The organism is Sphingomonas sp. CD22 (assembly GCF_034556155.1).
Lineage (GTDB): Bacteria > Pseudomonadota > Alphaproteobacteria > Sphingomonadales > Sphingomonadaceae > Sphingomonas.
The window spans coordinates 1-55,337 of the sequence record NZ_JAYDYX010000004.1; the positions used below are offsets into that span (position 1 = coordinate 1).

Consider the following 55,337-nt stretch of genomic DNA (forward strand, 5'->3'; position numbering starts at 1 on the left):
TATGGACACGCCGCCGCCAGCGACGGCACGCACCATCCACCGCCCCCACAATGGGTCCCGGCCTTTGCCGGGATGACGAAGGAGGGGGGATGACGAAGAGGGGGGTGGACGAAGAAGGGGGGACCGCGACGGCAAGGGGCCACGAACGACGGTTCCCACCACGACCAAGGACTAGCGCCCCCGGCCGCGCATCCCTATTCCCTTTGGCATGGCGCTGACCGCTCTCGACATCATCGTTCTCGTCGCCGTGCTGGGTGCGGCGTTGCTCGGGCTGAAGCGCGGCTTCGTCACCGAAGTGCTGTCGCTGTTCGCCTGGGTGGCGATCGTCGCGATGCTCAAGCTGTTCCACGTCGCGCTCGCCGCCAAGCTCGCGGGCACGATCGGCACCGCGTCGGGCGCGGCGGTGGCGGCGTTCGTGGTGATCGCCGGCGGCACCTATGTCGGCGGCAAGCTCGTCGCCAATGCGATCGGCAAACGCACGCGCCAGTCGATCCTCGGGCCGGTCGATCGCGCGCTCGGCTTCGGTTTCGGCGCGCTCAAGGGGCTGATCATCGCCAGCCTCGGCTTTCTCGTCGCGGCGCTGCTGGTCGATACCGCGCGCGGTGGCCCGGCGCAGCGGCCCGACTGGATGACGCAATCGCGCTGCTACAATCTGCTCAACGCGACCAGCGCGGGGATCGCCGATTTCGTCGACCGGCGGCGGCGCGGCCTGCCGGTGTTCGGCGCGCGACAGAGCCTTCGATCCGACGATGCCTCCGACAATGCGAGCAGCCTGAAATGACCACGCCTCTCTACAATGCCGAGATCCTGCGGCTGGCGGCGTCGATCCCGCATCATGCGCGGCTCGACCATGCGCAGGCGAGTGCGGAGAAACGCTCGCCGATCTGTGGCAGCCGGGTGACGGTGGACGTCGGCGTCGGCGACGACGGCCGGGTCAGCGAGGTCGGGCTGCTGGTGCGCGCCTGTGCGCTGGGGCAGGCGTCGGCGTCGCTGCTCGCGCGCGAAATCCTCGGCAAGACGCCCGAGGAACTGGCGGCGGCGCGCGATGCGCTCACCGGGTGGCTGGCGCGCGAGGGCGATCTGCCGGACTGGCCGGGGCTCGACGTGTTCGCGCCGGCGCTCGATTATACCGCGCGGCATCCCTCGATCCGGCTGGCGTTCGAGGCGGCGGCCGAGGCGGCGTTGGCGGCGCGCGAGGCGCATGCGCATGCATGAGGCGGCGGGCGGCGCGTCGATGCTGCGCGACGGGGTGATCCTGCTGGGGTTCGGGCTGGGCTTCGTGTTGCTGTTCCGGCGGCTCGGGCTGGGTGCGACCTTGGGTTTCCTCGTCGCCGGTGCCGTCGTCGGGCCGCATCTGCTCGGCCTCGTCGGCGATGCCGAAGCGAAGATCGGGGTCGCCGAGCTCGGCATCACCTTGCTGCTGTTCATCGTCGGGCTGGAGCTCAACCCGACCCGGCTGTGGCGGATGAAGCAGGAGATTTTCGGGCTCGGGCTGATCCAGGTGGTGGTGTGCGGGCTGGCGATCACCGCGGTCGTCTGGGGCGCCGCGCATTTCTCGCCGACCGCGGCGCTCGCGCTCGGGCTGCCGCTGGCGCTGTCGTCGACCGCGCAGGTGCTGCCGCTGCTGCAATCGTCGGGGCGGCTGCGCACGCCGTTCGGCGAGCGGGCGTTCTCCATCCTGCTGTTCCAGGATCTGTCGATCGTGCCGCTGATCACGATCGTCGCGGCGATGAGCCGCAACCCCGCCGATGCCGGCGGGCCGCCCGGCTGGCTGCTGGCGCTCTACACCGTCGCGGCGGTGGGCGGGCTGATCCTCGCCGGGCGGTTCGTGCTGCGGCCGCTGTTCCGGCTGATCGGCAATCTCGGCGAGCGCGAGATGTTCGTGTTTGCCGCGCTGTTCACCGTCATCGCCAGCGCGGCGGTGATGGAGGCGCTGGGGCTGTCGACCGCATTGGGCGCGTTCATCGCCGGCGTGATGCTGGCGGACAGCCCGTACCGGCACGAGCTGGAGGCGGATGTCGAGCCGTTCCGCTCGATCCTGCTCGGCCTGTTCTTCCTCGCGGTCGGCATGATGCTCGACCTGCACGCGATTGCCGAGCGGCCGCTGTTCGTGGCGAGCATGGCGCTGGCGCTGATCGCGACCAAGACCGCTGTTATCATGGGGATCGGCCTCGCGTTCAGGATGACGTGGCGCAGCGCGCTGGCGCTCGGCGTGCTGCTCAGCCAGGGCGGCGAGTTCGGCTTCGTGTTGTTCGCGCAGGCGCAGCAGGGCCTGCTCGTCGCGCCCGAGGCGGCGAGCCTGTTCGGTGCGATCATCACCGTGTCGATGGCGACGACGCCGTTCCTGATGGGCGCCACCCGCCGCTTCCGCGAGGAGCCCGTCGCCAAGGACCAGGCGCGCGACGGACCCAAGGCCGACGGCGCCAATGCGATCATCGTCGGCTACGGGCGGTTCGGCCAGACGGTGGGGCAGATGCTGCTCGCGCAGAAGATCCCGGTGACGCTGATCGACCGCGATATCGAGATGATCGACATCGCCGGCGAGTTCGGCGCCAAGGTCTATTACGGCGATGGCACGCGCCTCGACCTGCTGCGGCAGGCGGGCGCGGCCGAGGCGGAGCTGATCCTGTTCTGCATCGACGGCGACCAGATCGAGCCCGATACGCTGGAGGGGGTGCACGAGGCGTTCCCCGATGCCGCCATCTATGTGCGTGCGTTCGACCGGCGCGCACTGGTCAAGCTCAAGAAGTCATCGGGCGTGTTCGTCGTGCGCGAGGTGCTCGAATCGGCGGTGAAGATGGCGCGCGTCGCGATGCGCGACCTCGGCATCGCCGGCGCCGAGATCGATCGCGCTGAGGAAGCCTATCGCGCGCGCGACAAGGAGCGATTGCGCATCCAGATCGAGGCGGGCGATATCCGCGCGGCGCGGTCGATGGTCGCCGAGCAACAGCCATGGGGGAATGATCCGCGATGATCGTGGCGATACTGGCAGCGCTGTCGGGCGCGATCGCGGTGGCGGCGGGCGCGTTCGGTGCGCATGGCGCGAGCGGGCCGGCGGTCGAATGGCTCAAGACCGGCGGCCAATACCAGTTGATCCATGCGGTGGCCGCGATCGTCGCGCTGCGCTGCGAGGCGCGCGGACCGGCATGGCTGTTCGTCGTCGGCGGTGCGGTGTTCGCGGGGACGCTGTACCTGATGGCGCTGGGGGCGCCGCGCTGGTTCGGCGCGATCACGCCGATCGGTGGCGCGCTGCTGATCGGCGGCTGGCTGTGGCTGGCGTGGTCACTGCGCGGCGCCTGAGCCGTCATACCAGCGGGCGGCCGCGCGTCGGGTCGTAGCGGACGATCTCGCGCAGGCTGACCAGCGTCTCGAACAGGCGGACGTCGTCGTCGGCGGCGAGCACCGCGTCGGAGAAATGCTGATAGGCCTCGATCGTCGGCACCGCGACGATGAGCAGGAAGTCGGTCCGGCCGGTGACGTTCCAGGCGCCGATCACCTCGGGCCGCTGCTGCATCTTGCGGGCGAAGGCCTGTTCGGCGCGCAGATTGCTCTGATGCAGCTCGACGAGGACGTGGATGGTGATCGACGGTTGCAGCCGGCCGGGATCGACGATCGCGACGTCGGCGACGATCACGCCGGTGCTGCGCAGCCGCCGCAACCGGCGCAGCACGGCACTTTCGGAAAGGCCGATCCGCTCGGCCATCACGCGTGCGGGCATGAGAGTATCACGCCGCACGAGGTCGAGAAGCCGGTGGTCGAAGGGATCGAGCGTAACGGATTCGGTCATCTTCCGCCAAATAACGCCGCGATCCGTCACGCGACACCGGAATCGAGCGACCGCCGTCGCGCGGCCGCCGCTAGAAGACGGGTATGACGACCCGCTTTCAACCCGGCGCGACCCACCGCCTGCTGCCCTATGCCGCGCTCGCCGCATCGATCACGACCTTTTGCGTCGGCACGTCCTTCGCCAAGCGCCTGTTTCCGCTGGTCGGCGCGGAGGGGACGAGCGCCTATCGCGTCGGCTTTTCGGCGATCGTCCTGCTCGCTTTGGTGCGGCCATGGCGGTTCGGGCTCGCGCGCGGGGATGCGGCGCGGATCGTGCGCTATGGCGTGGCGCTGGGATCGATGAACCTGTGCTTCTACATGGCGCTGCGGACGTTGCCGCTCGGCCCGACGATCGCGATCGAGTTCCTCGGGCCGCTGTCGGTATCGCTGTTCCACGCGCGTCGGCCGGTGCATGTCGCGATGGCGGCGCTGGCGGTAGCGGGGCTGGCGCTGCTGCTGCCGTTGCGCGTCGGCGCGCAGGCGCTCGATCCGGTCGGCATCCTGTTCGCGCTCGGTGCCGCGACCGGCTGGGCCTGCTATATCGTTTTCGGCAAGCGGACCGCGCATCTGCCGGCGGGGCAGGCGGTGGCGTTCGGCATGACGAGCGCGGCGCTGTTCGTCGTGCCGATCGGCGTCTATCACGCGGGGGCGCTGCTGCTGACCCCGGCGTGGATCGGGCTGGGGCTGATCGCCGCGCTGCTGTCGAGCGCGATCCCTTATTCGCTGGAGATGGTCGCCCTCAAACATATTCCGGCGCACAGCCTCGGCGTGCTGCTCAGCCTTGAGCCCGCGGTGGGGGCGGTGGCGGGCGCGGCGTTGCTCGGCGAGACGCTGACGCCGGCGCAATGGGGCGCGATCGCGATGGTGATGACCGCATCGATCGGCATGATCGCCGCGAGCGAGCGATAGGCGGCTTTGGGATCAATCGGGGGTGGAGCGATGGACATGACGATGCAATCCGGGGACCCGCGTTTCGCGGCCTTGTTGGCGGCGGAGGATCGGGCGCTGGCGCTGCTCGAGGTGATCGAGGCGCGCGGGCTGATCCGGCCGGGGCGCAGCGAGCGCGAGATCGAACAGGACATCCGCGGCATCGCGCGCGAGGCGTTCGGCGTCGCGCGCGACTGGCACAAACGGATCGTCCGCGCCGGCCCGAATACGCTGGCGATCGCCGCCGACAATCCGCCGATCGCGACGGTGCAGCCGGACGATATCGTCTTTCTCGACCTCGGCCCGGTGTTCGGCACCTGGGAGGCCGATGTCGGGCGGAGCTATGCGGTCGGCGACGATCCCGCCAAACACGCGCTCGTCGCCGAACTGCCGCGCTAGTTCGCCCTGATCGAGCAACGGCTCGCGGCGGAGCCCGACATCACCGGCGCGGCGCTGTACGATCATGCCTGCGCATGTGCGGCGGCGGCGGGCTATCGCTTCGGCGGGCGGATAGCCGGGCATATCGTCGCCGAATTCCCGCACGCGCGCCTGCCCGGCGAGCGGCAGGCGCATCACATCAGCCCGGCCAACCCGCTGCCGCTGAGCGATCCCGACGCGTTCGGGCAGCGGCGCTACTGGATATTGGAGGTGCATCTGGTCACCATCGACGGTGCGTTCGGCGGCTTCTACGAGCGGCTGGCGCGGGGGTCGGCGCCGGTGCGCGGCGGGGGGCGTTGAGATGCGGACACGGGTGAAGATCTGCTGCATCGCCTCGCCCGACGAGGCGCGGATCGCGGTGGCGGCGGGCGCCGACGCGCTCGGGCTGGTCGCCCGCATGCCGTCCGGGCCGGGGCCGATCGGCGACGATGCGATCGCCGCGATCGCGGCCGAGGTGGCGCCGCCGGTGGCGACCTTCCTGCTGACCGCCGAGACCAGCGCCGCCGCGATCGCTGCGCACATCCGCGCCACGCGGCCATCGGTCGTGCAGATCGTGTCGCACATCGATCCGGCCGAAGCCGCGGAATTGGCGATGCTGGCGCCGGAGGTGCGGCGGGTACAGGTCATCCATGTCGAGGGGCCGGAGGCGCTGGCGATGATCCCGCTCTACGCGCCGTATGTGCATGCCTTCCTGCTCGATTCGGGGCGGCCCAATGCAGCGGTGGCCGAGCTCGGCGGAACAGGGCGCGCGCACGACTGGTCGATCAGCGCCGCCTTCGTGCGCGCCAGCGAGCGGCCGGTGTACCTCGCCGGCGGGCTGACCGCGGAGAATGTCGGCGAGGCGATCAGGCGCGTGCGGCCGTTCGAGCTCGATCTGTGCTCGGGCGTGCGGCGGGACGGGCGACTGGATGCGGCGAAGGTGGCGGCGTTCATGGCTGCGGTGCGGCGCGCAGATGCGGCGCGGGGCGGGGGCTCGGCGGGATAGCGGCGGGGGGCGTCGCGGGATTCGGCTTCCGCGTTCGGTCGGGCCGTCTCAAGCCTCGCCGGAGCGATGTCGGTCGTTCGAAGAAGAAGGAATGTTCGCGCGGAGGCGCGGAGGACGCGGAGGAGTAGTGTTTGACGCAATCTGATCTGCGATCTCGACGGCTCGTGGGGCGCATCGTCGCAACGACGGACGCGACACCTCCGCGTCCTCTGCGCCTCTGCGTGAAACCGGATCACGGCGTCGCAGCGTTGGTGGGAAACAGCCTTCGCCAATTGGAGAGATCGTCATCCCGGCGAACGCCGAGACCCATGGACACGCAGCGTCGGCGATAGCGCGTTTCGGTCACCTCGGCTGTCGCGATACCCCTGCGAAGGTCGGCACGTGCCGTATCGAGGCCGGGGTGCATGAGGGTTCCGCGTTGGCGGAGAGGACGAACGGCGCGAGACATCGCATCCCCCGCCCGAGCCTCACCCACCGCAAAGTTTTTCTTCGCCCTAAGTCATGGGCTTGATCGGCTATGCTGCACCGCACGCGCAACAGCGCAGCGAATACGGACCAGGTATAGGGGGTCATCGTGACGATCATCAGCGAACTTCTGCTCGCGGCGAGTTCCGCCGCGCTTGCGGCGCAAGCCGCACCCGCGCCCGCCCAGCAGGACGAGCCCCCCGCGGTCGCCGAACCCGCACAGGCCGCGCCCGTCGCCGACGCCGCGGCGCAGCCCAACGAGGGCGACGACATCATCGTCACCGGCACCCGCACCGCCGGGCGCAGCCGCCTCGACAGCGTCGCGCCGGTCGACGTGCTGAGCGGCGCCAGCCTGCAGCGGCAGGGGACGACCGAATTGGCGAGCGCACTCGCCGCGATCGCGCCGTCGATCGACTTCCCGCGTCCGTCGGCGACCGACGGCACCGACGCGATCCGCCCGGCGACGCTGCGCGGCCTGTCGCCCGACCAGACGTTGGTGCTGATCAACGGCATCCGCGCGCACGCCTCGTCGCTGGTCAACACCAACGGCAGCGTCGGCCGCGGCTCGGCGGCGGTCGACCTCAACACCGTGCCGACCGTCGCGCTCGACCGGATCGAGGTGCTGCGCGACGGCGCCTCGGCGCAATATGGCTCGGATGCGATTGCCGGCGTCATCAACCTGCGCCTGCGCGAGGCGCGCAGCGGCGGCGGCGGCTCGGTCACCTACGGCTTCTACGACTCGCAGGTCGACACCGCCAACAACCGCCGCGACGTGAAGGGCGAACATGCCGTCACCGCCACCGCCTGGCAGGGCATCGGCTTCGGCGACGACGGCTTCATCACCGTCTCGGGCGAATATACCAAGCGTCAGCCGACCAACCGCGCCGACCTCGACACCCGCGTGTCGCCGCGCCGCGTCACCGGCCGCTACGGCGATCCCGAGGTGGAGCAATATACCGGCTTCGTCAACGCAGGCACCTCGCTGACCGACAATCTCAAGCTCTACGCCTTCGGCGGTTATCAGGACCGCGACAGCCGCAGCGCGGCCTTCCCGCGCGTGGTGTCGGTCACCCCCGCCGCGTCGGCCGCCGCGCTCGCGCTGCTCACCCGTGCGGGCTATCCCGATGGCTTCCTGCCGATCATCAACACGAAGTCGAAGGACATCAATTCGGCAGCCGGCATCCGCGGCGACGTCGGCGGCTTCAATATCGATCTCTCGCTCAGCTACGGCCGCAACCGGATCGACTATCGTACGCTGAACTCGGCGAATTATGCCTATGGTACTGCGACGCCGCGCAACTTCTACGACGGCGCGACGATCTACGACCAATATGTCGCCGGCCTCGACGTCACCCGTCAGTTCGACGTCTTCCAGTCGCTCAATGTCGCCTTCGGCGTCGAGGGACGCCGCGAGGGCTACAAGATCCTCGCCGGTGAGCGCGCATCCTATGATTATCCGACGGCCGGTACGGTCACCGGCATCCCTACCACCACGACCAATGCAACGCCGGGCGCGCAGGGCTTCGGCGGCTTCTCGCCCCTTAACGAGACCAAGCGCAGCCGTCGCAACGGCAGCGCCTATCTCGATCTGGAGGCGCAAGTGACCGACCAGTTCCTCGTCGGTCTTGCCGGCCGGTTCGAGGATTATTCGGACTTCGGCTCGACCGCGACGGGCAAGGCTTCGGCACGCTACGACATCACGCCGTGGTTCGCGCTGCGCGGCACCGCCTCGACCGGCTTCCGCGCGCCGTCGCTCCAGCAGCAATATTTCACCCAGATCGCCTCGGTCGTCACCAACGGTGTGCCGGTGCTGACCGGCACCTATCCGTCGACCAGCCCCGTAGGCACCGCGCTCGGCGGTCTGCCGCTCGAACCCGAGAAGTCGACCAATTTCTCGGCCGGCACCGTGATCCGCGCCGGCGGCTTTGACCTGACGATCGACGCCTATCGCATCCATATCCGCAACCAGATCGGTCTGTCGGAAAACATCACGACCTCCGCCGCTCAATCGGTCGCGGTCAACACCGCGATCGCCAGCTTGCTCGCGTCGACCAACACCGGTGCCGCGGCGGCGCGTTTCTTCATCAACGGCCTCGCCTCGACCACCAAGGGAATCGACGCGGTCGCGCATTACCGGCTGGCGACCGACACCGTCGGTGCGTTCGACCTGACGCTGGCGGGCAACGTCAACAAGGTCGACGTGACCCGCGTGCCGACTTCGACCGCGACGCTCGACCCGGCGCCGACGCTGTTCGCGCGCAGCCGCATCCTGACGCTGGAACAGGGCACGCCGGGCGAGAAGGTGACGGGGCAGATCGACTGGTCGCTCGACCGGATCGGCGCGCTCGCCCGCGTGACCTATTACGGCGACGTCAACCAGCCGGGAACGGTAGCCAGCGGCGACGTCCATACCGGGAAGCATGCGATCACCGATCTCGAATTGCGCTACGCCACCCCCAAGGGCGCGCAGATCGGGCTCGGCGTCAGCAACCTGTTCGACGTCTATCCCGACCGGACGATCGCGGCGAACAATTCGACCGGCGTGCTGGGCTTCCCGTCCTATTCGCCGTTCGGCTTCAACGGCCGCTATCTCTACGCCCGCGCCGGCCTCAACTGGTAAAGGGCAGGGGGCGGGGGCTACAGGCCCTCGCCACCCACCCATTGCGCATTGGCCAGCCGCCGCGCGAGCGTCCAGTTCTGCTGGCGGATATCAGGCACCGCGACCACTTCCCACAGCCCGCCGCGGGTCATCGGGCCAATGCAGAACAATTGCGGGTCGGCGATCCCGTTGCGGCCGATCACCTGCGATTGCGCATCGACGTCGAGGCCGATCCGCAACGGGTCCGGCCGGATCAGCCCCTGGCCGAGCAGGTCGCGCAGCAGCGGCTCGTCGGAGCGAATCAGATCGCCCTGCGGCCCGGTGCAATTGACGATCCGCGCCACCCGCGTCTCGACCCCGTCGTCGGACCCGCGCGGCCGCCAGCGCACGCGTGCGCCGCTGCCGTCCGCGCTCGCCCCCGCCAGCTTGCCCGCCGCGAAGCGGAGCCGCCCGGCGGCGCACAAAGCGTCGACCCGCGCCGCCACCGCCGGCGCGAGCCGGTGGCGATGCACGTCCCAATAGGGCCGCAGGTGGCGCAGGAACCGCGCCCGCGTCGCCGCGTCCGCCGCCCCCCACATCATCTGGGTGATCGGCCGCAGCTCGTCCACCCCGGCGCGCCAGCCGACGATCGCGGCGCGGCTGCGGACGTGGCACACCAGATGCGACAGCGTCCCCGCCGGCCGCTCGCGCAGCCCGGGCTGCGGCGGCGTATCGGCATGCGGCCGCGGCACCAGCCCGCGCCGCGAGACCGCAACGATCCGACCGCCGAACCCCGCCGCCTCCAGCAGCAGCGCCGCGTCGATCGCGGTCAGCCCGGTGCCGATCAGCAGCACATCATCGTCCGGCCCCAGGCCCGCCGTGATGTCGCCCGCCCAGGGGTCGGCGCGATAGCAGCCGTCGGGCAGCTTTGCCGGGTCGAGGCCGGGCGGGGTGTGCGGCGGCAGATTGCCGATCGCCAGCACCGCGACGTCCGCGGCGATCGCAGCGCCCGCGTCGAGCGTCAGCGTCACGCCCCCCGCGTCACGCGCCAGCGCCACCACCGCGCCCTCGACCAGGGTCAGCCGCCCGGGATGCGCCGCCACCGCCGCGTCGAGCATCTCGCGCAGATATGCGCCATAGATCCGCCGCGACACGAAGGTCTTGGCGTCGCCCAGCGCCTTTGCCTCCAGCCAGCGGACGAAATGGCCGGGATCGTCGGGCAGCGCGCTCATGTTGCCGGCGCGGACGTTGAGCAGATGCTCCTCGTGCGCCGCGCTATAGGCGACGCCGCGCGCCATCTGCGTCGGACGGCGCTCGATCAGCGTCGCGCGTGGCCCGTCGTGGCGCATCAGGTTGATCGCGAGCAGCGTCCCCGAAAAGCCGCCGCCGATGATCGCGACGTGATCGCCGGCGTGGGTCGGGTCGGTCGTCGCTGTCACTGGCCTGTCTCCTGCAAGCCCGCCCCCTAATCGCTGTGTGCCATTGCGGCAACGGGCGGGCGGTGGACATCGCCGGGGACGGTGGCCATGGTGGCGACGGTTGGGACGACGGAAACGGAGCAGGACTCGGGCGGATGACGGTGACGACGGATGACGGGGTGCGGGCGAGCGCGGGCGGCGCCGCGCAGCGTCGCGCCGGCCGGCCGAGCCGCAAGGAGGCGCAGGCGATCGAGGCGCTGATCCTCGACGGTACGATCGCGGCGATGCGCGACGCGCGCTACGCGACGCTGTCGATCGATGCGCTGGCGCAGGACATCGGCGTCACCAAACAGACGATCTACCGCCGCTTTCCCAGCAAGGACGCGCTGATCGACGCCGCGATCCGCCACAAGATGGACCAGATCCACGCCTTCGCGCGCGACACCGCCGACAGCGTCGCCGAACCGATCGCCAGCCTGCGCACCTTCGCGCGCCATATGTTCGACATGATGCTCAAGCCCGAGAACGTCGGGCTGGCGATCTTCATCGACCACGCCTCGCTCACCGACGCCGCCTTCGCGCGGCGCCGCCAGCAATGGCACGTCATGCTGATGGCGCCGATGAAGAGCGCGATCGTCACCGCGCAGGCGCAGGGCCGGCTCGACGCGGGCGATGTCGAGGGGATGGTCAACATGCTGTTCGACCTGCTCGCCGGCCCGGTCAACCGCATGCGCTACAGCGTCGCGCCCGACGTCGCGCTGGAGGGATTGTGCGAGGATCAGGCGTTCGCGGCGCGCTTCGACGTCTTCCTGCGGCTTTACGCGCCGGTGTTGCCGGGATGCTGCACCGCAAAATAAAAAGGAACCGGTCAGTATTGTAATCGTTCGATACCTGCCTCTATGGGCTCGCGACGCCCGCGCCGACACCGTTCGTCCCCGCGCCCGTCCAGTCTGTCTCGTGTCGAGTGATGAACCGCATGACCACCGCCGCTTTGCCGCCCGACGTGCTCACCGAACGCGGCTTCGTCGCCGCGATCGACGCGGTGCTGCCGTCGCTTCGCCGTTATGCCCGCCACCTCAGCCGCGACCAGGGCGACGGCGACGACCTCGTCCAGGAGACGATGGCGCGCGCCTGGGCGGCCCGCACCCGCTTCCAGCCGGGCACCAATTTCCGTGCCTGGCTGTTCCGCATCCTGCGCAACCTGTTCCTCAGTGACCGCCGCCGCGGCGGCCGCAGCGTGTCGTGGAACCCCGATATCGACGACGACCGGCTGGTGACCCCCGCCGATCAGGAATCGGGCGTCATGCTCGCCGACCTCGACGCCGCGCTCGACAGCATCACCCCCGGCCAGGCCGAGGCGTTGGTCCTCGTCGCGCAGGAGGGCCTGTCCTACGAGGAGGCCGCGGTCCGCCTTGGCGTGCCGATGGGGACGGTACGCAGCCGCGTCTTCCGCGCCCGCGCCGCGGTGATCGACCGCCTCGCCGGCACCGCGCCGACCCCGGCGACGCTCCCCCCGCCGGCCGCGCTGGGCGAGGGCTATCGCCGCTGGAAGCACGCCGGCACCGGGATGATCGGTTAGGGGTAAATCGACACTAGTGAAATTCCTCCCCCGCCAGGGGGAGGTGGCGCGGCGAAGCCGTGACGGAGGGGGAGGACGCGGAACAGGCGTGTCGCTTACCTCCCCCTCCGTCATGCCTTCGGCATGCCACCTCCCCCTGGCGGGGGAGGAATTATCTGATAGACCCCCGAATGTCGGGTGCCACTACGAGGGGCTGTGGAAGGACCAATGGGCCTCGCGTCCCAGGCCGTGCTTACCCCGCCCCCGCATCCCCGAGCTGCGGCGGCACCGCCACCCATTCCACCCGCTGCGGCACCGTCCCCAATTCGATCCCCTCGTCGCGCATCCGCCGCAGCAGCGTCAGCAGCACGTTGCTGCGTGCCTCGCCGGTGCTGCGCGGGCTGGCGACATGCGCGAGGCAGTTGAACAGGATGCGGCCGTCGCCGATGCCGTCGATCAGCACCGCCGGCGCCGGTGCGTCGAGCACCATCGGCTCGGCGACGAACGTCTCCAGCACGATCGCGCGCACCCGGTCTGCATCGCTGGCGATCGGCACCGAGAAATGGATCTGGATCCGCCCCATCGGTCCGGCGAGCGTCTTGTTGAGCACCGACTTGGTGATCAGCTCCGAATTGGGGACGATCAGCGTCGAATGGTCCGCCAGCTCGATCTCGGTCGAGCGCACGCTGATCCGCTTGACGTCGCCCTCGTCGGTGCCGACGCGGATCAGGTCCCCGATCTTGATCGGCCGCTCGGCGAGCAGGATCAGCCCGGAGACGAAGTTGGAGGTGATCGCCTGCAGGCCGAAGCCGATGCCGACCGACAAAGCGGACAGCAGCAGCGCGATCCGCTCCATGCCGATGCCGAGCGAGGCGAGCGCCCACACCACCGCCAGCGCGATCGCCATATAGCGCGCCACCAGCCGGATCGAATTGCGCACGCTGCTGTCGAGGTCGGTGCTCGGCAGATAGCGATGGTCGAGCCAGCCGGTGAACTGCCGCACCAGGAACAGCCCCAATGCGAGCACCGCGACGAAGCGGATGATCGTCCCCGGCGAGATCGCGATGCCGCCAACCTCGACGCCGCGCGCCAGCCCGCCGACCCGGTCGAGGAACGAACCAAAGCCCGCGCCGAACGGATAGAGCAGCAGTCCCAGCGCGACGACGATCACCGCCAGCCGCAGCACCGCCGACAGCAGCACGCCGAACTGGTCGACCGCGCTGCCGCTGATTCCCATGCCGTGGCGCAGCGTCAGCCCGACGCGGCCGTCGCGCTGGAACAGGCTGGTCGCGACATCGTCGATGACCACCATCAATAGATAAGTGCTCACCCCCAGCAACGTCGCCCAGATCACCGCCTGGGTGATCGTGATCGCCAGCCCGACATAGCCGATCAGCAGCGCCAGTCCCGCGCCGGCGACGACCAGCCACACCGCCAGCGTGATCGCCCCGACGCCGGCGCTCGCCGCCGCCTCCGCTTCGCTCTCGCCGTCCGCCGCCTCCGCCGCGCGCAGCCGGCCGATGATGACCAGCGTGCCCGCGATCAGGATCAGGTGGACGATCACCTCGACCACCTGCGTCCCGAGCAATGCGGTCGGGCTGACCCCGGCGGTGACGTTGAACCGGTTGACGAGGATGACGACGAAGGTCAGCGTCGCGAACGCCCAGGCCACCGGGCGCAGCGCGGTCGCGGTGGCATCGGTCAGCGTCGTCACCCGCCACGACGGCTGCCGCGCCATCAGGAAGGCGGCGCCGACCGCCGCGGTCAATCCGCTGAACGCCGCGGCGAGCACCAGCGCATCGGCCAGCGCGTTCCACGCCGGCGCGAGCAGCGCCGACCAGCGCAGCCCCTGCACGAAGAGGAATGCGGCGGCCATCGGCATCGCCGTGCCGATCAGCACCCGCCACAAGGCGTTGGCCGAGCGCCGCACGCGATGCCCCGGCGCATCGGCGATCAGATAGCGCTGGCCGATCCGACGCAGGAACTGCCGCACCGGGATCAGCATCACCAGCGCCAGCAGCGTACCGAGCAGCGCGCCGATCGGAAAGCCGCTGCGTAGCCCGATGTCGATCTGCGTCCATTCGCGGCCGAGGAAGGTCGACACGCGCCGGCTGTCGCGCGGCAATGCGGCGAACATGTCGCTCCAGAAATGCGGCGACAGCGGGGAGGGGGTGCGTACCGCGATCCGCTGGTTGATCTCCTCGGCCTGCGTCTCGTCGATCTCGGTGACGAGCTGCCCCGCCTCGACCGCGACGAGCTGCCCGCGCTTCGCTTTGGAGTCGAGCGCGCTGCGTGCCTGTGCCAGCGCGCGGCGCTCGGCGCGGATGTCCGGCGCCTCGACCACGCCGGCGACCGGTGGCCCGAGCCCGGCGATGCGCGCATCGACCAGCGCGAGCTGGCTGCGCAATTGTTCGGCCGCCTCGCGCGCGTCGCTCTGCGCGCCCAGCGCCTGATCGCGCAACGTGCCGCGCGTCTCACGATCGACCTTGCCGTCGAGCGCCTTGTCGACGGTATCGAGCGCCACCTCGGCCCCGGCGAGCTGCCGGCTCGCGGTCTCGACCGGCGTGGTCTGCGCGGCGGCTGGTAAGACAAACGCCAGCGCAACCAGCGCCAGCATTGCCACCCACCACCTCCACACCAATGCCGTCATCACGCCCTCCGTCGAATCACGCCGGTCTACGGGCAGACACGTAACAAAGCGAGCGGATCGCGATAACGCAACAACCCCGTCGGTACGCCGCTGAAGCACCCGATCTGCTTCTCTCGCCGGCAAATGCGAGCGTCAGGCGCTGCGGCTCTGCATCGACGTTTCCGGGCCTCTACTTTTCACGACGCAGAGCTATGTCGTGATAGCCTTGTGGATGGAAAGCAAACCAGGCGATGGCGAAATCATCCGCGTGATTGATCAGAAATTCACATACTGCCTGCATGACGCCATAAGGAATAATCTCAAGTGGCGACCATGAGGTAAAATCATTGAATATCAGATAGCCGCCCGGCCTCACTTTGTCCCAAGCCGCAGCGATATCTCTTGTTACGCTATCATAATCATGGCCGGCATCGATATATATCCAGTCGAAACTGCTGCGGTCGAAATCTTCGAGAACAAGCCACGATATGCCTTCGTGGAGGATAACCTGAGACGATGAAACGTAAGGTTCAAACCAGAGTTTGTCGAAGAGGGTGTAATTCGAGTCGATGAGATGGAGCTGTGCTGGCTCTGCGACCTGAAGCATATGCTTTGCGAAGGCGCCTCGTTGTGTGCCGACTTCCACGCCACGTCCGCCCTTCGGCAATCTCGCGATGAGGGTTTCCCGATTTGGCAGAAGGGTCGCTTTCTCCATAACGGCTTCCGGCAGCGTCGGAGGCGAATTGCCGGCGAAGCTCAGGATCGGAAGTTGTTGCGTGCCGGCGTGATAGGCCAATATGGCAGCTTGAGAGGAGATAATGGAGGCGTGAACCGCTTCGCCCAGTCGTCTTTCCAATTGTGCAACGAAATTGGCCAATTCAACTTGATTGATTTCATTGGGCATGAGGTTGCACCATCCTTTACGCAGCTCGACAAGCAAAAGTTGCGGTTACATGCCGGCGGCAGCCGAAAGGTCGGCGTGTAGCAAGCGGGTGACCGCATTATGCTGCATTATAGAGCGGTTCGGATCGGCATTACGTCGGTCGCTGGATTTAACGATCGGCGGCCACAGCTAGCAGTAAGCGAGGGCTGATTTGTGCGAAAATTCACCGTAAGCGATGCTACAGGTAAACTGACAGGCGGCTCGTCCTCTGTCCTGAAGCCTTTGGAATCAAACGCCGGGATCGTCTGGACGCCGCGGCGGGGCGGGGCGGTGCTCGACCACCGCCCGGCACCCCGTCACCGCCAGCCGGCGTCCATCCAGTAATTGTGCGCCGTGCACATCCGCGCATCCTCGGACGCGAGGAACAGCACCAGCGCGGCGATGTCCTCGGGCTCGATCCGCCCGTCGAGGCATTGCGCCGCGACGATCTCCGCCTCGCCCTCGGGCGTGTACCATTTCTCCTGGCGGGGCGTCTTGACGTTGCCCGGCACCACCGTGTTGACCCGGATGTTGTCGCGGCCGAGGTCGCGGGCGAGGCTGCGCGTCAGTCCCTCGATCGCCGCCTTGGCGGTCTGGTAGAGGACGAGGTCCTCCAGCCCGAGGTGCCAGCTGATCGACCCGAAATTGATGATCGATCCGCCGCCCGCCGCCTTCATCGCCGGGATCACCGCCTGCGCCGCGAAGAACTGGTGGCGCAGATTGACGTTCATCCGTTGGTCCCAATAGGCCGGCGTCACCTCGGCAACCGTGTGTCGATCGTCGTTCGCGGCATTGTTGACCAGCACGTCGACGCCGCCCAGCTCCGCCTGCAAGGCGGCGAACACCGACGCCAGCGCGTCGACATCGGTGAGGTCGAGCCGGCGGAACACCGGCACGTGCGCGACATCGCCCATCCGCTCGACCAGCGCGTGGCTGTCCGCCTCGGCGACGTCGACGAAGGCGACCTTGGCGCCCTGTCGCGCGAACGCCTCGACCAGCCCCGCGCCGATGCCCGAACCGCCGCCGCTGATGATCACCCGCTTGCCGCGCAGCGAGGGATAAAGCGCGCGCCGGTCGTTGCTGTCCACTGTCGTCTCCGTCGTGAGGGTCATGCGAGCAACCCGCGGCCGGCGAGATTGCGGATAAGCGAGGTCAGGCCGAACCGCCACGGCGGCGCGGCCTTCGAGGTGCTGACCGTGTTGACCAGCCGGCCGAGCCGCGGCGTCTCGATCGCCACCATGTCGCCGATCTTGTGGGTGAAGCCCTGGCCGGGCACGTCGCGGTCTTGCGTCGGCGCGAACAGCGTGCCGAGGAACAGCACGAGGCCGTCGGGATACTGATGCTCGCTCAACGCCTGGCGCAGCAGCTCCTCGGGATCGCGGCTGATCTGGTTCATCGAGCTGGCGCCGTCCAGCGTATAGCCGTCGGTGCCCTCGATGCGCAGCGTGATCTCCGCCCGGCGCACGTCGTCCATCGTGAAGTCGGCGTCGAACAGCCGCACGAACGCGCCCAGCGAGCAGGAGGCGTTATTGTCCTTCGCCTTGCCGAGCAGCAGCGCCGACCGCCCCTCGAAATCGCGCAGGTTGACGTCGTTGCCCAGCGTCGCGCCGACCGCGCGGCCATCGGGGCCGGCGAGCAGCACCACCTCGGGCTCGGGGTTGTTCCACGTCGAGTCCGAGCGGATGCCGACGTCCGCGCCCCAGCCGACCGTCGCCAGCACCGGCGCCTTGGTGAAAATCTCGGCATCGGGGCCGATCGCGACCTCGAGATATTGCGACCACAGACCCTCATCGATCAGCGCCTGCTTGAGCGCCGCCGCCTCGGGCGAGCCGGGCACCACCGCGCGCATGCTGCCGCCGATCCGCCCTTCCAGCCGGCTGCGCACCTCGGCCGCCGCGCCGGCATCGCCGCGCGCGCGCTCCTCGATGACGCGCTCCATCGCCGACACCGCGAAGGTGACGCCCGCCGCCTTGACGCATTGCAGGTCGATCGGGCTGAGCAGCCGCGGCAGTCCGTCGACCGACAGGCCGATCGCATCGAGCGCGCCGATCTCCTCGCCCTGCGCGTGATCGAAGGTGCCGCCGGCGACCAGCTCGGCGACGGTGGGGGCGACGCGCGCCATGTCATAGGCGATGCCGTCGACGACCAGCACCGGGCTCGGACCCGCGCCCAGATCGATGCGGCCGAGCCAGCGCGCGCTGCGCCAGTCGCTGCCGAGCGCGTCGGCGGGGTCGAAGGATATCGGCATTGGGCTCTTCTCCGGATCGGACGCGCCGGCCGATCGGACGTCGGTCGGCGGGCGCGGCGGTGACGCTGGCCCTGACGGCACGGCGACCGGCCCGGCGGGCGGGACATCGCCGATGCCCTCGCCCTTGCCGCGGCGTTCGCCGTCTTCCATCTCTCCCAGCTCGTTATCGCTACCATTAGCTTGCACAATCCGCGCCGCAAGCCGAAAGACACCGGGCCGACTAACCCCGCGCGTGCGCGCGGCGGGCCGATCATCCCCGCGCGTGCCGCGCGGCGGGCAGGCGCGGGCGCGCGGGTTGCGCATCGCGCCGCGCGCTGCTACGGGCACCGCTCGCACGGCGCGGACCTTCGTCTGCAGCCGCCATAGCTATTGACCGGAGTGTTTCAGTTCCATGCAGATCGTCGTCCGCGACAACAATGTCGACCAGGCCCTTCGCGTGCTTAAGAAGAAGCTGCAGCGCGAGGGCGTGTACCGGGAGATGAAGCTGCGTCGTCACTTCGAAAAGCCGTCGGAGCGCCGCGCGCGCGAACGCGCCGCCGCCGTCCGCCGCTCACGCAAGCTCGATCGCAAGCGCGCCGAGCGCGACGGTGCGCGCTAAGTCATCGTGACGACCGCGAACACGCCTTCCTCCGGATGCGTGTTCGCGCGAAGTTCGTGAATTCAACCGGTGACGGCCGGCCCGGCACCACAACTCCAGGTGCCCCAGATGTCGACCGTCACCGCCGTTCCATTGCGTCCCGTCAAGCGGACCTATCTCGTCTACCTCTGGGTAGGCATCGTCGTCGCCTGTCTCGCGGCCTTCCTCTTGGCGCGGCAGGGCGACGACTTCCTCACCCGCAACGCTCGTGCGAGCGGCGTGGTGACGACCCCGTCGGGGCTGCAGTATAAGGTCGTGCAGCCCGGCGCGCCCGGTGCCGCCAGGCCGACCGACAGCGACGTCGCGCTGATCAATTACGAGGGCAAGCTGCTCAACGGCACCACCTTCGACAAGTCGCAGCAGCCGACGCCGATGCCCGTCGCCGGCGTCGTCCCCGGCTTCTCCGAGGCGCTGAAGCTGATGCCGAAGGGCGCCAAATACCGCGTCTGGATCAAGCCCGCGCTCGGCTATGGCGCCGAGGCGAAGGGACCGATCCCCGCCAATTCGACGCTCGTCTTCGACATCGAACTGATCGACTTCCTGCCTGAAGCCGTCGTCCGCCAGATGCAGGCGCAGGCGCAGGCGCAGGCGCAGGGTGCGGGCGGTCCCGGTGGCCCCGGCGGCATGCCGCGTGGCGCGATGCCCCCGGGCATGCCCGGCGGCCGCTGATCCGCCAGCACGACGAAAAGCCGGCGCTGGACCATCCAGCGCCGGCTTTTTCATGTCCGCGATCGGCCTGCGCCGGGCAAAAAAATAGCGGCCCGAAGGCCGCTATTCCCTAGCCGAGGCTGACGGTCAGCTTAGTTGCTGTCCGCGTTGTCGTCGCTGTCGGCGACAACGACGATGCCCGCGACGACGGCAGCGGCCGCGATCAGGGCGATCACGATCCCGCCACCGGCGAGCTCGTTCTTCTTGGCCGAGGTCGAACCGGTGCGAACCGACTTCGACACCGACAGGCTGGCTGCGGGGTTCGCCGGAGCGGCAACCGCAGGAGCAACGGCCATAGTGGCGGCCGCAGCGGCCATGACAATCTTACCGAAACGCATGAAATAACTCCCTCTTGTGCTCGTCACTGGTTTGCATGGCAGAAGTATATAGACGCGACAACAGTTTAACCGCCCGCTTTCGGAATGGCCGGCGACCGTGGCGGCGACGCAACACGTCGCCGGATGCCGGTCACTCCGCGCGGGTCGCCTGCACCGTCCAGCGCGCGCTGCCCTCGAGGCCCAAAGCGGTGAGGATGCCCGTCTCATAAGCCCCGGTATCGACACCGATCCGATGGACCTGCTCGTCGAGCCCGGCGCTGATCGTATGGCCATGGACCACCATCTTATCGAGCGCGCGGTCGTGGTCGAGGAAGGGGTTGCGGATCCAGCGCAGGTCGGCGCCGCGTTGCGCGGTCAGCTCGGTACCCGGCCGCACGCCGGCATGGACGAAGACGTAATCACCGATCGTCACCATATCCTCGAACGATTCGAGGAACGCCTGATGCGCGGCGGGCACGCGGACGCGCATCGCCGCATGCAGCTCCTCATAATCCATCCGGTCGTAATCGGCGGCGTCGATCCCGTAGCTCATGATCGTCTCGCGCCCGCCGATCCGGCAGAACATGCGTAGCGCCTTGGGTTCGCCCTTGAGCGATTCGAGGAACACCTCCTCATGATTGCCGAGCAGGAAGCGCGTGTCGGGGCGCTCCGCCGCGAGCAGCCGCAGCCGCTCGATCACCGCCGCGGACGCCGGCCCGCGGTCGACGAGGTCGCCGAGGAAGACGATGGTCGTGCGCGCCGGGCCGCGCGCCCGGTCGTCCGCATCGATCCTGGCGAGCAATTGGTCGAGCAGATCGGCGCAGCCGTGGACGTCGCCGACCGCATAGACGCGCTCGCCCTCCGGAATGGCGGTCAGCGGCGTTACCGTGGAACGGCGCGCGTTGAGCAGCTTCTTGAGCATGGATTCCCGTCGATCGTGCCGAATGGCAGGTATACCCACGCAGGTCTGGCGGCAACAGCCTGAACCCCGCGTGAAAGTGGCTAGCCGACGAGCCTTAGCACATCGTGCACCGGCGAGGCGACCGGTGGTTGATCCGGCCAGATCCCACGCGTGTCGAGCACCGCCTTGTCGCGCCGCTCCTCGATCGGCACCGAGCGGAACACGTCGTGATCGACCAGCACGATCATGATCGGGCAGCATTCGATCGCGCTGTCGATGTCGATCAACGTCGCACCGGTGCCGTCGAACGCCTTGGGCAGGGTCGCGGCATAGGGTTCGACGATCCGCACCCGCTCGCCGAAGCGTTCGGCCAGCGCCTGCGCCACCTTGAGCGCCGGGCTTTCGCGGAAGTCGTCGATGTTCGCCTTGAACGCGAGGCCAAGGCAGGCGACCGGCGCGCCCGGCCGCGCCTCGATCAGCGCGCTCGCCTGCGCGACGACATGATCGGTCTTGCCGTCGTTGACCAGCCGCGCGGTGCGGATCAGCGGCGTATTGGCGGGATCGGCGTGGACGAGGAACCACGGATCGACCGCGATGCAATGACCGCCGACGCCCGGCCCCGGTTGCAGGATGTTGACGCGCGGATGGCGGTTGGCGAGGCGGATCACCTCCCACACGTCGACCCCCATCGTATCCGCGATCAGGCTGAGTTCGTTGGCGAAGGCGATGTTGACGTCGCGGAAGGCGTTTTCGGTCAGCTTGGTCATCTCCGCCGCGCGCGCGGTGGTGGTGACGCAGGCGCCGCGCACGAAGCGGCGGTAGAAGGTCAGCGCCTTGCGCGCGCAGCGCGGCGTGATGCCGCCGATGACGCGATCGTTGTCGATCAGCTCGACGAGGATGCGGCCGGGCAGCACGCGCTCCGGGCAGTAAGCGATCGCAACGTCGGCCGCCTCGCCGGCGCGGCCGGGTACGCGCAAATCGGGGCGCAGCTCGGCGAGCAGGTCGCGCACCCGCTCGGTGGTGCCGACCGGCGAGGTCGATTCGAGGATGATGGCGTCGCCCGGCTTGAGCACCGATGCGATCGTCGTCGCCGCCTGCAGCACATATGCGATGTCGGGCGCGTGGTCCTCGCCGAACGGGGTCGGCACTGCGATGACGAAGACGTCGGCGGGCTCGATCCGCGTCGACGCGCGCAGCGATCCGCGCGCCACCACGCCGGAGACGAGGCCGTCGAGATCGACCTCCTCGATATGGACGCGCCCGGAATTGACCGTCTCGACCACCGATTCGGTGACGTCGACGCCGAGCACCTTCGCCCCCGTCCGCGCGATCACCGCCGCGGTCGGCAGGCCGATATAGCCGAGGCCGAGAACGACGACCTTGAGTTCAGAGTCCGAAATCATCGGCGATGATCCTTGCGATCCGGGTGCTGGCCTGGCCGTCGCCGAACGGATTGTGGGCGCGCGCCATGGCGGAATAGGCAGCCTTGTCATCGAGAAGCGTGAACACTTCGGAAACGATGCGGTCTTCGTCGGTGCCGATCAAGCGTGCGGTGCCCGCCGCAACGCCTTCGGGCCGTTCGGTGGTGTCGCGCATCACCAGCACCGGCTTGCCGAGCGCGGGCGCTTCCTCCTGCACGCCGCCCGAATCGGTCAGCGCAAGGTCGCACAATTCGAGCGCACGGATGAAATGCGGATAGTCGAGTGGCGCGATCCGCGCGACATTGTCCGGCGTCCCCAGCCATTCGTCCATCACCGCGCCGACATTGGGATTGGGGTGCATCGGAAAGATCACCGCGACATCGTCGCGCGCCGCGATCCGCGCGATCCCGCGCGCGATCGCCGCCATGCCGTCGCCGAAATTCTCGCGGCGATGCGTGGTGACGAGGACGATGCGCTTCCCCGCGAACCGCGTCGCGAGCGGGTCGAGTTCGCCGGCCAGCGCCGGCGTCTCGGCGATGCGGCCGCGCGTCCAGAGCAGCGCGTCGATCACTGTATTGCCGGTGACATGAACGCCCGCGGTGACGTTCTCGCGCGCCAGCGCCGCCGCGGCGGTGTCGGTGGGCGCGAAATGCAGATCGGCGATCGGTGCGACGATGCGCCGGTTCACCTCTTCGGGCCAGGGCTGGTAGATGTCGCCCGAGCGCAGTCCCGCCTCGACGTGCGCGACCGGGATCTTGCGGTAATAAGCGGCGAGCGCACCGACCATCGCGGTCGCGGTGTCGCCCTGGACGACGACGCGATCGGGCCGCACCCGGTCCATCACCTCGCCCAGCCCGGTGAGCAGCCGCGCGGTCAGCCGGTCGAGCGACTGGCCCGGTTCCATCAGGTCGAGGTCGATGTCGGGGGACAGTCCGGCGATGGCGAGCACCTGGTCGAGCAGTCCGCGATGCTGCGCGGTGACGCAGGTCACCGTCTCCATGCCGCCCGCCGCCTGCAGCGCCCGCACGACGGGGAACAGCTTGATCGCCTCGGGGCGGGTGCCGAAGACGGTCAGGATCTTGGGGCGGCTGGCGCTGGTCATGCCGGCTAACTAGCGCCCGTCGCTTAATTTCGGACTAAGCCACAGGTCGGGCAGCCGGGGTCCTTGGGCAGCGTCAGCGTGCGGAAGCGCAGCGACAGCGTATCGGCGAGCAGCAGCTTGCCGGCGCTGTCCTCGCCGAAGGCATGGAGCGCGCGCAGCACCTCCAGCGCGGCGAGGCTGCCGATCGCCCCCGCCATCGGCCCCAGCACGCCATCCTCGGCGCAGCTCGCGCCGGGGCGGTCGGGATCGCTGCCGACGAAGCAGCGATAGCAGGGCTTGCCCGGCTCCCAGCCGCGGAACACGCCCAATTGCCCGTCGAACTGGCCGATCGCCGCCGAGACGAGCGGCACCCGCGCCGCATAAGCCGCATCGGCGACGATCAGCCGCGTCGCGAAATTGTCGCACCCGTCGAGCACCGCGTCGGCATCGGTGAGCAAAGCGGCGACGTTGCCGGCGTCGACCCGCACCGCCCGCGCCACCGCGACGACGTGCGGGTTGAGCCGCCGTGCCGCCGCCGCTGCCGTGTCCGCCTTGCCCGCGCCGATATCGGCGGTGGCATAGATCGTCTGGCGTTGCAGGTTGGACAGATCGACCGCATCGTCATCGACGATCGTCAGCCGCCCGATCCCCGCCGCGGCGAGATAGGGGATCGCCGGCGATCCGATCCCGCCCGCGCCGATCACCACGACATGCGCGGCGGCGAAGCGCTGCTGACCGGCGCCGCCGACCTCCTTCAGGACGATGTGCCGGGCGTAGCGGGTCAGTTCCTCGTCGGAGAGCGTCACGCCGGCCAGGAGAAGGTGAGGCTGGTCCGATACCAGATGTCGGCATCCGCCGCGCCGGGATCGATATTGCCGCGCGCCATGCTGGAGACGAGGCCGGCGGCATATTGCTCGACCGAGGGGCAGGCGATCGCCCGCGGCACCACCCGCTTGGGCTGGCCGCCGGGCCCGACCAGCACGGCAAGATCGACCTTGAGCACATAGCCCTGCGGCGACGGCGTCGCGGCGGTGCACCGCCCCGCCTTCACCTCGGCGCGGACGAAGCTCGACAGATTGGCACCATCGTCGGGATCCCGGCTGTAGGGCAGCGGATGCAGCGTGCTCCAATCCTGCGGCGGCATCGGCATGGGCGATGCACCGGCGAGCTGGGCGGCCAGGAGAATTGCTGTGATCATCGGCCGGTCGATCCGAACCCTCCGCTTCCACGGTCGGTATCGTCGAGCGCGTCGACGATTGCCAGCGTCGCGCGCTGAACCGGGGCGGGGACGAGTTGGGCGATGCGTTCGCCGCGCGCGATCGGGAAGGGCGCGTCGCCGAGGTTGATGAGGATCACCTTCACCTCGCCGCGATAGTCCGAATCGATCGTGCCGGGCGTGTTGAGACAGGTGATGCCGTGCTTGATCGCCAGCCCCGAACGTGGCCGCACCTGCACCTCAAAGCCTTCGGGGATCGCGATCGCGAAGCCGGTCGCCACCGCCGCGCGCGCACCCGGCGCCAGCGTCATCGCCTCGGCCGCCACCACGTCCATCCCCGCCGCGCCCGCGGTCGTATAGGCAGGCAGCGGCAGCCCCTCGCCGTGCGGCAGGCGGCGGAGGCGGATGGCGATGGCTTGGCTCATGCCGCAGGGCTAGCCTGCCTGCGCGAACAGATCAAGAACCGGACAGCGTCTCCGCGATCCGCTGCGCCAGCCGCCGGGCCACGTCGGCCTTGGGCAAGCGCTGCCAATGTTCGACGCCGTCGGCGGTGGCGAGATGCACGGTGTTGGCGTCGCCGCCGAACACGTCGCCCGACACGTCGTTGGCGACGATCCAGTCGGCGTTCTTGCGCAGCCGCTTGGCAACCGCCTGCTCGACGACGCGCTCGGTCTCCGCGGCGAAGCCGACCACCAGCCGCGGCCGCCGCGGCCCGTGCGCCAGCGTCGCGAGGATGTCCTCATTCTCGGCCAGCACCAGCGCCGGCGGCGCGTCGCCCTTCTTGACCTTCTGCGGCGCGGCGGCGACCCGCCAGTCGGCGACCGCGGCGACCATCACCGCGGCATCGGCGGGCAGCGCGTCCTGCACCGCGCTCGCCATCTCGGCCGCGGTGACCACGTCGACCCGCCGCACGCCCGCCGGCGTCGGCAGCGTCACCGGCCCGGCGACCAACGTCACCGCGGCGCCGAGATCGGCGAGCGCGCCGGCGATCGCGAACCCCTGCCGCCCCGACGAGCGGTTGGCGATATAGCGGACCGGATCGATCGGCTCGTGCGTAGGACCCGCGGTGACCAGCACGTGCCGGCCCGCCAGCGGCGTCGCGCGTGGCGCGAGCATGCGGTCGACCGCGGCGGCGATCGCCTCGGGCTCGGGCAAGCGGCCGGGGCCGAATTCGCCGCACGCCATCGCGCCCGCGTCGGGCTCCATCACCGTGATGCCGTCGGCGCGCAGCTGCGCGACGTTGCGGACGGTCGCGGCATGCTGCCACATCCGCACGTTCATCGCCGGCGCCGCCAGCACCGGCGTGTCGGTGGCGAGCAGCAAGGTCGTCGCGAGATCGTCGGCGAGCCCCCCGGCCATCCGCGCGAGCAGATCGGCGGTGGCGGGCGCGATGACGATCAGATCCGCCTGCCGGCTGAGCTGGATATGCCCCATCTCCGCCTCGTCCTTGAGGTCCCACAGGCTGGTATAGACCTGGTCCTCGCTCAACGCGGCGAGCGTCATCGGCGTGACGAAATGGCTCGCCCCCTCGGTCATCACGCAGCGCACCGCATAGCCGCGCCGGCGCAGCAGCCGGATCAGCTCGCACGCCTTATAGGCGGCGATCCCGCCGCCGACGATCAGCAGGATACGCGTCATCGAACGATCCTCTTCACCGTGATCCGCCGCCGGTCGCTCACCGCCGCCAGCAGGTCGCGCGCGCCATCGGGCACGAAGACGAGGCCGACGAGCAGCAACGGCGCCACCAGCAGCCCCCAATAGAAGGTATCGACCCGCCCGAAGACGCTCAGCACCGCGGCATAAGCGGCGATCACGACCAGCACGCGCAGCCCGAGCACGTCACGCCACGCCGCCCAGCCGAACAGCGCCAGCCCTACCAAGGGCGCGGCGAGCCACAAGGGCACGATCATCAGCGCGGTCGACAGCGTCATCGTCCGCACGAAGAAGCCGAAGCCGAGATGCCCCGACCAGCCCGGCGACTGCGGATCGAGCGGCCCTACCACCTCGGCCACCGCATGCGCGTGCGCCGCCAGCGCCAGCGCCAGGATCGCCCCGGCGATGACCCACGCCGCGCCCTCGCGCCGGTCGCCGCCGGCGAGCGCCAGGATCGCCATCAGCAACAGATACAGCCCCGCGGTCTCGCGGATCAGCGCCGCCGACAGGCCGAAGGCGACCGCGGGCAGCCATTGCTCGTCGCGATGCACCGCCAGCGACAGCGCGATCAGCAACCCCGCCCAGATCTCGTGGAAGGCGATGAGGTCGCGTTGCACGAATGCCATCAGCCCCGCGGCGAGCAGCACCATCGCGACGATCCGCGGCGGCGGCCGCGCAAACGCCGGCGCCAGCCGCCGATACCAGGCGAGTGCCACCGCCGCGGCCAGCACGTAGAGCAATATCACGACGATCGCATGCGGCACCGCCGCCTGCACCATCGCCAGCGTCGGCAGGCGGAAGGTGACGAACGGCTTGAGCGGGTAATCGCCGGCGCGCATCGCATCCGCCGCGGTGGCGTAATAGCCGCCGCCATGGCGCACGTTGGCGACGATCGTCTCGTACAGCACGACATCGGCCTGATCGTCGCTGCGCCGCGCGGCATCGCCGCTCGCCGCCGCTGGGACCGGCGCGGCGAAGACGAGCAGGCACGCGAGCAGCAGCAACGCCAGCGCGACCAGCGCCGCCGCGGCGTTGCGCGGCGCCAGCCCGGCGAACCGCGACGGCTGCGCCAGCCACAGCGGGGCGGGGACGCGCCGCATCATCGCCTCAATGGACGACCAGCCAGGTCGCGACGACGCTCGCCGCCGCACTGGCCGCCGCGACCGCGGCATAGCGCCAGCCGCCGCCGATCCGCACCACCTCGATCTCGCGCAGCGGCGGGGCAGGGGGCTCGCCCCCCGGCGCCGGATAGCGCGCTTCGATCCGCCGGATCAGTTCGGGCAGGCCGGCGATCGTCTTGACGTCGGCGATCAGCCGGTCGGCAATCGCGGCTTCCGGGCCCAATTCGGTGCGGATCCACTCGCGCACGAACGGCGCCGCCGATTCCCACAGATTGATATCCGGATCGAGCCGCGTCGCGACCCCCTCCACCATCACCATCGTCTTCTGCAACAACAACAAATGCGGCTGCGTCACCATGTCGAAGTCGCGCGTGATCGAGAACAGCCCGTCGAGCATCATCCCGATCGACATGTCCTTGACCGGCAGCCCGCGCATCGGCTCGCCGACCGCACGAAGCGCCGTCGCGAATTCGGCGACATTGTGATGGCTCGGCACATAGCCCGCCTCGAAATGGATCTCGGCGACGCGGCGGTAATTGCCGGTGATCAGCCCGTAGAGGATCTCCGCCAGCCACACCCGCGCGCGCCGGTCGATCCGCCCCATGATACCGAAGTCGATCGCCGCGATGCGATTGCCGGGCAAGGCGAACAGATTGCCCTGATGCATGTCGGCGTGGAAGAACCCTTCCGCGATCGCCTGCCGCAGGAACGCCTGCACCAGCGTGTTGGCGAGCTTGGGCAGGTCGTAGCCCGCCGCGACCAGCGAAGCGCGATCCGACAGCTTGATCCCGTCGATCCATTCGACGGTCAGAACCCGCGCGGTCGAGCGCTGCCAGTCGATCGCCGGCACGACGAAATCGGGCTCGGCGGTCATCGATTCGGCGAGTTCGGAGGCGGATGCCGCCTCGCGCCGGAAGTTCAGCTCGCGCGCGGTCCAGCGCTTGAAATTCTCCACCGTCAGCCGCGGCCGCAGCCGCCGCGCCTCGATGCTCATCCCTTCGAGCTGCGCCGCCGCCCATTCGTAGGTCGCGATCGCGCGGGTGAAATCCGCCTCCACGCCGGGGCGCAGCACCTTGACCGCGACGGTCCGCCCGTCGGTGGTGATCGCGCGATGCACCTGCGCGATCGACGCGGCGCCGACCGGTTCCTCCTCGATGCTCGCGAACAGGTCCGACGGCGGGCGGCCGAAGCTGCCCTCCATCGCCGCGGCGATCGTCGCATAAGGGACGGGCGGCAGCTGATCCTGCAACCGCAGCAGGTCCTGCGTCGCCTCCTCGCCGACCAGATCGGGTCGGGTGGCCAACGTCTGCCCGAGCTTGATCGCCGCCGGCCCGATCGCCTGGAAGGCATCGGCATAGCGCGGCACCTTGGGCACCCGCGCGCCCAGCCGCGCGACCCGCGCCAGCCGCCGCACCGGCGCCGGCGTATTGGGATCGCGCTCGATCCCGCGCAGCGCACCGTGCCGCGCGAGGATGCGCCCCCATTTCAGGAGCCGCCAGACGTGGACGACCGAGGCGGTCATGAAAAAAGCCCCTCCCATTCAGGGGAGGGGTTGGGGTGGGGAACACGAGCGATCGTGTCGATGAGAAGTCGCCCACCCCCAACCCCTCCCCTGGAGGGGAGGGGCTTGATTGAGCGCCCCATCAAATCTTCCACCCGGAGTGGATCGCGACCAGCCCGCCCAGGATCGGTTCCGCCTTGGTCCGCACGAAGCCGGCATCGGCGATCATGCCCTTGAACGTCGGCATGTCCGGAAAGCGCCGGATCGATTCGATCAGATAGCGATAGCTGTCGGCATCCTGCGCGAGCAGCTGCCCCAGCTTCGGCACCATCTTGTGCGAATAGCCGTCATAGACTTCCTTGAACCCCGGCCAGGTCGTCGTCGAGAACTCGAGGCAGAAGAAACGCCCGCCGCGCCGCAGCACGCGATGCGCCTCGCGCAGCGCCTTGGGAATGTCGGTGACGTTGCGGATGCCGAAGGCGATCGTATAGGCGTCGAAGAAGCGGTCGGGGAAGGTCAGCGTCTCGGCATTGGCCTCGGTCCACACCAGCCCGTCGATACCCCGCTTGGCGGCGCGTTCCATGCCGACTTCCAGCATCGCCGGGTTGATGTCCGCCACCGTCACCGAGGCGCCCGATGCGGCGAGGCGGAAGGCGATGTCGCCGGTGCCGCCCGCCATGTCGAGGATCTGCTGCCCCTCCTGCGGCTGGACCCGCCGGACGAAGCGGTCCTTCCACAACCGGTGCATGCCGCCCGACATCGCATCGTTCATCAGGTCGTAGTTCTTGGCGACGCTGGAGAAGACGCCGCCGACGCGCGCGGTCTTCTCGTCGGGGGCGACGTCCTCGTAGCCGAAGGATACGGTTCCGGTGGTGGCGGTGTCGGTCATGCCACCGCCCTAGCCGCCGCTTGTGGCGGGGGCAAACGCAACCTAGCTGTTTGACGTGCCAGAACTCCCCGAAGTCGAAACCACCGTCCGCGGCCTCACCCCCGTGCTCGCCGGCCAGCGCCTGACCCTCGTCGAGCCGCGCCGCGCCGACCTGCGCAAGGCGATCCCGCCCGACCTGCGCCAGCGGCTCACCGGCGCCACCGTCACCGCGCTCGGCCGCCGCGCCAAATACGGCATGATCGACACCGACCGCGGCGATACGCTGATCTTCCATCTCGGCATGTCCGGGCGCTGGCGCGTCGACCCCGCCGAGCGCCTCGTCCACGACCATCTGCTGATCGGGACGGGGGAAGGGCGCAGCCTCGCGCTCAACGACCCGCGGCGCTTCGGCTTCCTCGATCTCGTCGCGACCGACGCGCTCGCCGCTTATCCCCCCTTCGCCGCGATGGGGCCGGAGCCGCTGGGGGAGGATTTCACCGGCGCCTATCTCGGCGCGGCGCTCAAGGCGCGCGCCGCGCCGATCAAGGCGATGCTGCTCGACCAGCGTATCGTCGCCGGCCTCGGCAACATCTACGTCTGCGAGGCGCTCCACGTCGCCCGCATCGCGCCGACCCGCGCCGCCGGCCAGATCGCGCTGCCGCGACTCGACCGGCTCGCGGTGGCGGTGCGCGAGGTGCTGCTCGCCGCGATCGACGCGGGCGGCTCCACCTTGCGCGACTATGCCCGCCCCGACGGCGAGCTCGGCTATTTCTCGAAGCAATTCCTCGTCTACGGCCGCGAGGGCGAACCCTGTCACTGCGGCGGCACCGTCAAACGCCGGGTGGATAGCGGCCGGTCGACCTTCTATTGCCCGAAATGCCAGAAGAGTTGATGCCCGCCGCCCAACTTCGCCGGGATGACGAAACCGAGAGGGCGGGGTATGAGGAGGAACGAGGCGCAAAACGCCCCGCAACGGTTGACCCCGACCCCCGGCTTCGCTAAGGGCGCTGCCTTCGAGAGGGCGTAGGGTGATCCGGCGCCTCTTCTGACATCGACCAATCTACTCGCAAGGACGTACCGAATGGCGAATACGCCGCAAGCCAAGAAGCGCATCCGTCGCAACGATCGCCGCGCCGAAATCAACGGTAACCGCATCGGCCGCATCCGTACCTTCATCAAGAAGGTCGAAGCGGCACTGGCGTCGGGCGACAAGGCTGCGGCGGACACGGCACTCGCAGCGGTGCAGCCCGAGCTGCAGCGCGGCGTCGCCAAGGGCGTCCTCCACAAGAATACCGCGAGCCGCAAGTTCTCGCGCCTGACCAAGGCGGTCGGCACGCTCGCATAACCCTTACTTTATAGTAAGTTTAGACCCGTCGGGACGTATGTCCCGGCGGGTTTTTTGATGTCCGGAACGGGCGCAAAAGGAACGAACCGGGAAAGCGAGGAAATACCGCGATTCGTGCCGAGCCCCCTCGGCGCGAGATGCGTGATGCCCCCGGTAAAATCTCACGATTTCAACGGCTTATGCGATTTCTGGACGCGTTTCTGCGGGCTTCGGGCTGTCAATCCCGTTTATTTCACCAATGTGACCCAGGCAGGGGTTGATCGACTCGGCCCAGGCTTCATAACTCGACTCCACCGCAGCGATGTTCATCGCAGTCGGGGACCTGAACAGCGTGGGCATGCCGGACGGCCGTTGGCCGTAAGGGGGATTTGTCTGTCTTGAATACGGCCGCCGGGCGACATTTCGTCGCTTCCGGCAACGAAGGGGTATGCGTTGAACGATCGACAGGCAGCGGCAGTGACGGAGACTGAGGCGCAGCGCGCCTGGGCTCGCGTCCGCTGCAACCTGCGCGAATCCGCCGGCGCGCGGCTCTTCGAGCAATGGCTCAAGCCGATGGAGCTGATCGAGGACGGCGACCCCGAATCGATCCGCCTCGGCCTGCCGTCGGCGTTCATGACCAACTGGGTCCGCAACCATTACGCCGACCGGCTGCTGCTCGAATTCCGTGCGCTGTTGCCCGACGTGCGCGGCGTGTCGATCGAGACGCGCCTCGCCGCCCCGGTCGCGATCAAGCTGGTCGCCGAGACGCCCGAGCCCGTCGCTGCCGCGGTCGCCGCTGCGCCCGCACCGGCGCCGGTGGTCGCGCCGCTCCGCCCGGCCGCCGAGCGCCCGCCGCTCGACGCGCGCTTCACCTTCGACCGATTCGTCGTCGATGCCGCCAACCGCGTCGCCTTCAACGCCGCGCGCATGCTCGCCGAGCCCGGCGTGCCCCGCTTCAGCCCGTTGTTCCTCCATTCGGGGACGGGGCAGGGCAAGACGCATCTGATGCACGCGATCGGTCACGCCTTCCTCGCCGCGCATCCCGACGCGACCGTGTTGTGCATGTCGGCCGAGCGCTTCATGTTCGATTTCGTCGCGGCGATGCGCGCGCGCGACACGCACAGCTTCAAGCAGCGCCTGCGCGGCGCCGACCTGCTGCTGATCGACGACCTCCAGTTCATCGCCGGCAAGGACGCGACACAGGAGGAGTTTTTCCACACGGTCAACGAGATCATGAGCGCCGGCAAGCGCCTCGTCATCTCCGCCGACCGCTGCCCGCAGGCGCTGGACGGGGTCGAGGCGCGGATCGTCAGCCGCATGTCGGTCGGCCTCGTCGCCGACATCAAGGCGCCCGACCTGACGTTGCGCCGCACTATACTGGACAGGAAACTTGCAGACCTGCCCGAGGCGAAGGTCCCCAACGAGGTGCTCGACCTGCTCGCGGCGCGCATCCACGCCAACATCCGCGAGCTGGAGGGCGCGCTCAACCGCGTCGTCGCTTATGCGCAGCTCACGGGCGATCGCATCGACCTCGATTTCGCGGTGGCGACGCTCGGCGACGTGCTCAGGGGCGCGCAGCGCCGGGTGACGATCGACGAGATCCAGAAGCTGGTCAGCCAGCATTTCGAGCTGAAGCCGCTCGACCTCGTCTCCGCGCGCCGCAGCCGTGCGGTGGCGCGCCCGCGCCAGATCGCGATGTATCTCGCCAAGCGCCTGACGACGCGCTCGCTGCCCGAGATCGGCCGCAAGTTCGGCGGCCGCGACCATTCGACCGTCATCCACGCCGTCCGCAAGATCGAGGAGCTTCGCGACCAAGACCGCGACATCGACGCCGCCGTCCGCACGCTGATGCGCGAACTGGAGGCGTAACGGCGGCGCCGGCGCTAAGAGCGCTGTTCCCGCCTTTCACGGAGGGGAGGGACTAGAGTACCAGCCCCATCGCCTCCTGCGCGCGGCGCAGCACCGGCACCGCCAGCGCCCGCGCCTTCTCCGCACCCTTCTCCAGGATCGCATCGATCGCGCTGCGGTCGTCGAGCAGCCGCACCATCTCGTTGCGGATCGGCCCGAGCGTCGCCACCGCAAGATCGGCGAGGTCGGGCTTGAACGCGCCGAACCCCTTGCCGGCATAATCCGCCAGCACGTCCGCCGGCGTCCGGTCCGCGAGCGCGGCGAAGATCGTCAGCAGGTTGCGCGCCTCCGGCCGCTCCGCCAGTTCCTCGACGGTCGCCGGCAGCACGTCGGGATCGGTCTTCGCCTTGCGGAACTTGTCGGCGATCACCTCGTCCGGATCGATCAGCTTGACCACCGATTGCTCCGACGGGTTCGACTTGGACATCTTCGCCGAGGCATCGCGCAGCGACATGATCCGCGGCGCCGCGGCGCTGACCAAGGGCTCGGGCAGGGTGAACAGATCGGTGGCGTAATCGCCGTTGAACTTGGTCGCGATGTCGCGCGCCAGCTCGAGATGCTGCTTCTGGTCGTCGCCGACCGGCACGTGCGTCGTATTGTAGAGCAGCACGTCCGCCGCCATCAGCACCGGATAATCGTACAGCCCGACGCTCGCGCCCTCGCGGTTCTTGCCGGCCTTGTCCTTGAACTGCGTCATGCGGTTTAGCCAGCCGACCCGCGCGACATTGTTCAGCAGCCACGCCATCTCGCTATGCGCGGGCACGCGCGCCTGGTTGAACAGGATCGAGCGGTCGGGATCGATCCCCGCCGCGACCAGGGTCGCGGTCATCTCGATCGTGTTGGCGCGCAGGTCCGCGGGCGCGATCCACTCGGTCAGCCCGTGCAGGTCGGCTATGAAATACAGCGTCTCGCCGCCCTCGGCCTGGATCGCATCCTGCTGCGCGACCCATTGCTTCACCGCGCCGAGATAATTGCCGAGGTGGAGATCGCCGGTGGGTTTGATACCGGACACGACACGCTTGGTCATCGGGACGAGGCTCTGCGACGGAGGAGGGAACGAAGATCGGCGAGGCGGAACGCGCCGGTGGCGAAACAGGCGATCGTATAGATCGCGACGCCCGCGCCGACCAGCACCGCGAGCGCCGCACCGCGGACCGGCAGCGAGCCGGTCAGATAGGGATCGACCAGCGGCGCGACCAGCAGCAGCGCCGCGCCCATCAGCAGCGCCGACAGCGCGAGCCGCGGCAGCTTGCGCTTGACCTGCGGATCGAGCGCGAAATGGCCGCGACGGGCGAGGACGAAATAAAGCGACGCGACGTTGACGGTCGAGGCGATCGCGGTCGACAGCGGCGGCCCGATCTGGCCGAGGTTCCACGGCGCGAGGCTGGGGATCAGCACCAGATTGCCGACGAGGTTGATCGCCACCGAATAGAGCGCGAGGCGCAGCGGCGTCTTCGTATCGGAGCGTGCGTAGAAACCGGGCGTCAGCACCTTGACCAGCACATAGCTCGGCAGCCCGAGCGAGAAGGCGGCGAGCGCCTGCGCGGCGCGAACGCTGTCGCTGGCGACGAATGCGCCATGCTGGAACAATCCGCGCACGATCGGCTCCGCCGCGAAGACGAAGGCGGCGGTGGCGGGCAAGGTCAGGAACAGCGCCAGTTCGAGCCCGCGGTTCTGCATCTCCATCGCCTCGCTATCGCGCCCTTGCGACAGCAGCCGCGAGACGACGGGCAACAGGATGGTGCCGAGGCCGATGCCGATCATGCCCAGCGGCAGCTGGTTTAGCCGGTCGGCGTAATAGATTGCGGAGATCGATCCCGCCGCCAGCAGGTTGCCGGCGAGCGCGGTGGAGATCGCGAGGTTGATCTGCGCCGCACCCGCGCCGGCCGCGGCGGGGATGATCAGCTTGAGCATCCGCCGGACGTCGTCGTCGATCCGCGGCCGGCGCAGCTTGAGGCTCACGCCGGCTTGCCGGCACGCCCACCAGAGCCAGGCGAGCTGCAACACGCCACCGACGGTGACCGAGATCGCCTGCGCGCGGGCGGTCGCATAGGGATCGCCGCCGTGGAAGAAGATCAGGCTGCCGACCATCGCGACGTTGAGCAGGATCGGCGCCGCGGCATTCACCCAGAACCGGTCGAGGGAGTTGAGGATGCCGCCGAGCAGCGACACCAGCGAGATCAGCATCAGATACGGGATGGTGAAGCGCGACAGCGACACCGCGAAGGCGAATTGCTCGGCGCTGGGATGCTGCCGCTCGAACCCACCCGACAGGGCCCAGGTGACCGGATAGGCGGCGACCAGCATCGCCGCGGTGAACAGCAACAGCACCGGGAACAGCACCGCCATGGCGCGCTCGGCGAAATCCACCCCCGCCGCGGTGCCGCCGCCCTCTGCCACCTTGCGGTTGAACAGCGGGATGAACGCAGCCGAGAACGCGCCTTCCGCGAAGAGCGCGCGGAACATGTTGGGCAGGCGGAAGGCGACGAAAAACGCATCGGACGCGAAACCCGCGCCGACATAGGAGGCCTGCAACGTATCGCGGACGAGCGCCAGCACCCGGCTGGCGAGCGTCAGCCCGCCCACCGAGCCGAGCGCCTTCGTCAGATTCACCCGCTTGCGCCCCCCGCCTGATGGATCAGGCGTGACCGACGTCGCTGACCGAGAAGGCGCCGTTCTGCTCGGCCTGCTGCAGATAGAGCTGCGCGAAATCGATCGGCTCGAGCAGCAGCGGCGGGAAGCCGCCGTCGCGCACGCAATCGGCGAGCACGCGGCGCGCGAACGGGAACAGCAGGCGCGGCGCTTCGCCGAGCAGGAACGGCTGCACCGCATCGGCGGGTACGTTGCGCAGGCCGAACAGGCCGGCATAGGTCAGATCGACGATGAACGCGGTCTGGCCCTCGACCTCGGCCTTGACGTCGATCTTCAGCAGCACCTCGTGCACCTCTTCGCCGACCTGGGCGGTGCCGATGTTGAACTGGACGTCGATCGCGGGCGGATTGGCGTTCTGGAAGATGCCCGGCGCATTGGGGTTCTCGAACGAGAGATCCTTGACGTATTGCGAGATCAGGCCGGCGGCGGGGGCGGTGTCCGCGCCGTTGAGCGGCGACTGGGTATCGATCGAAGTGCCGTTGTCCTGGTCGGCCATAAGAATGATCCTCGAATGAAGCGGAAAAGAGGGGACCGAAGCCGCATGTCGGGCGTTCGATGCCTTTGGCGCCCGCGCCTAGCAGCGCCCGAACCGGGTTTCAACGGGCTGGGTCGAAAAGCCTGGGGGGCAAAAGCCCCGGTTTGAATTGAAGGGGTTTTGGGCCTATGTATCGATCAAGATCGGAGGCACGGTGTTTTACGTAGTTCTACTCGCGATGGTGGCGGCGTTCCTGGCGCTGCGCCTGTACAGCGTGCTCGGCAAACGCACCGGCCACGAACAGCAGCCGCTGCCGCGCGCTGCCGACGATCGCCCCGCCGCGGTCGCACTGGCGCCGCGCCCGATCGATGCCGCGATCGAATCGCGTGAGCCGGTCAACCGCAACATCGAGCCGCGCGCCGAAGCGGGCCTGCGCGCGGTCATCGCCGGCGAGCAGGGCTTCGACGTCAACCAGTTCCTGTCCGGGGCACAGGCCGCTTATCGCATGACGCTGGAAGCCTATTGGGCTGGCGACGAAGCGACGCTGGCGGATCTCGCGGAACCCGATGTCGCGCGCGCCTTCGGCGATGCGATCGCCGCCCGCCGCGAGGCCGGCGAGACGCTGGAGAACCGGCTGGTCTCGATCGAGCGCGCAGTGATCGCCGACGCTTCGCTCGACGGTCGCGACGCGCGCATCACCGTCCGCTTCGACGCCGACATCGCCGCGGTCACCCGCGACGCCGAAGGCCAGGTCATCGCCGGTTCGCTGACCGACGCGGTCGAGACCCACGACGTCTGGACCTTCGCCCGCACGCTCAAGAGCCGCGACCCCAACTGGAAGCTGGCGGACACCGACGAGGAATAAGGCGCGCGATCGCTTGGGGCTCGTTGATAAAGGCCGCCCGCATTCCTCTTCAGGTTCGTCACCCCGGACTCGTTCCGGGATCCACCGGGCCGCCCGCGAATGGTGTCGCCTCAAGCCTTTCCCCTCGCCGCAGGGTGCACCCCGGAACAAGTCCGGGGTGACGCGGTGGGGTTGGGAAGCCACTAAGGCGATCGACATTCAGGCAAATTCCTCCCCCGCCAGGGGGAGGTGGCGCGGCGAAGCCGTGACGGAGGGGGAGGACACGGAACAGACGTTTTCCTTTCCTCCCCCTCCGTCATGCCTGCGGCATGCCACCTCCCCCTGGCGGGGGAGGACTTACCTCCCTACGATGAACGTCGATCCCGCCTGATTCATGCAACAGCCGTAGAACCACACCCGCTACCAGACCGCCTCCGACCGCTGTCCTACACCCACCGCGCTCTGCTATGCCGCCACGATGCCGGCCGACCTCCCCACCCGCCGATTACGACAGGAATGGAAACGATCCCCCGCGATCGTTTCCGTTAAGGTGTCCATCTTGTCCATGTCGTCCAACACGCCGCGCCGCATTTGCGAACGCTTAGCCCTTGTCGCCACCCGCCCGCTTCGGCACAGCCGCACCTTTCCGCAGGCAGTTGGCGGACATACGGGGATCAGGATGACCGGTAATCGCGTATTCGCCAGCATCGCGCTGGCTCTGGCCCTCAGCGCGTGCGGCGGCCGCGTCGTGCCGCTCGGCACCGACACCCCGCCACCGCGCCAGCCGGGTCGGCAGCCGACCAGCCAGCCCGGCCGCCCGGCACCCCGCCCGAGCGGCCCCGGCCAGCAGATCGCCAGCGGCCGCAGCTTCGACGGTCGCATCCAGAGTGCGACGCCCCTGCTCGCCGCGCCCGTCGTCGCCAATCCCGGTTCGACGACTGCCGCCACCGCCGGCATCGTCCCCGGCCCGAACCTCGCGACGCTGCCGATCACCGAGGCGCAGGCCGAGGCGGCGCGGCAGGCGTTCCTCACCAGTTGCCCGGGCCTGATGCGCCGCACCGACGCGTCCGGCCTCACCCGCGGCACCGACTGGCAGGCGGCCTGCGCCGCCGCCGCCGGCGTGCCGCGCGGCGGCGCGCGGGCCTTCTTCGCCGGCTATTTCGAAACGGTACAGGTCGGCGACGGCAAGGCCTTCGCCACCGGCTATTACGAGCCGGAGATCGCCGCCTCGCGCGATCGCCGCGCCGGTTACACCGTGCCGATCTACGCCCGCCCCAACGACCTGATCGACGTCGATCTCGGCAAGTTCAGCGATGCGCTGAAAGGCAAGAAGATCCGCGGCCGCGTTCAGGGCAGCACTTTCGTGCCCTATTACGACCGCGCCGCGATCAACACCGGCGTGCTCGACGGCAAGGCGCCGGTGCTCGCCTGGGGCGCCGACGAGGCGTCGGTGTTCTTCCTCCAGATCCAGGGTTCGGGTCGGCTGCGCCTGCCCAATGGCGAGATCATGCGCGTCGGCTACGATACGCAGAACGGCCGAGACTATACCGGCATCGGCGCGTTGATGAAGGCGCGCGGGCTGCTCCAGCCTGGCCAGACCTCGATGCAGGGCATCGTCGCCTGGCTCCGCGCCCATCCCGAGGAAGGTCGCGCGATCATGGCGGAGAACAAGAGCTTCGTCTTCTTCCGCGAACTCGACACGCCGCCGGTCGGCGCGATGGGCTATGTCGTCAACGGCGGGGTCAGCGCCGCCGCCGACGTCAAATACGTGCCGCTCGGCGCGCCGGTGTTCCTGTCGATGGACCGGCAGGACGCCAGCGGCCTGTGGGTGGCGCAGGATACCGGGGGTGCGATCAAGGGCGCCAACCGCTTCGATACCTTCTGGGGCGCGGGCGCGGTGGCGGAGGCGACCGCGGGCGGCATGGCGGCGCGCGGCACCGCCTTCCTGCTGCTGCCGATCGGCACGCTCGCGCGAACGCAGCCGCAACGCTACATCCCCGATCCGTCGGTTTATGGGACAGCGGCCGGTGCGCCAGCTCAACCCTGACGAGGCCGATCTCTGGGCGCGCGTGATGGCGACGGTGAAGCCGCTGCGCGCGGTCGCCGCGCCTGCGCGCCCGGCGCCCGCCCCGGCCGCGCCGGCGCCGCCCAAGGCGACCAAGCCGTCGAAGGCGCTGACCCGCGCGATGGCGGTCCGCCCGTCGCCGCCCAAGCCCGTCGCCGCACCGCCCCCGCCGCGCCAGAACACGCTCGACGGCAGCTGGGACAAAAGGCTGACCCGCGGCATCGTCAGCCCCGACAGCTCGATCGATCTCCATGGCCATACCTTGAGCTCGGCGCACGCGATGCTCGACGACGGCCTGTCGCGCGCGATCGCCCGCGGGGACCGCGTCCTGCTGCTGGTGACGGGCAAGCCGCCCCGCCCGGAAAGCGAGCGCCCCCACGCCAGGGGCGCGATCCGCGCCGCGATCGCCGACTGGCTCGCGGCGTCGCGCCACGCCGATGCGATCGCCGCGGTCAGGGGCGCCCACCCGCGCCACGGCGGGCAGGGGGCGCTGTACATCGTGCTGCGGCGGGGGAAGACCTAGAGCTGGGCGACCCGTCCGATGACATCCGCATAGACCGCCGTCAGCGTTTCCAGATCCCTTACCGCGACCGCCTCGTCGACCTGATGCATCGTCGCATTGACCAGCCCGAATTCGACGGTCGGGCACAGCCGCGACAGGAAGCGCGCATCCGATGTGCCGCCCGAGGTCGACAGCTCCGCGACCAGCCCGGTCTGCGCCTCGATCGCCGCGCTCACCACCGCGGTCCACGGCCCCGGCGCGGTGAGGAACGCCTCGCCCGACACCTTGCCGGTCACCACCGCGCCCGGCGCATGTTCCTGCACCAGCGCGGTCACCCGCTCGACCAGTTCGTCGCCGCGCTGACCGTCGTTGAAGCGGATGTTGACCCGCGCCTCGGCCCGCGCCGGGATGACGTTGTGCGCCGGATTGCCGACCGCGATATCGGTGATCTCCAGGTTCGACGGCTGGAACCAGTCGTTGCCGTGGTCGAGCCCCATGTCCTGCAACGCCGCCAGCGCCTTGGCGAGCTTGCCCGCCGGATTGTCGGCGAGATGCGGATAGGCGACATGCCCCTGCCGCCCTGCCACGACGATCCAGATATTCACCGAGCCGCGCCGGCCGATCTTCACCATGTCGCCGAGCTGGCGCACCGAGGTCGGCTCGCCGACGAGGCACAGGTCAGGCGCGATGCCGCGCGCCGCCATCCGCTCGATCAGCGCCGGGGTGCCGAACGTCGCCGGCCCTTCCTCGTCGCCGGTGACGAGCAGGCTCAGCGTCGGTCCGCTCGCGTGCGCCGCCGCGGCGACGAAGGCGGCGACCGCGCCCTTCATGTCGACCGCGCCGCGCCCGTAGAGCAGATCGCCGCGCACCTCGCCCGACCACGGCGAGCCGGTCCAGCCCGCGCCCGGCGGCACCACGTCGACATGGCCGGCGAAGGCGAGATGCTGTCCTGCGCCCGCGCGCACCGCGATCAGATTCTCGACCGGCCCGTCCGGCGCCTCGCCGACGACGAACCGATCGACGTCGAAGCCGGCCGCGACCAGCGCCGCGTCGAGGACGTCGAACACCGCGCCGCGCGCCGGCGTGACGCTCTCCGCCCGCAGCAGCGCCTGCGCCAGCGCGACGACATCGGTCACGCGGGTTGCTGCTCGTATTGCTGGATCACCCAATCCTCTTCCTGTGCGCCGGCGATCCAGTCCTGCATGAACGGATGGCGGACCACCGCATCGATGTAACCGGTGGCGAAGCGCGCGATCGGCAGCTGGTAGGTGATGATCCGGGTCACCACCGGCGCATACATGATGTCCGCCGCGCCGAACTGGCCGAACAGGAAGTCGCCGTCGCCACCGAAGCGGGCGCGCGCCTGCGCCCACAATTCCATGATCCGCGCGAGATCGGCGAGCACGTCGTCGTCGGGGCGCCTGGCCGGGAAGACCTGGCGGATGTTCATCGCATGTTTGCGACGCAGCGCGGTGAAGCTCGAATGCATCTCCGCCGCCATCGACCGTGCCATCGCGCGCGCAGCCTCGTCGGCGGGCCAGAAGCGCTCGCGGCCGACCTTGTCGGCGAGATAGTCGACGATGGCGAGACTGTCCCACACCACCGCCTCGCCGTCCCACAGGATCGGCACCTTGCCCGACGATGGCGCGAATTCGGCGCCCTCGCGGCGGCGGTCCCATTCCGCGTCGTAGAGCGGCACGACGACCTCCTCGAACGGAAGCGCCGATTGCTTGCACGCCAGCCAGCCGCGCAGCGACCAGCTCGAATAGGCCTTGTTGCCGATGATGAGCTTCATGGCCAAGGGACTAGCCGGGGGCGGGCGACGGGTCCAGCCGTTGGTGCGCCCGCCGACATGGACAAGTTGGACACCTTAATGGAAACGATCGCGCCCGATCGTTTCCATTCCTGTGCCAATGGGGTGGTGCGGCGCGGCGAGCGGGTCATGCCGGGCGCTATGCCCGGCAGGCAGGCAATAGGACAGGGGGCCGCCATTCGGCGAGCAATCGCAACGTATAGCCGCGACCGCCGACCAACAGCGGTGTGACCCGACCGGTCAGCCCACCGCTTCCAGCACCGCGGCGCGCAGTTCGGCGATTCCCATACCGCCCTCGCTCGACGTCGCGAGGATGTCGGGGTGCGCCGCCGGTCGCTTGCGCGCCTCTGCCGCGACGCTGTCCATCACGTCGGCGAGTTCGGTCGCCTTGACCTTGTCCGCCTTGGTGAGGACGAGGCGATAGCTCACCGCCGCCTTGTCGAGCATCTCGAGGATCTCGCGATCGACATCCTTGATGCCGTGCCGCGAATCGATCAGCACCAGCGCGCGCTTCAACGTATCGCGCCCGCGCAGGAAGTCATTGACCAGGAAGCGCCATTTCTTGACGACATCCTTGGGCGCCTTGGCGAAGCCATAGCCGGGCATGTCGACCAGCCGGAAGGCGAGCGGCAGGCCGACATCGAAGAAGTTCAGCTCCTGCGTCCGCCCCGGCGTGTTCGAGGTGCGGGCGAGACCGTTGCGCCCGGTCAGCGCGTTGAGCAGCGACGACTTTCCGACGTTGGAGCGACCGGCGAACGCCACCTCCGGCACCACCGGCGCCGGCAGATGTTCGAGCGCGGGCGCCGATTTGAGGAAGCTCACCGGACCCGCGAAGGTCTTGCGCGCATGCTCGATCAGCTCGGCCGAGAAGCCCTCGTCTTCGGGGATGGCGACATCCTCGCTCACTTTGCGGCCGCGATCTTGAGGCCGGGGTGCCGCGCATACAGGATGCGCTGCTGCAGGATCGCGAGGAAGTTCGAGGCGATCCAATAGACCTGCAGGCCGACGGGATAGCTCGCCATCACGAACATCAGCACCCAGGGGATGATCGCGAACACCTGCTTCTGCGTGTCGTCCATCGGCGCCGGGTTCAGCTTGAACTGGAAGTACATCGAGATGCCGAGGATGATCGGCACGACGCCGATCGCGATCATGTGCGGCGGGGTGAAGTGCAGATAGCCGAACAGGTTGAGCGGGGTCAGCGGATCGGGCGCGGACAGATCCTTGATCCACGCGACGAACGGCTGGTGCCGCATCTCGATCGTCAGCATCAGCACCTTGTAGAGCGCGTAGAAGATCGGGATCTGGATCAGCGTCGGCAGGCAGCCCGCGACGGGATTGACCTTCTCCGTCTTGTAGAGCGCCATCACCTCCTGCTGCATGCGCGGCTTGTCGTCCTTGTAGCGCTCCTGGATCGCCTTCATCTTCGGCTGGATCGCGCGCATCTTGGCCATGCTGGCGAACTGGCGCTGCGCGATCGGGAACATCAGGCCGCGGATCGTGAAGGTCAGCAGGATGATCGCGAGACCGAAATTGCCGACCATGCGGAACAGCCAGTCGAGATAGGTGAAGATCGGCTTTTCGACGATCTCGAACCAGCCCCAGTCGATCGCCTTGTCGAGCTTGGCGACGCCAGCGTCATTCTCGTAATGCTGGAGCGCCTTCACCTCCTTGGCGCCGGCGAAGAAGCGGCTGGTCTGGGTCAGCGCACGGCCGGCGGGGAGCAGTTTCGGCGCGAAGGCGTAATCGGCCTGATAGGCGGTGTTGGCGCCGGCCCGGAACTGGCCGTCGAACTGTGCCGCCTGATCGGGGACGAGCGCGGTCAGCCAATATTTGTCGGTGAAGCCGAGCCAGCCGCCGGTCGTCGTGAACTTCTCGGGCGCCTTGTCGAGGTCCTTGAACTTGGTGCCGTAATCGGCGCCGCCGCCATGGACCGACATCGGGCCGGTGTGGATCTGCCAGGTGCCGGGGTCCTTCGACACGCCGACGCGGCTGACATAGCCGTACGGCGCGACCGGCACCGGCGCGGTGCCGGCGTTCTGCACCGTCTGTTTGACGGTGAACATATATTGGTCGTCGACCGACAGCTCGATCGCGAACCGCTGGCCGGTCGCATTGGCGGCGGTCAGCGTGACCGGCTGGCCCGGCGCGAGCAACTGCGACGAGGCGGTCCAGACCGCGTCGGCGGCGGGCGGCTTCAGCCCGTCGTCGCGCCAGCCGAAGCCGGCGAAATAGGCCTCGGGCGCGCCGGCAGGGGAGAGCAGCCGGATCGGCTGCGCATCCTTGGCGATCGTTTCCTTGTACTTGACCAGCACGAGGTCGTCGATCCGCGCGCCCTTGAGGTTGATCGAGCCCTGCAGCGTCGGCGTGCTGATGCGTACGCGCGGCGATTCGCCGAGCACCGCCTGCCGGCTGCGCGTCGCGGCGGGTGCGTCCGCGGTGGGATCGGCGGTCTTGGTCGTCACCGGCACCGACTTGCCGTTGACGATCTTCGTCACCGGCGGGTTGGCCACGGGGAAGAACTTGCCCTGGATCAGCGGCCAGGCGAACAGGATCACCGCCGCGAAGACCGCGAACAGGATGAAATTCTGGCGTTCTTTGTTCAAAATACAGCCCCGTAGCTCAAGGGACGGGATCGGGTCCGTACCCGCCCCAGGGATGGCAGCGCGCAATCCGCTTCGCCGCCAGCCATCCGCCCTTGGCGGCGCCATAGCGGCGAAGCGCGGTGATTGCATAGGCCGAACAGGAGGGTTGATAGCGGCACGAGGATGGCAGGATCAGCGACGGCCCCAATTGCCAGCCGCGCGCGATCCAGATGAGGAGCTGCGCGATCATCGGCGGGCTTTACGCGGTCCGCGCGGCCGCGACGGCGAATCCTCGCCGCGTGCTATCTTGCCCAGCGCCTTGGCGAATTCGGCCTTCAGCAGGCCATGGTCGCGCTCGATGCCGCCGTCGCGGCCGATCAGCACGTGATCCGCGCCGCGAATGCCGCCCGCGGGCAACAGCTCGCGCGCCAACGCCCGCAACCGCCGTTTCATGCGGTTCCGGACGACGGCGTTGCCGATCTTCTTGGTGACGGTGAAGCCGACGCGGATCGCCGGGTCGCCATCGCCGCGGTCGTGCACCAGCAGGACGAATCCCGGCATCGGTGCGCGTTTCCCCGCATTGGCCGCGAGGAAGTCGCGGCGCAACGTCAGCGTGCGTATATCGGCTGAACCGACGGTCGCCGGTTTGTCGGCATCGCCGACGGTCGCCGGTTTGTCGGCATCGCCGACGGTCGCAACCCTGTCGGCTGCGCCGAAGGGGGTCCGGACATCGGCAGGACCGACGTCCGGCACCGGACTTACGCCGACAGCTTCTTGCGGCCACGCGCGCGGCGCGCGTGGATCACCGCACGGCCGCCGACCGTGGCCATCCGGGCGCGGAAGCCGTGGCGACGTGCACGCACCAGATTGCTCGGCTGAAAGGTCCGCTTCATGATTCATTCCCTGATCGTCTGAATAGAAAAGGGCCGCCACGCGGACGGCCTTGATGGGGCGCGCTTAGCCAGACGGGGCGCGGAAGTCAACGCAAGGGCGGGGTTTCGATGCGTCATGCCGGGTGAGATAGGCAGCGTGTGTTATCCTGGCAAGACGGCTCCGATCGCCGCACGCGCACCGTCCGCGCCGGAACGCCGCTATGGTGTAGCCAAAGGGGTTAGACATGGCGGCGATCGTCCAGACGGTGGCGTATCTCGGACTGGAGGCACGCGGGGTCGAGGTACAGGTGCAACTCATCCCGGGCATACCGGCCTTCTACGTCGTCGGGCTCGGCGACAAGGCGGTGGCGGAAAGCCGCGAGCGCGTGCGCGCGGCGATCTCCGCGCTCGGCCTCGCGCTGCCGCCTAAGCGGATCGTCGTCAACCTGTCGCCCGCCGATCTGCCCAAGGAGGGCTCGCACTTCGATCTGCCGATCGCGCTCGCCTTGCTCGGGGCGATGGCGGTGATCGATGTCGAGCATCTCGCCGACTATGTCGTCGTCGGCGAACTCGGCCTCGACGGGCGGATCGCCCCGTCCCCGGGCGTGTTGCTCGCCGCGATGCACGCGAGCGCGGAGGGCAGGGGGCTGGTCTGTCCCGCCGCACAAGGAGCAGAGGCGGCCTGGGCCGGCTCGATCGAGGTGCTCGCCGCGCCCGACCTTCTCGCCCTCATCAACCATTTCAAGGGCCACGGCCTGCTCGCCGCACCGGTCGCCGGCGAGGTCGAGCCGATCGGCCACGGCCCCGATCTGCGTCAGGTGAAGGGGCAGGAGGTCGCCAAGCGCGCGCTGGAGATCGCCGCCGCCGGTGGCCACAACCTCCTGATGGTCGGGCCGCCCGGCGCGGGCAAGTCGTTGATGGCATCGTGCGTGCCCGGCATCCTGCCGCCGCTCGATGCCGCGGAAGCGCTGGAGGTGTCGATGGTCCAGTCGGTCGCGGGGACGCTCGCGGGCGGACGTCTGACCCGCAACCGGCCGTTCCGCAGCCCGCATCACAGCGCCTCGATCGCGGCCTTGACCGGCGGCGGGCTCAAGGTGAAGCCGGGCGAGGTCAGCCTCGCGCATCTAGGCGTGCTGTTCCTCGACGAACTGCCCGAATTCCAGCGCGCGGTGCTCGATTCGCTGCGCCAGCCGCTCGAAGCCGGCGTGGTCAGCGTCGCGCGCGCCAACGCGCACGTCACCTTCCCGGCGCGTGTCCAGTTGATCGCGGCGATGAACCCGTGTCGCTGCGGCCATCTCGGCGATGCGAGTCTCGCCTGCGCCCGCGCGCCGCGTTGCGCCGCCGATTATCAGGCCAAGGTGTCGGGACCGCTGCTCGACCGTATCGACCTCCACGTCGACGTCGCCGCCGTGACCGCCGTCGATCTGATCCTGCCGCCGCCGGTGGAAGGGTCGGCGGAGGTCGCGGTGCGGGTCGCCGCCGCCCGCGCGATCCAGCGCGAACGCTATGCGCTGGAGGCGATCCGCACCAACGCCGAAGCCGACGGCGCGTTGCTCGACCGCGTCGCCACCCCGGACGACGCCGGCCGCCGTCTGCTCGCCCAGGCGGCGGAGGCGATGCGGCTGTCCGCCCGCGGCTATACCCGCATCCTCCGCGTCGCACGGACCATCGCCGATCTCGCGGATGCCCGGGCCGTCACCCGCGTCCACATCGCGGAAGCGCTGAGCTACCGCCGTCGCGCGCCGATCAATTGACCGCGGCGGCCAGCCCTGGTGCCGCGTCGCGATGGAGCATCAACTCCAGACACTGGCTGAGGAGTGCGGCAATGAGGCAATCCCCGGTGGCGTCGGCCTGTTGCAGCGCGCGCGTCACCTTTTGCTCCAACGTATCCTGCTCGACCATCATGCCAGTCGCACCATCTGTAAGCGGAGCGTGCAATCCAGCATGGCTGGCGACCCGACCGCAACGACATGGATCAGCATAACGGGCATTAGTGCGCGCCCAAGGCGCTTGCGATCGCATCGCCAACCGGCTACCGGCACTTGCCTCATCGCCGGGTGGCGGGTTCGCGGACACGGTCCGGCGAGCGCCACGGGCGACGAGCAGAGCCGCAACCGGGCCGGTTGCCCGCGACGCCTTCGGGTGCCGCGGACGATGGTCGGATCGGCGGCTCCGTGCGGGTGTGGTGAAATTGGTAGACGCGCGGGACTCAAAATCCCGTTCCGCAAGGAGTGTCGGTTCGAGCCCGACCACCCGCACCATATATGTCAGCTTCTACGTCGCGCGGCGTGGGTATCGGCGCCCCGATCCCCCGTCCCGTTGCCGGGCGGGGGGCCGTGACGGAAGGCGTCGTTCAAAAGTCCTTGCGCAGCAGCAGTCCACCGTAACGGCGGTCGTCGCGCGGTACGAAGCGGACGGTGCCGGCGAAGGTCCCCGGCGCGAGGAAGCTGGCGTAGGACGTGTCGGTGATGTTCTTGACATAGGCGCGCAATTGCCAACCGTCGCCGGGGCGGACGAGCGCGACGCTGGCGTTCCAGATCGCATAGGCCGGCTGGATCGTATTCGCCGTCTCGCTGAGCGAATATTGCACCTTGCTGCTGTAGGTCACGTCGCTCTGCACTTCGAACGACAACGCGTTGGACAGCGCGAAGCGATAGGCGGCAGTCTCGTACAATTTGATGCGCGGTGCGTAGGGCAGCGGCTGCCCGTCGACGTTGCAGCTCACCGGCGCGCCGGGCGGGCAGAGGAAGTCGCGCACCCTGGCATCGGTATAGGCGCCGGACAGATCGACGGTGAAGCCCTTGACCGGTCGCAGCGTCACGTCCGCCTCGATGCCGCGCGAGCGCACCGAGCCGGCGTTGATCAGCCGCGTCACCTGCGCGCCGTTGACCACGTCGGCGAAATTCGCCTGATAGCCGTCGAACGTCGTCGTATACGCCGCGAGGCTGTAGCTGAGCGTGCGGTCGGCGGTGCTGCCCTTCAGCCCGATCTCGAACGACTTCGACGTCTCCGGGCTCAGCGGCAATTCGTCGAGCGGGGTGGTGGCGTTGAGCGAGCGCATGTTGAAATAGACGTTGTACGCCGGCCCCTTATAGCCCCGCGAATAGGTGAAATAGGTCTGCGCATGGTCGCCGAGGTCGAGCTGCAGGCCGAGACGATAGCTGTCGCCGCGCCGGGCGGTGCTGCCCTGCGCCCGGTGATAGGCGCGGATGCCGGGGCGATCGAGCGCCGGTGCGCCGCTGTCGGTCGGATCGGCGGACGAGGTGCGCAGATGGTAGAAGGACAGATCGTCCCAGGTCGAGCGATAGCCGGCGATGCCGCGGAACGCCTTGGTGAAGTTGATGTTCGCCTCGCCGAATAGCGCGTAATTGTCGTCGGTGATGCCGTAATCGGCGACGCCGCTCGTCGTCGTCTGCACCGTGCCGGCGAGCGTCGTCAGCGTACGGGCGTAGACTTCGTCGGTCTTGGCGTGGAGGTAGTAGGCGCCGACGACATAGTCGATCAGCCCGCCGCGCGGCGAGGCGAGGCGCAGCTCCTGCGAGACTTGCCTGCTGTCGACGCGGCCGTCGTCGATCCCCTGCGGAAAGGCGGCGGTGAGCGTCGGCAGGCCGTCGTAATCCTGCTGCTGATGGTTGAGCCACTGCCGCCATGCGGTGATCGAGGTGACGTGATAGTCGCCCAGCGACAGTTCGGCGGTCAGCGAGACGCCGTAATTTTCGTCGCGGACGTTGGTGTCGATGTTGGTCGCCGCGACGCGATTGGTCGCGGACGGCCGCACCGCGGCGTCGGCGAGCACCGCGGCGAGCGGCGCCGACACGCTGACGATCCCGGTGGGATAAGCGACCTGCCGCGTCGAGGCATAGACCGGCGCGACCGTCTCATAGGTGTTGAGGTAATCGCCGATCAGCGTCAGCTTGAGCGCGTCGACCGGGGTCCCGACCAATTTGCCACGCACGCCGTAACGTCGCGAGCCATTGGTGTCGTTGCCGGTGGTCGCGTTGCGCGTGTTGCCGGCGAAGTCGCTGTAGAGGCCGCCGATCAACGCCTGGAGCTTGCCCGGCACGATCGCGCCCGACACGCCCGCCTTGATACGATATTCCCGGTCGGTCGTCGCACCCGCTTCGCCGAAGGCGTGGATGTCGTCGGTGGGGTTGCGCGTGACGATGTTGACGACGCCCGCCGAGGCGTTCTTGCCGAACAGCGTCCCCTGCGGCCCGCGCAGCACCTCGATCCGCTCGACCTCGCCGAGATCGAGCGTCGACTGGCCGGGCCGGGTCAGCACGACGCCGTCGAGCACGGTCGACACCGACGGCTCGACGCCGGGGGAGGTGGCGATCGTGCCGATGCCGCGGATGAAGATCGTCCGGTCCTTGTTCGACGCGCCGCTGCGGAACCCGACCGAGGGGATCGCCGCGCTGATCGTCTCGACCGTGTTCAACTGCCGCTCGGCGAGCGAGCTGCCGCTGATCGCGGTGATCGCGATCGGCACCTGCTGCAGGCTTTCGTTGCGGAAGCGCGCGGTGACGACGATATCGCGATCGTCCTGCGCGTTGGCCGGCGCGTCGCTCACGGGCGCCGGCGCCGGCGCGGGCGCCTCCTGGGCGAAGGCGGGCAGCGCGGCGGACAGGCAGGTGGTGGCGAGCAGCGCGAACAAACGGTTGGCGTTCATCAAATTCCCCTTTGGCCGCGCGACCTTATAATCCATCTTTGCGCTGGGGTATAAAGAAGCATCGCGGTCGCCGACAGCGCGGCTTTACACCGCGTCTCCGGTCGTGCCCTCCAGCGGCTGCAGGCGGGGCAGCAGCAATTGGATCCAGCCGAGCGCGGCGAGATAGGCGACGCTCGCGAACAGCAGCAGCGGCAGATAGCCGAGCCCCGCCGCCAGCGTCAGCCCGGCGACCTTGGCGATGCCGATGCCGCCGACGTTGCCGCAGAACGACCCGAAAGCGGTGACCCGCCCGACCCGGCGCTGCGGCACGATATCGGCGATCAGCGCGAACAGATTGGTCGAGAAGGCCTGATGCCCGGCGAGCGCCAGCGCCATCAGCGCGATCGCCAGCGCATAATCGTGGATGAGCAGCGCGAACGGGATCGGCACCACCGCCAGCGCCGCGACCAGCATGATGCCCTTGCGCACCCGGTCCACCGCATAGCCTCTGCCGAGCAGCCGTGTCGACACGCTGCCGCCGAGCAGCGACCCCACCGCCGCGCCGCCATAAGCGATGGCGAGCGGCACGCCGAGCGCGACGCCCGAGAGCCCGAACTGGCGATGGAAGAAGTCGGGCAGCCAGAACAACAGCAGCCACCAGGTCGCGTCCGACAGGATCTTGGCGCCCGCCACCGCCCAGGTCCGGCGGTCGCGCAGGATCGGCCCATCGAGCGCCGCCAGCGGCGTCGCCGTGGCGGGCCGATGCGGCGTGAAGCGCACGCCGCGCGCCGCGATCAGCCACCCGCCCGCCCACACCAGCCCGAACAGCCCGGCAGCGACGAACGTCCCGCGCCAGCCGAACGCCAGCGCTACCGCGGGGATCGCCAGCGGGGCGAGGATCGCGCCGAGGCTGCTCGCCGCATTGGTGGCGCCGAAGCCGGTCGACCGCCAACGCGGCGACAGCACCGCAGCGACGGTCTTGGCGCCGGTCGGCGTCCCCATTGCTTCGGTCGCGCCGAGCGCGATCCGCACCGCGGTGAACTGTCCGATGGTCAATGCCCAGCCGTGCAGCAACGCGGCGACGCTCCACGCCGCGACGCCCGCCGGATTGGCCCATTTGACGCCGAGCCGGTCGGCGATCCAGCCGCTGAACAGGAAACCGACCGCCGCGCCGGTCTGGAACCAGGCGGCGAGCGTGCCGTAATCGTCGTCGCTCCAGCCGAGCTCGGCGGCGATCGTCGGCTTGAGTACCGCGATGATCTGGCGATCGACCAGATTGAGCACGCCCGCGGTGATCACCAGCGCGAACAGCAACCCACGATGGCGCGCGCTCAGCTCGCCGACCGTCCTCAACGCCATGGTCCCTTCATGCGCCCACCATGTGCCGGTCGCGGCGGGGTGGCGAGGGAGTTTTTCTAAACCGCCCTGTGCCGCCGTCCGCACGCGTCCGCTGTCGGCCAAGTGGTTGAGATGCTCCCGATGATCGAGGCCAACCCGCTTGGGATGAGGTTGCATGAGATGTATTTTCGATAACGGCCGTGCGGGCGCAATACGGTTCGCGGGTCATCCCACGCATCGACCAAACTATACTAGCAATATGATGAAATGCTGCGGCATGCGGCACGTCGGGGTGGGCTGATCATTCATATGAATATTCAGGAAAAATGCCGGATAGCAGGGTTGTCGGCGATAGCGCTGGTGCTGTTCTGCGGTATCGTCGCCGGGTTCGAGATCGACACGATCCGCATCGGCGGCCCGATCGCGCGGCAAAATCAGGAGATTAGCGACCTCGACGCGGACATTCTGCCGCCCCCCGCCTATATCATCGAGCCCTTCCTCGACGCGACGCTGCTCGCGCGCGGCCCCGCTTCGCTGCCCCGCGGCCAGGCGTCGCTCGCCCGCGCCGAACAGGCGTTCCGCGCCAGCGTCGCCCGCTGGAAGGCATCGTCGCTGTCGGAGCCGGCGATCCGGCAGCCGCTCGATCGCGCGGTGCAGGACGCCGAGCTGTTCTGGGACGAACTCGACCACGTCATGCTGCCCGCGGTCCGGCGTGGCGACACCGCGGCGACGCAGGCCAGCTACGCGCGGCTGGCGGCGCTCTATGCCACCCATCGGCAGCATATCGACCAACTCGTCGTCGCCACCGCCAAGGTCCAGCAGGCGCTTGCCGAGCACGGCCAGCGCCAACTCGCCAGAACGGTCGCCCTGCTGGTGGCGATCGGCCTGATCCTCGTCGCGCTGACCGCGGCGGCGCTCGCCTATCTGCTCCGTCGCGTGCTGCTGCCGATCGGGGATACCGCCGATGCGATGCGCCGCATGGCGGACGGCGACCTCACACTGTCCCTCACCGGCGGCGAGCGCACCGACGAGATCGGCACGATGGTCGCCGCGGTCGAGGTGTTCCGCGAAGCGGCGCAGGCGCAGGTGGCCAACGCCCGCAAGCAGGAGACCGTCGTCCACGAACTGACCAAGGCGCTCGGCGATCTCGGCGGCGGCGATCTCAGCTACCGGATCGGCGACGCGCTGCCCGACGAATATGGTACATTGGCGCGCTCGTTCGATGCCGCGATGGAACGACTGTCGCAGACGCTGGGCCGCGTCGCCGAATCCGCGACGCGGGTGAAGGTCGCGACGGTCGAGTTGCGCAGCGCCTCGGACGACCTTTCGCAGCGTACCGAGCAGCAGGCGGCGGCGCTCGAACAGACCGCGGCGGCGGTCCACGAGATCACCTCCGCGGTCAGCGAGGCGGCGAACGGCGCGAACCGGACCGATACGATCGTCCGCGGCGTCCGCCGCGAGACCGAGGAATCGGGGGCGATCGTCCGTCGCGCGGTCGAGGCGATGGGCGCGATCGAGCGGTCGTCCAATGAGATATCGGAGATCATCTCGGTCATCGACGGCATCGCCTTCCAGACCAATCTGCTCGCGCTCAACGCCGGTGTCGAGGCGGCCCGCGCCGGCGACGCCGGCCGCGGCTTCGCCGTCGTCGCGTCCGAGGTGCGGGCGCTCGCGCAGCGGTCGGCGGATGCGGCGCGCGACGTCAAGGGCCGCATTCTCGCCTCTGGCGCGCTGGTGCAGGACGGCGTCGGCCTCGTCACGGACACCGGCCGCACGCTCGACAGCATCTTCGTCAGGATCGGCGAGGTCAGCGATCTCGTCTCCGGCATCGCGCGCTCGTCGGAACAGCAGGCGAGGGGGCTCAGCCAGGTCAATGTCGCGGTCGGCGAGATGGACGGCATGACCCAGCAGAATGCGGCGATGGTCGAACAGGCGACCGCGGCGGCGCGCGAACTGGCCGGCGAGGCGGATGCGCTGGCGCAGGATGTCGACGGGTTCAAGCTCGGTGCCACGCCGTCTTCCGCCGGACCGGTGCGCGACGCGCGTGCCTCCCAGCTGGCGCTGGTCCATCCCGGCACCGACAATCCGTCGCTGGCCGCCAGTTGACCGACCGTCCCCCTCCGCGGAGCACGCCGGCTTGTCGGTGAAACGCCACGAGAAAATCTCCGCCGCAAGCGACATGTGATATTGTAACCTTTCGCCGGCCGGCCTAGATGAGCCGCAGCAATGACGCATCAGACGCATTCTGTACGCCGCTTCGGCTGGGCCTGGCTCGATCGCGCCGCGATCGCGCTGTCGGGCCTGTGCGTCGTCCATTGCCTCGCGAGCGCGGTGCTGCTGGCGATGCTGTCGGCGGCGGGCGGGCTGCTGCTCAACCCGATCTTTCACGAGATCGGCCTGACGATCGCCATCTTCCTCGGTGCGGTCGCACTCGGCCGCGGCGTCTGGGATCATGGCTATGTCATGCCGGCGTCGATGGGTGCCTTCGGGCTCGGCATCATGGCCGGCGCGATGACCTTGCCGCACGAAGGCGGTGGCGGTGCCGAGACCTTGTGGACGGTGATCGGCGTCGGGTTGCTCGCCTTCGGGCACGATCTCAACCGCCGCGCCGTCATCTGACGCGGCTTGTGATCGCGGTCGCCGCCACCTAAGTCCCGCTCATGGCATCCCACGCGCATCACGATCATCACGAGCCGCAGGGCGCCGATCTCACCAAGGCCGCGCGGGCGACGCTGGAGAAGTCCGGCGAGCAGTGGACGCAGATGCGCGCCAACGTCTTCGCCGCGCTCGTCGGTTTCACCAAGCCGGCCAGCGCCTATGATATCGCGGAGGCGATGTCGAAGAGCGAGGGCCGCCGCGTCGCCGCCAACAGCATCTACCGCATCCTCGACGTGTTCGTGGCCGCCAACCTGGCGCGGAAGGTCGAAAGCTCAAACGCTTACGTGGCCAACGCGCACCCCGATTGCCTGCACGACTGCATCTTTCTCGTGTGCGATTCGTGTGGACAAACCGTGCATCTCGACGACGACACGGTCACACGTGGTGTCAGGAGTGCCGCGCAAGCCGTTGGTTTTGCTCCAATTCGTCCCGTGATCGAGGTGCGCGGCAAGTGTGCCGACTGCGCCTGAAGTTGCGCGCGCCGACAATCGACACCCAACGTACAAGCGCGTAGACGGGTCCGATGGCCGAATTACCCGAAACGCCGCTGCTCGATACCGTCAACACACCGGAAGAGCTGCGAAAACTCCCGCCCGAGCAGTTGCGCCAATTGGCCGACGAACTGCGGCAGGAGACGATCTCGGCGGTCGGATCGACCGGCGGACACCTCGGTTCGGGGCTCGGCGTGGTCGAGCTGACCACCGCGCTCCACTATGTCTTCGACACGCCGCGCGACCGGCTGGTGTGGGACGTCGGCCACCAATGCTATCCGCATAAGATCCTGACCGGCCGTCGCGACCGGATCCGCACCCTGCGTCAGGGTGGCGGGCTCAGCGGCTTCACCAAACGGTCGGAAAGCGAATATGACCCGTTCGGCGCCGCGCACAGCTCGACCTCGATCTCGGCGGCGCTCGGCTTCGCGGTGGCGAACAAGCTCGCCGGCACGCCCGGCCGCGGCATCGCGGTGATCGGCGATGGTTCGATGTCCGCCGGCATGGCCTATGAGGCGATGAACAACGCCGAACAGGCGGGCAACCGGCTGGTCGTCATCCTCAACGACAACGACATGTCGATCGCCCCGCCGGTCGGCGGCCTGTCCGCCTATCTGTCGCGGATCGTGTCGAGCCGCGAATTCCTCGGCGTCCGCGACATCCTGCGCAAATTCGCGCGCCGCCTGCCGCGGCCGTTCTACGCCGCCGCGCGCAAGACCGACGAATTCGCCCGCGGCATGACGATGGGCGGCACCTTGTTCGAAGAACTCGGCTTCTATTACGTCGGCCCGATCGACGGCCACAATCTCGACCATCTCATCCCGGTGCTGGAGAATGTCCGCGACGCCGAGGAGGGGCCGATCCTCGTCCATGTCGTCACCAAGAAGGGCAAGGGCTATGGCCCGGCCGAGGCGGCGGCGGACAAATATCACGGCGTCCAGAAGTTCGACGTCATCACCGGCGCGCAGGCCAAGGCACCGCCGGGACCGCCGCAATATCAGAACGTCTTCGGCGACGCGCTGGTGAGGGAAGCCGAGCGCGACCCGACGATCGTCGCGATCACCGCGGCGATGCCGTCGGGCACCGGCGTCGACCGCTTCGCCAAGGCCTTCCCCGATCGCGCCTTCGACGTCGGCATCGCCGAACAGCATGCGGTGACCTTCGCCGCGGGCCTCGCCGCGCAGGGGATGCGGCCGTTCTGCGCGATCTATTCGACCTTCCTCCAGCGCGCCTACGATCAGGTCGTCCACGACGTCGCGATCCAGAATCTGCCGGTGCGCTTCGCGATCGACCGCGCGGGCCTGGTCGGCGCCGATGGCGCGACGCATGCCGGCTCGTTCGACGTCACCTATCTGGCGACCCTGCCCAATTTCGTCGTCATGGCGGCGGCCGACGAGGCCGAGCTGGTCCATATGACGCACACCGCCGCGCTGCACGACAGCGGTCCGATCGCGCTCCGCTATCCGCGCGGCAACGGCGTCGGCGTCGATCTGCCCGAGGTCCCCCAGCGGCTCGAGATCGGCAAGGGCCGTATCGTCCGCGAGGGCAAGACCGTGGCGATCCTGTCGCTCGGCACCCGGCTTGAGGAGGCGCTCAAGGCCGCCGACGTGCTCGAGGCGAAGGGCCTGTCGACCACCGTCGCCGATCTGCGCTTCGCCAAGCCGCTCGACGAGGCGCTGATCCGTCGCCTGCTGACCAGCCACGAGGTCGCGGTCACGATCGAGGAGAATGCGGTCGGCGGGTTC

53 protein-coding genes and 1 tRNA gene (1 of these 54 running past the window's edge) are annotated in these 55,337 nt (G+C 69.0%); 24 read left to right on the forward strand and 30 right to left on the reverse strand.

What is annotated here, in order from left to right; all coding sequences use genetic code 11:
• Positions 1-208: 208 nt before the first annotated feature.
• The 4 genes from SFC76_RS08725 to SFC76_RS08740 are packed head-to-tail and all read left to right on the forward strand — an operon-like array spanning position 209 to position 3,300.
• Entirely contained in the window at positions 209-781 is a 573-nt protein-coding gene (locus SFC76_RS08725) for a CvpA family protein (RefSeq protein ID WP_322849096.1), read from the forward strand.
• Complete coding sequence (locus tag SFC76_RS08730; RefSeq protein ID WP_322849097.1) at positions 778-1,215, forward strand: iron-sulfur cluster assembly scaffold protein; 438 nt, start codon at positions 778-780, stop codon at positions 1,213-1,215. The genes SFC76_RS08725 and SFC76_RS08730 overlap by 4 nt, the downstream gene beginning before the upstream one ends.
• Positions 1,208-2,974, forward strand: a complete 1,767-nt coding sequence (locus SFC76_RS08735) for a cation:proton antiporter (RefSeq protein WP_322849098.1) — start codon at positions 1,208-1,210, stop codon at positions 2,972-2,974. Before SFC76_RS08730 ends, SFC76_RS08735 begins: the two co-directional genes overlap by 8 nt.
• Positions 2,971-3,300 (forward strand): DUF423 domain-containing protein, encoded by a 330-nt coding sequence (locus tag SFC76_RS08740; RefSeq protein ID WP_322849099.1) that lies wholly within the window; start codon positions 2,971-2,973, stop codon positions 3,298-3,300. Before SFC76_RS08735 ends, SFC76_RS08740 begins: the two co-directional genes overlap by 4 nt.
• 4 nt (positions 3,301-3,304) lie before the next feature.
• On the opposite strand, the gene SFC76_RS08745 is transcribed toward SFC76_RS08740, so the two are convergent.
• A complete protein-coding gene (locus SFC76_RS08745) occupies positions 3,305-3,787 on the reverse strand; it encodes an Lrp/AsnC family transcriptional regulator (protein ID WP_322849100.1) in 483 nt (160 codons plus the stop codon).
• Positions 3,788-3,870: 83 nt separating this feature from the next.
• Here SFC76_RS08745 and SFC76_RS08750 point away from each other — a divergent pair, with 83 nt between their 5' ends.
• From SFC76_RS08750 to SFC76_RS08765, 4 genes are all read left to right on the forward strand, one after another.
• On the forward strand, positions 3,871-4,734 hold the full coding sequence (locus SFC76_RS08750; protein WP_322849101.1) for an EamA family transporter: 864 nt from the start codon (positions 3,871-3,873) through the stop codon (positions 4,732-4,734).
• A 36-nt stretch (positions 4,735-4,770) separates the two neighbouring features.
• Complete coding sequence (locus SFC76_RS08755) at positions 4,771-5,151, forward strand: M24 family metallopeptidase (protein ID WP_322849102.1); 381 nt, start codon at positions 4,771-4,773, stop codon at positions 5,149-5,151.
• A gap of 340 nt (positions 5,152-5,491) precedes the next feature.
• Positions 5,492-6,175, forward strand: coding sequence for a phosphoribosylanthranilate isomerase (locus SFC76_RS08760; protein ID WP_322849103.1), 684 nt, complete (start codon positions 5,492-5,494; stop codon positions 6,173-6,175).
• Positions 6,176-6,749: 574 nt separating this feature from the next.
• Positions 6,750-9,260 carry a TonB-dependent receptor gene (locus SFC76_RS08765; RefSeq protein ID WP_322849104.1) on the forward strand — a complete coding sequence of 837 codons (2,511 nt, stop codon included), beginning with the start codon at positions 6,750-6,752 and terminating at the stop codon, positions 9,258-9,260.
• Positions 9,261-9,277: 17 nt separating this feature from the next.
• Here SFC76_RS08765 and SFC76_RS08770 read toward each other — a convergent pair whose 3' ends face one another.
• The gene (locus tag SFC76_RS08770; protein ID WP_322849105.1) at positions 9,278-10,657 is read right to left on the reverse strand and encodes an FAD/NAD(P)-binding protein; all 1,380 of its coding nucleotides are present in this window, start codon (positions 10,655-10,657) and stop codon (positions 9,278-9,280) included.
• Between the two features lie 134 nt (positions 10,658-10,791).
• Between SFC76_RS08770 and SFC76_RS08775 the strand changes: the two genes are divergently transcribed.
• On the forward strand, positions 10,792-11,493 hold the full coding sequence (locus tag SFC76_RS08775; RefSeq protein ID WP_322849106.1) for a TetR/AcrR family transcriptional regulator: 702 nt from the start codon (positions 10,792-10,794) through the stop codon (positions 11,491-11,493).
• 119 nt (positions 11,494-11,612) lie between these two features.
• Positions 11,613-12,215 carry an RNA polymerase sigma factor gene (locus SFC76_RS08780; protein WP_322849107.1) on the forward strand — a complete coding sequence of 201 codons (603 nt, stop codon included), beginning with the start codon at positions 11,613-11,615 and terminating at the stop codon, positions 12,213-12,215.
• 232 nt (positions 12,216-12,447) lie between these two features.
• Here the strand turns inward: SFC76_RS08780 and SFC76_RS08785 are convergent, their stop codons facing one another.
• The 4 genes from SFC76_RS08785 to SFC76_RS08800 all read right to left on the reverse strand — a co-directional run bounded on the left by SFC76_RS08785 (position 12,448) and on the right by SFC76_RS08800 (position 17,993).
• Positions 12,448-14,844 carry a DUF3772 domain-containing protein gene (locus tag SFC76_RS08785; protein ID WP_322849108.1) on the reverse strand — a complete coding sequence of 799 codons (2,397 nt, stop codon included), beginning with the start codon at positions 14,842-14,844 and terminating at the stop codon, positions 12,448-12,450.
• 169 nt (positions 14,845-15,013) lie between these two features.
• The gene (locus tag SFC76_RS08790) at positions 15,014-15,727 is read right to left on the reverse strand and encodes a class I SAM-dependent methyltransferase (RefSeq protein ID WP_322849109.1); all 714 of its coding nucleotides are present in this window, start codon (positions 15,725-15,727) and stop codon (positions 15,014-15,016) included.
• A 335-nt stretch (positions 15,728-16,062) separates the two neighbouring features.
• Positions 16,063-16,857, reverse strand: a complete 795-nt coding sequence (locus SFC76_RS08795) for an SDR family oxidoreductase (RefSeq protein WP_322849110.1) — start codon at positions 16,855-16,857, stop codon at positions 16,063-16,065.
• Positions 16,854-17,993 carry a fumarylacetoacetate hydrolase family protein gene (locus SFC76_RS08800; protein WP_322849111.1) on the reverse strand — a complete coding sequence of 380 codons (1,140 nt, stop codon included), beginning with the start codon at positions 17,991-17,993 and terminating at the stop codon, positions 16,854-16,856. The genes SFC76_RS08795 and SFC76_RS08800 overlap by 4 nt, the downstream gene beginning before the upstream one ends.
• Before the next feature lie 391 nt (positions 17,994-18,384).
• Between SFC76_RS08800 and rpsU the strand changes: the two genes are divergently transcribed.
• Positions 18,385-18,591 (forward strand): 30S ribosomal protein S21, encoded by a 207-nt coding sequence (rpsU, locus tag SFC76_RS08805; RefSeq protein ID WP_038658749.1) that lies wholly within the window; start codon positions 18,385-18,387, stop codon positions 18,589-18,591.
• Positions 18,592-18,699: 108 nt separating this feature from the next.
• Positions 18,700-19,299, forward strand: a complete 600-nt coding sequence (locus tag SFC76_RS08810) for an FKBP-type peptidyl-prolyl cis-trans isomerase (protein ID WP_322849112.1) — start codon at positions 18,700-18,702, stop codon at positions 19,297-19,299.
• 131 nt (positions 19,300-19,430) lie between these two features.
• Here the strand turns inward: SFC76_RS08810 and SFC76_RS08815 are convergent, their stop codons facing one another.
• The 11 genes from SFC76_RS08815 to SFC76_RS08865 all read right to left on the reverse strand — a co-directional run bounded on the left by SFC76_RS08815 (position 19,431) and on the right by SFC76_RS08865 (position 29,438).
• A complete protein-coding gene (locus SFC76_RS08815; RefSeq protein ID WP_245640815.1) occupies positions 19,431-19,676 on the reverse strand; it encodes a hypothetical protein in 246 nt (81 codons plus the stop codon).
• Positions 19,677-19,806: 130 nt separating this feature from the next.
• The gene (locus tag SFC76_RS08820; RefSeq protein WP_322849113.1) at positions 19,807-20,577 is read right to left on the reverse strand and encodes a metallophosphoesterase family protein; all 771 of its coding nucleotides are present in this window, start codon (positions 20,575-20,577) and stop codon (positions 19,807-19,809) included.
• 80 nt (positions 20,578-20,657) lie between these two features.
• Positions 20,658-21,959, reverse strand: coding sequence for a UDP-N-acetyl-D-mannosamine dehydrogenase (gene wecC, locus SFC76_RS08825; RefSeq protein ID WP_322849114.1), 1,302 nt, complete (start codon positions 21,957-21,959; stop codon positions 20,658-20,660).
• Positions 21,943-23,079, reverse strand: coding sequence for a non-hydrolyzing UDP-N-acetylglucosamine 2-epimerase (gene wecB, locus SFC76_RS08830; RefSeq protein ID WP_322849115.1), 1,137 nt, complete (start codon positions 23,077-23,079; stop codon positions 21,943-21,945). Before wecB ends, wecC begins: the two co-directional genes overlap by 17 nt.
• 23 nt (positions 23,080-23,102) lie before the next feature.
• Positions 23,103-23,864 carry a molybdopterin-synthase adenylyltransferase MoeB gene (locus tag SFC76_RS08835; protein WP_322849116.1) on the reverse strand — a complete coding sequence of 254 codons (762 nt, stop codon included), beginning with the start codon at positions 23,862-23,864 and terminating at the stop codon, positions 23,103-23,105.
• Positions 23,861-24,256 (reverse strand): hypothetical protein, encoded by a 396-nt coding sequence (locus SFC76_RS08840; protein WP_322849117.1) that lies wholly within the window; start codon positions 24,254-24,256, stop codon positions 23,861-23,863. The genes SFC76_RS08835 and SFC76_RS08840 overlap by 4 nt, the downstream gene beginning before the upstream one ends.
• The gene (gene dut, locus SFC76_RS08845) at positions 24,253-24,699 is read right to left on the reverse strand and encodes a dUTP diphosphatase (RefSeq protein WP_322849118.1); all 447 of its coding nucleotides are present in this window, start codon (positions 24,697-24,699) and stop codon (positions 24,253-24,255) included. Before dut ends, SFC76_RS08840 begins: the two co-directional genes overlap by 4 nt.
• Before the next feature lie 31 nt (positions 24,700-24,730).
• Entirely contained in the window at positions 24,731-25,912 is a 1,182-nt protein-coding gene (gene coaBC / locus SFC76_RS08850) for a bifunctional phosphopantothenoylcysteine decarboxylase/phosphopantothenate--cysteine ligase CoaBC (protein ID WP_322849119.1), read from the reverse strand.
• Complete coding sequence (locus SFC76_RS08855; RefSeq protein ID WP_322849120.1) at positions 25,909-27,030, reverse strand: hypothetical protein; 1,122 nt, start codon at positions 27,028-27,030, stop codon at positions 25,909-25,911. Before SFC76_RS08855 ends, coaBC begins: the two co-directional genes overlap by 4 nt.
• Before the next feature lie 4 nt (positions 27,031-27,034).
• A complete protein-coding gene (gene ubiB, locus SFC76_RS08860) occupies positions 27,035-28,570 on the reverse strand; it encodes a 2-polyprenylphenol 6-hydroxylase (RefSeq protein WP_322849121.1) in 1,536 nt (511 codons plus the stop codon).
• Positions 28,571-28,691: 121 nt separating this feature from the next.
• A complete protein-coding gene (locus tag SFC76_RS08865) occupies positions 28,692-29,438 on the reverse strand; it encodes a class I SAM-dependent methyltransferase (RefSeq protein ID WP_038658779.1) in 747 nt (248 codons plus the stop codon).
• A 55-nt stretch (positions 29,439-29,493) separates the two neighbouring features.
• Here SFC76_RS08865 and mutM point away from each other — a divergent pair, with 55 nt between their 5' ends.
• The 3 genes from mutM to dnaA all read left to right on the forward strand — a co-directional run bounded on the left by mutM (position 29,494) and on the right by dnaA (position 32,610).
• On the forward strand, positions 29,494-30,309 hold the full coding sequence (gene mutM, locus SFC76_RS08870; RefSeq protein WP_322849122.1) for a bifunctional DNA-formamidopyrimidine glycosylase/DNA-(apurinic or apyrimidinic site) lyase: 816 nt from the start codon (positions 29,494-29,496) through the stop codon (positions 30,307-30,309).
• 189 nt (positions 30,310-30,498) lie between these two features.
• Complete coding sequence (rpsT, locus tag SFC76_RS08875; RefSeq protein WP_038658785.1) at positions 30,499-30,762, forward strand: 30S ribosomal protein S20; 264 nt, start codon at positions 30,499-30,501, stop codon at positions 30,760-30,762.
• Between the two features lie 432 nt (positions 30,763-31,194).
• Positions 31,195-32,610 carry a chromosomal replication initiator protein DnaA gene (dnaA, locus tag SFC76_RS08880; protein ID WP_322849123.1) on the forward strand — a complete coding sequence of 472 codons (1,416 nt, stop codon included), beginning with the start codon at positions 31,195-31,197 and terminating at the stop codon, positions 32,608-32,610.
• A 52-nt stretch (positions 32,611-32,662) separates the two neighbouring features.
• On the opposite strand, the gene trpS is transcribed toward dnaA, so the two are convergent.
• From trpS to secB, 3 genes are read right to left on the reverse strand one after another with little or no spacing between them, the layout of a single operon-like run.
• Positions 32,663-33,676, reverse strand: a complete 1,014-nt coding sequence (gene trpS, locus SFC76_RS08885; protein WP_322849124.1) for a tryptophan--tRNA ligase — start codon at positions 33,674-33,676, stop codon at positions 32,663-32,665.
• Entirely contained in the window at positions 33,673-35,262 is a 1,590-nt protein-coding gene (gene murJ, locus SFC76_RS08890; RefSeq protein WP_322849125.1) for a murein biosynthesis integral membrane protein MurJ, read from the reverse strand. The genes trpS and murJ overlap by 4 nt, the downstream gene beginning before the upstream one ends.
• A gap of 25 nt (positions 35,263-35,287) precedes the next feature.
• Positions 35,288-35,797, reverse strand: coding sequence for a protein-export chaperone SecB (gene secB / locus SFC76_RS08895; RefSeq protein ID WP_322849126.1), 510 nt, complete (start codon positions 35,795-35,797; stop codon positions 35,288-35,290).
• A gap of 193 nt (positions 35,798-35,990) precedes the next feature.
• On the opposite strand from secB, the gene SFC76_RS08900 reads away from it, so the two are divergent.
• The 3 genes from SFC76_RS08900 (at position 35,991) to SFC76_RS08910 (ending at position 39,208) form a co-directional block, all read left to right on the forward strand.
• A complete protein-coding gene (locus SFC76_RS08900) occupies positions 35,991-36,641 on the forward strand; it encodes a Tim44/TimA family putative adaptor protein (protein WP_322849127.1) in 651 nt (216 codons plus the stop codon).
• Positions 36,642-37,299: 658 nt separating this feature from the next.
• On the forward strand, positions 37,300-38,667 hold the full coding sequence (locus SFC76_RS08905; protein WP_322849128.1) for a murein transglycosylase A: 1,368 nt from the start codon (positions 37,300-37,302) through the stop codon (positions 38,665-38,667).
• Positions 38,633-39,208 carry a Smr/MutS family protein gene (locus SFC76_RS08910; protein ID WP_322849129.1) on the forward strand — a complete coding sequence of 192 codons (576 nt, stop codon included), beginning with the start codon at positions 38,633-38,635 and terminating at the stop codon, positions 39,206-39,208. The genes SFC76_RS08905 and SFC76_RS08910 overlap by 35 nt, the downstream gene beginning before the upstream one ends.
• On the opposite strand, the gene dapE is transcribed toward SFC76_RS08910, so the two are convergent.
• The 7 genes from dapE to rpmH form a co-directional block, all read right to left on the reverse strand.
• A complete protein-coding gene (gene dapE, locus SFC76_RS08915) occupies positions 39,205-40,323 on the reverse strand; it encodes a succinyl-diaminopimelate desuccinylase (RefSeq protein WP_322849130.1) in 1,119 nt (372 codons plus the stop codon). The two genes, SFC76_RS08910 and dapE, sit on opposite strands and share 4 nt — an antisense overlap.
• The gene (locus SFC76_RS08920) at positions 40,320-40,982 is read right to left on the reverse strand and encodes a glutathione S-transferase family protein (protein ID WP_322849131.1); all 663 of its coding nucleotides are present in this window, start codon (positions 40,980-40,982) and stop codon (positions 40,320-40,322) included. The genes dapE and SFC76_RS08920 overlap by 4 nt, the downstream gene beginning before the upstream one ends.
• 258 nt (positions 40,983-41,240) lie before the next feature.
• Positions 41,241-41,906, reverse strand: a complete 666-nt coding sequence (yihA, locus tag SFC76_RS08925) for a ribosome biogenesis GTP-binding protein YihA/YsxC (protein ID WP_322849132.1) — start codon at positions 41,904-41,906, stop codon at positions 41,241-41,243.
• Positions 41,903-43,606, reverse strand: a complete 1,704-nt coding sequence (yidC, locus tag SFC76_RS08930) for a membrane protein insertase YidC (protein WP_322849133.1) — start codon at positions 43,604-43,606, stop codon at positions 41,903-41,905. Before yidC ends, yihA begins: the two co-directional genes overlap by 4 nt.
• Positions 43,607-43,622: 16 nt before the next feature.
• Entirely contained in the window at positions 43,623-43,835 is a 213-nt protein-coding gene (gene yidD, locus SFC76_RS08935; RefSeq protein WP_322849134.1) for a membrane protein insertion efficiency factor YidD, read from the reverse strand.
• Positions 43,832-44,191, reverse strand: a complete 360-nt coding sequence (gene rnpA / locus SFC76_RS08940) for a ribonuclease P protein component (RefSeq protein WP_322849135.1) — start codon at positions 44,189-44,191, stop codon at positions 43,832-43,834. The genes yidD and rnpA overlap by 4 nt, the downstream gene beginning before the upstream one ends.
• Positions 44,192-44,343: 152 nt before the next feature.
• The gene (gene rpmH / locus SFC76_RS08945) at positions 44,344-44,478 is read right to left on the reverse strand and encodes a 50S ribosomal protein L34 (RefSeq protein WP_031393806.1); all 135 of its coding nucleotides are present in this window, start codon (positions 44,476-44,478) and stop codon (positions 44,344-44,346) included.
• Between the two features lie 224 nt (positions 44,479-44,702).
• Here rpmH and SFC76_RS08950 point away from each other — a divergent pair, with 224 nt between their 5' ends.
• A complete protein-coding gene (locus SFC76_RS08950) occupies positions 44,703-46,211 on the forward strand; it encodes a YifB family Mg chelatase-like AAA ATPase (protein ID WP_322849136.1) in 1,509 nt (502 codons plus the stop codon).
• Here the strand turns inward: SFC76_RS08950 and SFC76_RS08955 are convergent.
• Positions 46,204-46,362, reverse strand: coding sequence for a hypothetical protein (locus tag SFC76_RS08955; protein ID WP_322849137.1), 159 nt, complete (start codon positions 46,360-46,362; stop codon positions 46,204-46,206). The genes SFC76_RS08950 and SFC76_RS08955 overlap by 8 nt on opposite strands.
• A gap of 271 nt (positions 46,363-46,633) precedes the next feature.
• Here SFC76_RS08955 and SFC76_RS08960 point away from each other — a divergent pair.
• Positions 46,634-46,718, forward strand: a tRNA-Leu gene (locus SFC76_RS08960).
• Between the two features lie 92 nt (positions 46,719-46,810).
• Here the strand turns inward: SFC76_RS08960 and SFC76_RS08965 are convergent.
• Together SFC76_RS08965 and SFC76_RS08970 are read right to left on the reverse strand one after the other, a co-directional pair.
• Positions 46,811-49,126: a TonB-dependent receptor gene (locus tag SFC76_RS08965; RefSeq protein ID WP_322849138.1), complete on the reverse strand. Its 2,316-nt coding sequence runs from the start codon at positions 49,124-49,126 to the stop codon at positions 46,811-46,813.
• Between the two features lie 84 nt (positions 49,127-49,210).
• Positions 49,211-50,464: an MFS transporter gene (locus SFC76_RS08970; RefSeq protein WP_322849139.1), complete on the reverse strand. Its 1,254-nt coding sequence runs from the start codon at positions 50,462-50,464 to the stop codon at positions 49,211-49,213.
• Between the two features lie 321 nt (positions 50,465-50,785).
• Between SFC76_RS08970 and SFC76_RS08975 the strand changes: the two genes are divergently transcribed.
• From SFC76_RS08975 to dxs, 4 genes are all read left to right on the forward strand, one after another.
• Entirely contained in the window at positions 50,786-52,549 is a 1,764-nt protein-coding gene (locus SFC76_RS08975) for a methyl-accepting chemotaxis protein (protein ID WP_322849140.1), read from the forward strand.
• 120 nt (positions 52,550-52,669) lie between these two features.
• The gene (locus SFC76_RS08980) at positions 52,670-53,062 is read left to right on the forward strand and encodes a MerC domain-containing protein (protein WP_322849141.1); all 393 of its coding nucleotides are present in this window, start codon (positions 52,670-52,672) and stop codon (positions 53,060-53,062) included.
• A gap of 41 nt (positions 53,063-53,103) precedes the next feature.
• Positions 53,104-53,571 (forward strand): Fur family transcriptional regulator, encoded by a 468-nt coding sequence (locus SFC76_RS08985; RefSeq protein WP_322849142.1) that lies wholly within the window; start codon positions 53,104-53,106, stop codon positions 53,569-53,571.
• Positions 53,572-53,624: 53 nt separating this feature from the next.
• A protein-coding gene (dxs, locus tag SFC76_RS08990; RefSeq protein ID WP_322849143.1) for a 1-deoxy-D-xylulose-5-phosphate synthase crosses the window boundary here: on the forward strand, positions 53,625-55,337 show its 5' portion. The gene runs 213 nt beyond the window's last position; 1,713 of the gene's 1,926 nt are visible here — the first part of the coding sequence; its start codon is at positions 53,625-53,627; the stop codon falls past the right edge of the window.

What these genes read in the sequence shown, in the direction of transcription:
- SFC76_RS08725 (WP_322849096.1), top strand. Translation starts at nt 209, where the DNA reads ATGGCGCTGACCGCTCTCGACATCATCGTTCTCGTCGCCGTGCTGGGT.
- SFC76_RS08730 (WP_322849097.1), top strand. Translation starts at nt 778, where the DNA reads ATGACCACGCCTCTCTACAATGCCGAGATCCTGCGGCTGGCGGCGTCG.
- SFC76_RS08735 (WP_322849098.1), top strand. Translation starts at nt 1,208, where the DNA reads ATGCATGAGGCGGCGGGCGGCGCGTCGATGCTGCGCGACGGGGTGATC.
- SFC76_RS08740 (WP_322849099.1), top strand. Translation starts at nt 2,971, where the DNA reads ATGATCGTGGCGATACTGGCAGCGCTGTCGGGCGCGATCGCGGTGGCG.
- SFC76_RS08745 (WP_322849100.1), bottom strand. Translation starts at nt 3,787, where the DNA reads ATGACCGAATCCGTTACGCTCGATCCCTTCGACCACCGGCTTCTCGAC.
- SFC76_RS08750 (WP_322849101.1), top strand. Translation starts at nt 3,871, where the DNA reads ATGACGACCCGCTTTCAACCCGGCGCGACCCACCGCCTGCTGCCCTAT.
- SFC76_RS08755 (WP_322849102.1), top strand. Translation starts at nt 4,771, where the DNA reads ATGACGATGCAATCCGGGGACCCGCGTTTCGCGGCCTTGTTGGCGGCG.
- SFC76_RS08760 (WP_322849103.1), top strand. Translation starts at nt 5,492, where the DNA reads ATGCGGACACGGGTGAAGATCTGCTGCATCGCCTCGCCCGACGAGGCG.
- SFC76_RS08775 (WP_322849106.1), top strand. Translation starts at nt 10,792, where the DNA reads ATGACGGTGACGACGGATGACGGGGTGCGGGCGAGCGCGGGCGGCGCC.
- SFC76_RS08780 (WP_322849107.1), top strand. Translation starts at nt 11,613, where the DNA reads ATGACCACCGCCGCTTTGCCGCCCGACGTGCTCACCGAACGCGGCTTC.
- SFC76_RS08785 (WP_322849108.1), bottom strand. Translation starts at nt 14,844, where the DNA reads ATGACGGCATTGGTGTGGAGGTGGTGGGTGGCAATGCTGGCGCTGGTT.
- SFC76_RS08790 (WP_322849109.1), bottom strand. Translation starts at nt 15,727, where the DNA reads ATGCCCAATGAAATCAATCAAGTTGAATTGGCCAATTTCGTTGCACAA.
- SFC76_RS08795 (WP_322849110.1), bottom strand. Translation starts at nt 16,857, where the DNA reads ATGACCCTCACGACGGAGACGACAGTGGACAGCAACGACCGGCGCGCG.
- SFC76_RS08800 (WP_322849111.1), bottom strand. Translation starts at nt 17,993, where the DNA reads ATGCCGATATCCTTCGACCCCGCCGACGCGCTCGGCAGCGACTGGCGC.
- rpsU (WP_038658749.1), top strand. Translation starts at nt 18,385, where the DNA reads ATGCAGATCGTCGTCCGCGACAACAATGTCGACCAGGCCCTTCGCGTG.
- SFC76_RS08810 (WP_322849112.1), top strand. Translation starts at nt 18,700, where the DNA reads ATGTCGACCGTCACCGCCGTTCCATTGCGTCCCGTCAAGCGGACCTAT.
- SFC76_RS08815 (WP_245640815.1), bottom strand. Translation starts at nt 19,676, where the DNA reads ATGCGTTTCGGTAAGATTGTCATGGCCGCTGCGGCCGCCACTATGGCC.
- SFC76_RS08820 (WP_322849113.1), bottom strand. Translation starts at nt 20,577, where the DNA reads ATGCTCAAGAAGCTGCTCAACGCGCGCCGTTCCACGGTAACGCCGCTG.
- wecC (WP_322849114.1), bottom strand. Translation starts at nt 21,959, where the DNA reads ATGATTTCGGACTCTGAACTCAAGGTCGTCGTTCTCGGCCTCGGCTAT.
- wecB (WP_322849115.1), bottom strand. Translation starts at nt 23,079, where the DNA reads ATGACCAGCGCCAGCCGCCCCAAGATCCTGACCGTCTTCGGCACCCGC.
- SFC76_RS08840 (WP_322849117.1), bottom strand. Translation starts at nt 24,256, where the DNA reads ATGATCACAGCAATTCTCCTGGCCGCCCAGCTCGCCGGTGCATCGCCC.
- dut (WP_322849118.1), bottom strand. Translation starts at nt 24,699, where the DNA reads ATGAGCCAAGCCATCGCCATCCGCCTCCGCCGCCTGCCGCACGGCGAG.
- coaBC (WP_322849119.1), bottom strand. Translation starts at nt 25,912, where the DNA reads ATGACGCGTATCCTGCTGATCGTCGGCGGCGGGATCGCCGCCTATAAG.
- SFC76_RS08855 (WP_322849120.1), bottom strand. Translation starts at nt 27,030, where the DNA reads ATGATGCGGCGCGTCCCCGCCCCGCTGTGGCTGGCGCAGCCGTCGCGG.
- ubiB (WP_322849121.1), bottom strand. Translation starts at nt 28,570, where the DNA reads ATGACCGCCTCGGTCGTCCACGTCTGGCGGCTCCTGAAATGGGGGCGC.
- SFC76_RS08865 (WP_038658779.1), bottom strand. Translation starts at nt 29,438, where the DNA reads ATGACCGACACCGCCACCACCGGAACCGTATCCTTCGGCTACGAGGAC.
- rpsT (WP_038658785.1), top strand. Translation starts at nt 30,499, where the DNA reads ATGGCGAATACGCCGCAAGCCAAGAAGCGCATCCGTCGCAACGATCGC.
- trpS (WP_322849124.1), bottom strand. Translation starts at nt 33,676, where the DNA reads ATGACCAAGCGTGTCGTGTCCGGTATCAAACCCACCGGCGATCTCCAC.
- secB (WP_322849126.1), bottom strand. Translation starts at nt 35,797, where the DNA reads ATGGCCGACCAGGACAACGGCACTTCGATCGATACCCAGTCGCCGCTC.
- SFC76_RS08905 (WP_322849128.1), top strand. Translation starts at nt 37,300, where the DNA reads ATGACCGGTAATCGCGTATTCGCCAGCATCGCGCTGGCTCTGGCCCTC.
- SFC76_RS08910 (WP_322849129.1), top strand. Translation starts at nt 38,633, where the DNA reads ATGGGACAGCGGCCGGTGCGCCAGCTCAACCCTGACGAGGCCGATCTC.
- SFC76_RS08920 (WP_322849131.1), bottom strand. Translation starts at nt 40,982, where the DNA reads ATGAAGCTCATCATCGGCAACAAGGCCTATTCGAGCTGGTCGCTGCGC.
- yidD (WP_322849134.1), bottom strand. Translation starts at nt 43,835, where the DNA reads ATGATCGCGCAGCTCCTCATCTGGATCGCGCGCGGCTGGCAATTGGGG.
- rpmH (WP_031393806.1), bottom strand. Translation starts at nt 44,478, where the DNA reads ATGAAGCGGACCTTTCAGCCGAGCAATCTGGTGCGTGCACGTCGCCAC.
- SFC76_RS08950 (WP_322849136.1), top strand. Translation starts at nt 44,703, where the DNA reads ATGGCGGCGATCGTCCAGACGGTGGCGTATCTCGGACTGGAGGCACGC.
- SFC76_RS08955 (WP_322849137.1), bottom strand. Translation starts at nt 46,362, where the DNA reads ATGATGGTCGAGCAGGATACGTTGGAGCAAAAGGTGACGCGCGCGCTG.
- SFC76_RS08965 (WP_322849138.1), bottom strand. Translation starts at nt 49,126, where the DNA reads ATGAACGCCAACCGTTTGTTCGCGCTGCTCGCCACCACCTGCCTGTCC.
- SFC76_RS08970 (WP_322849139.1), bottom strand. Translation starts at nt 50,464, where the DNA reads ATGGCGTTGAGGACGGTCGGCGAGCTGAGCGCGCGCCATCGTGGGTTG.
- SFC76_RS08980 (WP_322849141.1), top strand. Translation starts at nt 52,670, where the DNA reads ATGACGCATCAGACGCATTCTGTACGCCGCTTCGGCTGGGCCTGGCTC.
- SFC76_RS08985 (WP_322849142.1), top strand. Translation starts at nt 53,104, where the DNA reads ATGGCATCCCACGCGCATCACGATCATCACGAGCCGCAGGGCGCCGAT.